Annotated in this window: 48 protein-coding genes and 1 pseudogene (2 of these 49 running past the window's edge); 26 read left to right on the top strand and 23 right to left on the bottom strand. The window is 68.2% G+C overall.

The genetic code is table 11. The features are described from left to right. Together G6N50_RS18130 and G6N50_RS18125 are read left to right on the top strand one after the other, a co-directional pair. Positions 1-97 carry the final stretch of a CoA transferase gene (locus G6N50_RS18130; protein WP_232068777.1) on the top strand. The gene continues 1109 nt to the left of window position 1, outside the view, so 97 of the gene's 1206 nt are visible here — the last part of the coding sequence; its start codon lies off the left edge, out of view; the stop codon is at positions 95-97. Continuing rightward, positions 91-1404 (top strand): amidohydrolase family protein, encoded by a 1314-nt coding sequence (locus tag G6N50_RS18125; RefSeq protein WP_083097694.1) that lies wholly within the window; start codon positions 91-93, stop codon positions 1402-1404. Before G6N50_RS18130 ends, G6N50_RS18125 begins: the two co-directional genes overlap by 7 nt. 6 nt (positions 1405-1410) lie before the next feature. Here G6N50_RS18125 and G6N50_RS18120 read toward each other — a convergent pair whose 3' ends face one another. Beyond that, positions 1411-2310, bottom strand: a complete 900-nt coding sequence (locus G6N50_RS18120; RefSeq protein ID WP_083097696.1) for an alpha/beta hydrolase — start codon at positions 2308-2310, stop codon at positions 1411-1413. A gap of 81 nt (positions 2311-2391) precedes the next feature. Here G6N50_RS18120 and G6N50_RS18115 point away from each other — a divergent pair, with 81 nt between their 5' ends. From G6N50_RS18115 to G6N50_RS18085, 7 genes are all read left to right on the top strand, one after another. After that, positions 2392-3219, top strand: a complete 828-nt coding sequence (locus G6N50_RS18115; RefSeq protein WP_179970028.1) for an alpha/beta fold hydrolase — start codon at positions 2392-2394, stop codon at positions 3217-3219. Between the two features lie 326 nt (positions 3220-3545). Then, entirely contained in the window at positions 3546-4211 is a 666-nt protein-coding gene (locus G6N50_RS18110; RefSeq protein ID WP_083097698.1) for a class I SAM-dependent methyltransferase, read from the top strand. 168 nt (positions 4212-4379) lie between these two features. Continuing rightward, entirely contained in the window at positions 4380-5585 is a 1206-nt protein-coding gene (locus G6N50_RS18105) for an alpha/beta hydrolase (protein ID WP_083097700.1), read from the top strand. 45 nt (positions 5586-5630) lie between these two features. Further along, positions 5631-7040: a WS/DGAT/MGAT family O-acyltransferase gene (locus tag G6N50_RS18100; protein ID WP_083097702.1), complete on the top strand. Its 1410-nt coding sequence runs from the start codon at positions 5631-5633 to the stop codon at positions 7038-7040. 141 nt (positions 7041-7181) lie between these two features. Next, entirely contained in the window at positions 7182-7973 is a 792-nt protein-coding gene (locus tag G6N50_RS18095; RefSeq protein WP_083097704.1) for a crotonase/enoyl-CoA hydratase family protein, read from the top strand. A 337-nt stretch (positions 7974-8310) separates the two neighbouring features. Then, entirely contained in the window at positions 8311-9816 is a 1506-nt protein-coding gene (locus G6N50_RS18090) for a class I adenylate-forming enzyme family protein (protein WP_083097705.1), read from the top strand. After that, complete coding sequence (locus G6N50_RS18085; RefSeq protein WP_083097707.1) at positions 9813-10109, top strand: hypothetical protein; 297 nt, start codon at positions 9813-9815, stop codon at positions 10107-10109. The genes G6N50_RS18090 and G6N50_RS18085 overlap by 4 nt, the downstream gene beginning before the upstream one ends. 5 nt (positions 10110-10114) lie before the next feature. Here G6N50_RS18085 and G6N50_RS18080 read toward each other — a convergent pair whose 3' ends face one another. From G6N50_RS18080 to G6N50_RS18070, 3 genes are all read right to left on the bottom strand, one after another. Continuing rightward, on the bottom strand, positions 10115-10780 hold the full coding sequence (locus G6N50_RS18080; protein ID WP_232068776.1) for a TetR/AcrR family transcriptional regulator: 666 nt from the start codon (positions 10778-10780) through the stop codon (positions 10115-10117). A 451-nt stretch (positions 10781-11231) separates the two neighbouring features. Continuing rightward, positions 11232-12704, bottom strand: a complete 1473-nt coding sequence (locus tag G6N50_RS18075; protein ID WP_083097709.1) for an aldehyde dehydrogenase — start codon at positions 12702-12704, stop codon at positions 11232-11234. A 95-nt stretch (positions 12705-12799) separates the two neighbouring features. After that, positions 12800-13567 carry a class I SAM-dependent methyltransferase gene (locus tag G6N50_RS18070; RefSeq protein ID WP_083097727.1) on the bottom strand — a complete coding sequence of 256 codons (768 nt, stop codon included), beginning with the start codon at positions 13565-13567 and terminating at the stop codon, positions 12800-12802. A gap of 65 nt (positions 13568-13632) precedes the next feature. Between G6N50_RS18070 and G6N50_RS18065 the strand changes: the two genes are divergently transcribed. Next, positions 13633-14796: a glycosyltransferase family 4 protein gene (locus tag G6N50_RS18065; RefSeq protein WP_083097711.1), complete on the top strand. Its 1164-nt coding sequence runs from the start codon at positions 13633-13635 to the stop codon at positions 14794-14796. Here G6N50_RS18065 and G6N50_RS18060 read toward each other — a convergent pair. Together G6N50_RS18060 and G6N50_RS18055 are read right to left on the bottom strand one after the other, a co-directional pair. Continuing rightward, positions 14779-16485, bottom strand: coding sequence for a hypothetical protein (locus G6N50_RS18060; protein ID WP_083097713.1), 1707 nt, complete (start codon positions 16483-16485; stop codon positions 14779-14781). The genes G6N50_RS18065 and G6N50_RS18060 overlap by 18 nt on opposite strands. A 21-nt stretch (positions 16486-16506) precedes the next feature. After that, a complete protein-coding gene (locus G6N50_RS18055) occupies positions 16507-17796 on the bottom strand; it encodes a DUF3068 domain-containing protein (RefSeq protein WP_163650863.1) in 1290 nt (429 codons plus the stop codon). A 180-nt stretch (positions 17797-17976) separates the two neighbouring features. Here G6N50_RS18055 and G6N50_RS18050 point away from each other — a divergent pair, with 180 nt between their 5' ends. Beyond that, a complete protein-coding gene (locus G6N50_RS18050) occupies positions 17977-19149 on the top strand; it encodes an acyltransferase family protein (RefSeq protein ID WP_083096650.1) in 1173 nt (390 codons plus the stop codon). On the opposite strand, the gene G6N50_RS18045 is transcribed toward G6N50_RS18050, so the two are convergent. Genes G6N50_RS18045 through G6N50_RS18035 form a run of 3 tightly spaced genes read right to left on the bottom strand, consistent with a single transcriptional unit; the run spans position 19146 to position 22122 of the window. Continuing rightward, positions 19146-19622, bottom strand: coding sequence for a YbjN domain-containing protein (locus tag G6N50_RS18045; RefSeq protein ID WP_083096652.1), 477 nt, complete (start codon positions 19620-19622; stop codon positions 19146-19148). The genes G6N50_RS18050 and G6N50_RS18045 overlap by 4 nt on opposite strands. A gap of 54 nt (positions 19623-19676) precedes the next feature. Beyond that, entirely contained in the window at positions 19677-21149 is a 1473-nt protein-coding gene (locus tag G6N50_RS18040; RefSeq protein ID WP_083096654.1) for an AMP-binding protein, read from the bottom strand. Next, complete coding sequence (locus tag G6N50_RS18035) at positions 21142-22122, bottom strand: phosphotriesterase family protein (protein ID WP_083096656.1); 981 nt, start codon at positions 22120-22122, stop codon at positions 21142-21144. The genes G6N50_RS18040 and G6N50_RS18035 overlap by 8 nt, the downstream gene beginning before the upstream one ends. 125 nt (positions 22123-22247) lie before the next feature. On the opposite strand from G6N50_RS18035, the gene G6N50_RS18030 reads away from it, so the two are divergent. From G6N50_RS18030 to G6N50_RS18020, 3 genes are all read left to right on the top strand, one after another. Beyond that, on the top strand, positions 22248-23960 hold the full coding sequence (locus tag G6N50_RS18030) for an acyl-CoA dehydrogenase family protein (RefSeq protein ID WP_083096658.1): 1713 nt from the start codon (positions 22248-22250) through the stop codon (positions 23958-23960). Between the two features lie 156 nt (positions 23961-24116). Next, positions 24117-24800, top strand: a complete 684-nt coding sequence (locus G6N50_RS18025) for a TetR/AcrR family transcriptional regulator (protein WP_083096660.1) — start codon at positions 24117-24119, stop codon at positions 24798-24800. Then, complete coding sequence (locus G6N50_RS18020) at positions 24797-25732, top strand: R2-like ligand-binding oxidase (RefSeq protein WP_083096661.1); 936 nt, start codon at positions 24797-24799, stop codon at positions 25730-25732. The genes G6N50_RS18025 and G6N50_RS18020 overlap by 4 nt, the downstream gene beginning before the upstream one ends. A gap of 193 nt (positions 25733-25925) precedes the next feature. On the opposite strand, the gene G6N50_RS18015 is transcribed toward G6N50_RS18020, so the two are convergent. Further along, positions 25926-27344, bottom strand: a complete 1419-nt coding sequence (locus G6N50_RS18015) for an NADP-dependent succinic semialdehyde dehydrogenase (RefSeq protein ID WP_083096662.1) — start codon at positions 27342-27344, stop codon at positions 25926-25928. A gap of 90 nt (positions 27345-27434) precedes the next feature. Between G6N50_RS18015 and G6N50_RS18010 the strand changes: the two genes are divergently transcribed. From G6N50_RS18010 to G6N50_RS17995, 4 genes and pseudogenes are all read left to right on the top strand, one after another. Further along, complete coding sequence (locus G6N50_RS18010) at positions 27435-29081, top strand: acetolactate synthase large subunit (RefSeq protein WP_083096663.1); 1647 nt, start codon at positions 27435-27437, stop codon at positions 29079-29081. Between the two features lie 104 nt (positions 29082-29185). Beyond that, a pseudogene (locus G6N50_RS18005) lies at positions 29186-30536 on the top strand (HNH endonuclease signature motif containing protein). Positions 30537-30563: 27 nt separating this feature from the next. Beyond that, positions 30564-31475, top strand: a complete 912-nt coding sequence (locus G6N50_RS18000; protein ID WP_083096664.1) for a LysR family transcriptional regulator — start codon at positions 30564-30566, stop codon at positions 31473-31475. Between the two features lie 112 nt (positions 31476-31587). Next, complete coding sequence (locus G6N50_RS17995; protein ID WP_083096665.1) at positions 31588-32742, top strand: NAD-dependent formate dehydrogenase; 1155 nt, start codon at positions 31588-31590, stop codon at positions 32740-32742. Here G6N50_RS17995 and G6N50_RS17990 read toward each other — a convergent pair. The 4 genes from G6N50_RS17990 to G6N50_RS17975 form a co-directional block, all read right to left on the bottom strand. Continuing rightward, positions 32730-34208 (bottom strand): lipase maturation factor family protein, encoded by a 1479-nt coding sequence (locus G6N50_RS17990; RefSeq protein WP_083096666.1) that lies wholly within the window; start codon positions 34206-34208, stop codon positions 32730-32732. The two genes, G6N50_RS17995 and G6N50_RS17990, sit on opposite strands and share 13 nt — an antisense overlap. A gap of 87 nt (positions 34209-34295) precedes the next feature. Continuing rightward, complete coding sequence (locus G6N50_RS17985) at positions 34296-38471, bottom strand: alpha-(1->3)-arabinofuranosyltransferase (RefSeq protein WP_163650862.1); 4176 nt, start codon at positions 38469-38471, stop codon at positions 34296-34298. Between the two features lie 175 nt (positions 38472-38646). Beyond that, complete coding sequence (locus tag G6N50_RS17980; RefSeq protein WP_003874046.1) at positions 38647-38820, bottom strand: DUF2613 domain-containing protein; 174 nt, start codon at positions 38818-38820, stop codon at positions 38647-38649. Between the two features lie 89 nt (positions 38821-38909). Next, positions 38910-39113, bottom strand: a complete 204-nt coding sequence (locus G6N50_RS17975) for a DUF2613 domain-containing protein (protein WP_083096670.1) — start codon at positions 39111-39113, stop codon at positions 38910-38912. Between the two features lie 111 nt (positions 39114-39224). On the opposite strand from G6N50_RS17975, the gene G6N50_RS17970 reads away from it, so the two are divergent. The 3 genes from G6N50_RS17970 (at position 39225) to G6N50_RS17960 (ending at position 42371) form a co-directional block, all read left to right on the top strand. Continuing rightward, positions 39225-40379, top strand: coding sequence for a glycoside hydrolase family 3 N-terminal domain-containing protein (locus G6N50_RS17970; RefSeq protein ID WP_083096672.1), 1155 nt, complete (start codon positions 39225-39227; stop codon positions 40377-40379). 61 nt (positions 40380-40440) lie between these two features. After that, complete coding sequence (locus tag G6N50_RS17965) at positions 40441-41091, top strand: TetR/AcrR family transcriptional regulator (protein ID WP_083096674.1); 651 nt, start codon at positions 40441-40443, stop codon at positions 41089-41091. 26 nt (positions 41092-41117) lie between these two features. Next, positions 41118-42371, top strand: a complete 1254-nt coding sequence (locus tag G6N50_RS17960; protein ID WP_083096676.1) for a chloride channel protein — start codon at positions 41118-41120, stop codon at positions 42369-42371. A 184-nt stretch (positions 42372-42555) separates the two neighbouring features. Here the strand turns inward: G6N50_RS17960 and G6N50_RS17955 are convergent, their stop codons facing one another. Beyond that, a complete protein-coding gene (locus tag G6N50_RS17955; RefSeq protein WP_083096678.1) occupies positions 42556-43398 on the bottom strand; it encodes a MaoC/PaaZ C-terminal domain-containing protein in 843 nt (280 codons plus the stop codon). A 25-nt stretch (positions 43399-43423) separates the two neighbouring features. Further along, positions 43424-44788 (bottom strand): 3-oxoacyl-ACP reductase, encoded by a 1365-nt coding sequence (locus tag G6N50_RS17950; protein WP_083096680.1) that lies wholly within the window; start codon positions 44786-44788, stop codon positions 43424-43426. Between the two features lie 152 nt (positions 44789-44940). Here G6N50_RS17950 and G6N50_RS17945 point away from each other — a divergent pair, with 152 nt between their 5' ends. Further along, on the top strand, positions 44941-46275 hold the full coding sequence (locus G6N50_RS17945) for an acetyl-CoA C-acetyltransferase (RefSeq protein WP_083096681.1): 1335 nt from the start codon (positions 44941-44943) through the stop codon (positions 46273-46275). A 329-nt stretch (positions 46276-46604) separates the two neighbouring features. On the opposite strand, the gene G6N50_RS17940 is transcribed toward G6N50_RS17945, so the two are convergent. Beyond that, on the bottom strand, positions 46605-48440 hold the full coding sequence (locus tag G6N50_RS17940; protein ID WP_067835187.1) for an acyl-CoA dehydrogenase: 1836 nt from the start codon (positions 48438-48440) through the stop codon (positions 46605-46607). A 200-nt stretch (positions 48441-48640) separates the two neighbouring features. Here G6N50_RS17940 and G6N50_RS17935 point away from each other — a divergent pair, with 200 nt between their 5' ends. Then, complete coding sequence (locus tag G6N50_RS17935) at positions 48641-49684, top strand: isopenicillin N synthase family dioxygenase (RefSeq protein ID WP_232068774.1); 1044 nt, start codon at positions 48641-48643, stop codon at positions 49682-49684. An 83-nt stretch (positions 49685-49767) separates the two neighbouring features. Next, positions 49768-50256, top strand: coding sequence for a flavin reductase family protein (locus G6N50_RS17930; RefSeq protein WP_067839341.1), 489 nt, complete (start codon positions 49768-49770; stop codon positions 50254-50256). 24 nt (positions 50257-50280) lie between these two features. Here G6N50_RS17930 and G6N50_RS28860 read toward each other — a convergent pair whose 3' ends face one another. From G6N50_RS28860 to G6N50_RS17910, 5 genes are all read right to left on the bottom strand, one after another. Continuing rightward, on the bottom strand, positions 50281-50442 hold the full coding sequence (locus G6N50_RS28860) for a hypothetical protein (RefSeq protein ID WP_165606986.1): 162 nt from the start codon (positions 50440-50442) through the stop codon (positions 50281-50283). 129 nt (positions 50443-50571) lie between these two features. Further along, positions 50572-51318, bottom strand: coding sequence for a succinate dehydrogenase/fumarate reductase iron-sulfur subunit (locus tag G6N50_RS17925; RefSeq protein ID WP_083096682.1), 747 nt, complete (start codon positions 51316-51318; stop codon positions 50572-50574). After that, on the bottom strand, positions 51315-53231 hold the full coding sequence (locus G6N50_RS17920; RefSeq protein WP_083096683.1) for a fumarate reductase/succinate dehydrogenase flavoprotein subunit: 1917 nt from the start codon (positions 53229-53231) through the stop codon (positions 51315-51317). Before G6N50_RS17920 ends, G6N50_RS17925 begins: the two co-directional genes overlap by 4 nt. A gap of 44 nt (positions 53232-53275) precedes the next feature. After that, complete coding sequence (locus G6N50_RS17915) at positions 53276-54106, bottom strand: hypothetical protein (RefSeq protein WP_083096684.1); 831 nt, start codon at positions 54104-54106, stop codon at positions 53276-53278. An 80-nt stretch (positions 54107-54186) separates the two neighbouring features. After that, complete coding sequence (locus tag G6N50_RS17910; protein WP_083096685.1) at positions 54187-54492, bottom strand: hypothetical protein; 306 nt, start codon at positions 54490-54492, stop codon at positions 54187-54189. Between the two features lie 106 nt (positions 54493-54598). Here G6N50_RS17910 and G6N50_RS17905 point away from each other — a divergent pair, with 106 nt between their 5' ends. Then, positions 54599-55360: an isocitrate lyase/PEP mutase family protein gene (locus G6N50_RS17905; RefSeq protein ID WP_083096686.1), complete on the top strand. Its 762-nt coding sequence runs from the start codon at positions 54599-54601 to the stop codon at positions 55358-55360. Between the two features lie 69 nt (positions 55361-55429). Here the strand turns inward: G6N50_RS17905 and G6N50_RS17900 are convergent, their stop codons facing one another. Further along, positions 55430-55879 (bottom strand): Hsp20/alpha crystallin family protein, encoded by a 450-nt coding sequence (locus G6N50_RS17900; protein WP_083096688.1) that lies wholly within the window; start codon positions 55877-55879, stop codon positions 55430-55432. 227 nt (positions 55880-56106) lie between these two features. Here G6N50_RS17900 and nirB point away from each other — a divergent pair, with 227 nt between their 5' ends. Next, positions 56107-57671, top strand: the 5' portion of a protein-coding gene (gene nirB / locus G6N50_RS17895) for a nitrite reductase large subunit NirB (protein ID WP_083096689.1). 1018 nt of this gene lie beyond the right edge of the window; the window shows 1565 of its 2583 coding nt (coding positions 1-1565); the start codon lies at positions 56107-56109; its stop codon lies off the right edge, out of view.

The following is a 57671-nucleotide window of genomic DNA, read 5'->3' as shown; positions in this document are numbered from 1 at the left end:
GTCGGCCCCGCCGGCGTCGCGCCGCGCGTCCGGGCTGGGCGCCGATAACGAGAAGGTGCGCCACCTGGTCAGCCAAAGACGTTGCCTATCATGTTGATTCAGCGGGCTAACCTGCTGGACGGGACCACGACAGACATCCGGGTGGGTGCGCTGATCGAGGACATGGCACCGCCGGGTGAGAGTCTGGTGGCGCGGGCGGGGGAGGGCGTGCTGTACGCGGGCGGCGGCGCCGTCCTGCCCGGGCTGCACGACCACCATGTGCACCTGCGCTCGGCGGCCTCGGCGCTGGATTCGTTCTTCGTCGGGCCGCCCGGGGTCAGCACGGCGGCGCAGCTCACCCAATTGCTGGCGAACGCCACACCCGGGCCCGACGGCTGGATTCGCGCTGTGGGCTACCATGATTCGGTTGCCGGAGAACTGGACCGGGGCGCCCTGGACGCCATCGTTCCGCACGTTCCGGTGCGCATCCAGCACCGCAGCGGGGCGCTGTGGATCCTCAATTCCGAAGCGCTGGGGCGGGTCGGCCTGGCCGAACATCCTGACGGCCGGCTGCGCAGCGCCGACCGCGGCTGGTCGCTGGCGCTGCAACGACGCGAAACCGATCTGGCCGAACTGAGCCGCCGGATCACCGCGACCGGCGTCACCGGCGTCACCGACGCCAGCCCCGATCTCGATGCCGACGACATGGCGTCGCTGACGGCGGCGCACCAATGTGGCGAGTTCCGGCCGCGGCTGAGTTTCCTGTCGCCGGGCAAGAAGATCCTGCACGATGATCGCCTGGACCTCGATGCCCTAACGGAATGGATTGCCTGCCAACACGATAGCGGCCAGCCGGTGGCCGTGCACTGCGTGACCGCGGCCCAGCTGGTGGTGACCATCGCGGCCCTGCGTGCGGCCGGCAGCCATCCGCGAGACCGCATCGAACACGCCGCCGTGGTGCCCGACGACAACCTCGCCGACCTCGCCGAGCTCGGGGTCACGGTGGTGACGCAGCCCAACTTCGTCGCCGAGCGCGGCGATCAGTACCTCACCGACGTCCCCGCCGCCGAGCACGATCAGCTGTGGCGCGTCGCGTCCCTGCGCAACGCGACGGTGCCGGTCGCGCTGTCCACCGACATGCCCTTCGGCCACGGCGACCCCTGGACGGCGATGCGCGCCGCGGTGCACCGCAGCACACTTCAGGGCACCGTGCTGGGAAGGCGTGAATGTGTCTCGGCGCGAGAGGCTTTGACGATGTTTCTGGGCCGGGCGGATCAGCCGGGACGGCCGCGCACCGTGGCGATCGGGCAGCCGGGGGACCTGTGCGTGCTCAACGAGCCGCCCGCTGTGGCACTGGCCGCCCTCGACGCCGGGCTGGTGGCGGCCACCGTCATCTGCGGCGAGTTGGTGTACTTCGCGATGTGAGCCGCGTCAGGCGGTGGGGGCCAGCGCGGCGCGCAGACTGTTGCACTGGCTGTCGAAAAACCGCTGGGACACTTGGGCTTTCGGCAAGACCAGGTCGAAGCCGTGGAACGCGCCCGGAATGGTTTCGACCTGGCACGGCACCCCCGCGGCCTGCAGGCGTTCGGCGTAGGCCAGGTCTTCGTCGTGGAACAGGTCATGCGTGCCCACCCCGATCCAGGCCGGTGGCAATCCGCTGAGGTCGTCGCGGCGCCCGGGGACGGCGACGCCGGGATCGGCGTTGCCCAGATATGCCGCCCAGCCGAACCTGTTGCTGCGGTTGTCCCACAGCCGGTATTTCGCACTGGGCGCGGTGGCAGAGCTGCGGTCGTCGAGCATGGGGTAGGTCAGCAGCTGGAATGCCGGGCTCACCTCGGCGCGGTCGCGGGCCAGCAGGGCCAGGGCCGCCGCCAGGCCGCCGCCGGCACTGGCGCCGCCGATGGCGATGCGGTAGCGGTCCACCGCCGGCAACCCGGCCAGCCACGTGAGTGCCGCATAGCAGTCTTCCAGCGGTGTGGGATACGGATGTTCGGGCGCTAGGCGGTAATCCACCGATGCGACGGTGATGCCCAGCCGCCTGCTGAACCCGCTGCACAGCTGGTCGTCCTGCTGGGCGGTGCCGATCACGTACCCGCCGCCGTGGATCCACAGCAGCGCCGGCGTCGCCCCGGTGACCCCGGCCGGGCGGAACAGCCGAACACCCGCCCCCGAAGCGAGCGTGATCGCCTCGACGCCGGCGACAGGCTTGCCGAGCCGCCCCCGCCACGCGAGCCCGTTCCGCACGAACGGCAGGGTGCGGGGGCCGACGAGCCGTCGTGGGGCGAAGCGGGCAAATCGCTGCAGGTCAGGATGAACATCGTTGTCCGTCACCGGTCAAGTATCACCGACGCGGAAAATCAAGGACACGGCGATGCGTGATCCGCCGCGCACGCGACGACGTCAGGAGGCAGCGTGACCGCCAACACCCCCCGGCTGGCGACGCGGTTCGTCGATACCGTCCTCGGGACGCTCCGGGTTCAGGTGAGTACGGGGACCGGGCCCGCCATCCTGATATGGCCCAGCCTGTTGATGACGGGCGACCTGTGGTCCGGGCAGGCCGCGCACTTCGGCGACAGCCATCGCCTGGTGCTCATCGATCCGCCCGGCCACGGTGGCAGCGCGCCGCTGCACGCGATGTTCAGTTTCACCGACTGCGCGCGCTGCGTCGTCGACCTGCTGGACGGCCTCGCCATCGACACCGCGCACTTCGTCGGCAATTCGTGGGGAGGGATGATCGGCGGCACCTTCGCCGCCCTCTACCCCGACCGCCTCAACCGCGCGGTGCTGATGAACTGCACGGCATCGAAAGCCGGTGTCGCGCAAAAGGTGCAGTATGCGGTCTTGGTGCGGTTGGCGACCGCGCTGGGCGGAATCCGGCCGCCGCTGACCCACTCGGCCGTCCGCGCCTTTCTGGGCCCGACGACGCTGCGCACCCGCCCGGACGTGGTCGACACCGTGCGGAACAACGTGCAGACGGTCGACACCGATTCGGTCCGCTGGGCGGTGCGCAGCGTGGTCTCCGCGCGGCCGGACCAGCACGCCCTGCTAGGCCGCGTCACGGCCCCGGTTCTGGTGGTCGCCGGCGCGGAAGACGCCACCTTTCCGGTGGCCGAAACCCGCGCCATGGCCGACTCGATTCGCGGGGCGTCCTTCACCGTGCTCGACGGCGTCGCGCACCTCGCGGCGCTGGAGGACCCCGGTCGGGTGAACGCGCTGCTCGACACGTTCCTGTTCGGCTGAATCTCCTACCGGCCAGTCAGGTCTGGAAGCAGCGAAAATCCTTGTCAATGAAGAGAATTCGGGTGTATATCTGGCTCCGTGACCGAGGCGGGGTGCGGATCCGGTCGCCGACGCCCGGTGAACCATGCCGGGCGCTGCACCGTAGCCGCAGGGAAAGGCCTAGGAAGGGAAATGGATTAGCAAACCCACGATCGGGGTATCGGTGCAATGCTGACGCACGTGCTTGCCGTCAGCTTGTTGGGGTCTACCGGCACGTCGCCGCAACGTCCCGCATGGGACCGCGCGTCGTCACGCCGCCCGATCGGCCAGGACGCGAGGGACGTGAAATGCTTGGGCAACTTTACGATCGGGCACTCGGCGGGGAGCGATGTTGGATCCGTCATGACGACGGTGAACTACGGCCGTTGCCGGCGCACCGCTGGCTGGGTGTGCGATGTCCGGGTGATGGATCTGGCCCCACATTCGACGAAGCCGTCGACGAAGTTTTCGACGAAGCCGTCACGCAGATGTGCACCGGGCCGACCATCGAGTTGGGCTGCGGTCCGGGCCGGTTGGTGGCGAGGCTGATTCAGCGGGGCATCCCCGCACTCGGTATCGACCGGTCCGCGACCGCGATCCAGCTGGCGGGTCGCGGTGGTGCACCGGCCCTGCTGGGTGACGTGTTCGAGCCATTGCCGGGCACGGGCCTGTGGCAGACGGTCCTGTTGGTCGACGGCAATGTGGGGCTCGGCGGGGACCCGCGGCGAATCCTCGGGCGCGCCTTCGAGCTACTGGCCCGCGGTGGCCGTTGCGTTGCCGAATTCGAAGCCGAGGCCATCGGCATCTGTTCGCGGTGGGTCCGGCTGGAGTCCGCGGGCGAGGTGGGACCCTGGTTCCGCTGGGCATCCGTCGGGGTGGACAGCGCCGCCGCGCTGGCCGCACAGGTAGGGTTGACGCTGACCGGCGTCCGTCTGGCCGGCGGCCGGGTAATCGCCGACCTGGTCGCGTTGTAAGCGTGTTGTTCACAGCAAAAGTCGCCGACGTCAGCGAACCGCGAGAATCGGTTCAAACAGCGTAAATACCGCACTCAGCGAGCCCGCCGGGCAAAGCGTTTCAGCCACCGCCGCCGGTTCTCCGAAAACGTCAGTTTGTGAAACCTACGGAGGGGTACAGTCCCCTGCATGACGGCGAGTGGACCGGGCATTACCGATTGCGTCAAATGGTTGCTCCGGGCCCGTCCCGGCGACTATGCGCTGGCGCTGAGCGCGGCCGGGGCTTCGCTGCCCGTGGTCGGCAAGCACCTTGAGCCCCTTGGTGGTTTGACCGCCATGGGTGTCTGGGGCGCAAGGAACGCGCCGGAGGCGATCGCCGCGGCGACCAAGGATTGGTTCACACCAGGGATCGGCGACGCCCGGCGCCGCGATCGGGCGAGCACCCAACAGGTCTCCCTCGCCGCGTTGCGCGGAGTCGTGGCGGCCGCGGATCTCGAGATGGAATGGCCGGTCGCCGAGAAGACACCGCCGATCTGGGACGGTCTGCGTCAGCGCCGCTACCTGTATCGCCGCGCCGTCCACTACGGCGACCACCCCGATCAGGTGCTCGACGTCTGGCGGCGCAAAGACCTGCCCGCACAGCCCGCGCCGGTCCTGATCTTCCTGCCGGGCGGCGCCTGGGTGCACGGCAAGTGCATGGGCCAGGGGTCGGCGCTCATGTCGCGGCTCGCCGAGCAGGGATGGGTGTGCCTGGCGGTCAACTATCGCGTCTCGCCGCACCACCGCTGGCCGCGCCACATCATCGACGTCAAAACCGCGATCGCGTGGGCGCGCGCCAACGTCGACAAGTTCGGCGGTGACCGCGATTTCGTTGCGATAGCGGGGTGTTCGGCCGGCGGCCACCTGTGCGCGCTGGCCGGGCTGACGCCCGACGACCCGCAGTTCCGGGCGAAGCTGCCCGAGGGCGCGGACACCTCGGTGGACGCGGTCGTCGGAATCTACGGCCGCTACGACTGGGAGGACCGCTCGACGCCGGAGCGCGAACGGTTCGTCGAATTCCTGGAGCGGGTCGTGGTGAAAAAGTCGATCGCCCGTCGCCCCGAGATTTTCCGCGACGCGTCCCCGATCGCGCGCGTGCACCGCAACGCGCCGCCGTTCCTGGTCATTCACGGCAGCAAGGACACCGTCATCCCGGTCGAGCAAGCGCGCAGCTTCGTGGAGCGGTTGCGGGCGGTGTCGCATTCGATGGTCGGCTATCTGGAATTCCCCGGTGCCGGACACGGGTACGACCTCATCGACGGCGAGCGAGCCGGCGCCGCGGCGCACGTCACTTCGCTGTTCCTTAACCAGATTTACCGAACCAAGACGCGCGTCGGGGCAAAAGAGGTTATCTGAGCCGCCACCGGCTGAGTATGGTCCGTCTATGGGCAAGGGGCAGCGGTGAAAAGGCTTAGCGGGTGGGACTCTGTACTGCTGTACAGCGAAGCGCCGAACGTTCACATGCACACCATCAAGGCCGCGGTCATCGAGCTGGACGCCGACCGCCGGTCGTTCGACGTCGACGCCTTTCGGCAAGTCATTGCCGGGCGGCTGAACAAGCTCGATCCGTTCTGCTACCAGCTCGTCGAGGTGCCGTTCAGTTTCCACCACCCGATGTGGCGGGAGCACTGCGACGTCGACCTGAACTATCACATTCGCCCCTGGCGGCTGGCGCCGCCCGGGGGCCGCCGCGAGCTGGACGAGGCCATCGGGCAAATCGCCAGCACGCCGCTGGATCGCAGCCGTCCGCTGTGGGAGATGTACTTCGTGGAGGGCTTGGCCAACAACCGGATCGCGGTCGTCGGCAAAATTCATCACGCCCTGGCCGACGGTGTCGCGTCGGCGAACCTGATGGCCCGGGGCATGGACCTGCAGCCGGGCCCGGAGGGCGGCCCATACGTCTGTGACCCGGCGCCCACCACCCGGCAGCTGATGACGTCGGCCTTCGCTGACCACATGCGCCATGTCGGGCGGCTGCCGCACACCATCCGCTACACCGCCCAGGGTCTGGGCCGGGTCCGCCGCAGCTCGCGGAAATTCTCCCCGGAACTGACACGGCCCTTCGAGCCGCCGCCGACCTTCATGAACCACAAGATCACCGCGGAGCGTCGGTTCGCCACCGCCACCCTGTCGCTGGCCGACGTCAAGGAGACCGGCAAGCGGCTCGGGGTCACGATCAACGACATGGTGCTGGCGATGGCGACCGGCGCGCTGCGTACCCTGCTGTTGCGGTACGACGGCAAGGCCGAACCGCTGTTGGCGTCGGTGCCGATGAGTTTCGACTTCTCGCCCGAACGGATCTCCGGCAACCGCTTCACCGGCGTGCTGGTGGGTCTGCCGACGGATTCCGACGATCCGCTGGAGCGGGTGCGGTGCAGCCACGAGAACGCCATCGCCGCCAAGGAGAGCAACCAGCTGATGGGGCCGGAGCTGGTCAGCCGGTGGGCGGCCTACATGCCGCCCGCGCCCACCCAGGCCTTCTTCCGCTGGGCGTCCGGCCGCGACGGGCACAACAAGCTCCTCAACCTGAACATCTCCAACGTTCCCGGTCCGCGGGAGCGCGGCCGGGTGGGCGGGGCACTGGTGACCGAGATCTATTCGGTGGGCCCGTTGACCGCCGGCAGCGGCCTCAACATCACCGTGTGGAGTTACGTCGATCAGCTCAACATTTCGGTGCTGTCCGACGGTGCCACGCTCGAGGACCCGCACGAGGTTTCCGACGCCATGGTCGCCGACTTTATCGAAATACGCAGGGCCGCAGGAGTTTCCGAAAAGCTGACGGTCATCGAGGCCGCGATGGCTCCGGCGTGATCGGCCCAGGTTTCTAGTCAATCGGCCCCGGCGGTAAGCCGAATCTCTCCGGGGCGTTAACGCCATTTCCGCCGACGGTTACCATCGGTCCGTCAGGAGCTATCTCAAAGCCACCGATCGTATAAGGAGCTGTGCGGCACCGTGAGCAGTGGAAACCAAGAGGGCGGCACCGAAGAACCCGAAGTTCTGGTCGAACAACGGGATCGAATTCTCATCATCACGATCAACCGGCCGAAGGCCAAGAACGCGGTCAACTCCGCGGTGGCCAATGGCCTGGCCGCCGCCGTGGATCGGCTCGACAACGAGACCGGCCTTTCGGTGGGTATCCTCACCGGGGCGGGTGGCTCGTTCTGCGCGGGGATGGATCTCAAAGCCTTCGCCCGCGGTGAGCTCCCCATCGTCGAGGGCCGCGGCATGGGCTTCACCGAGCGTCCCCCGGTCAAGCCGCTGATCGCGGCGGTCGAGGGCTACGCGCTCGCCGGCGGCACCGAACTGGCGCTGGCCACCGACCTGATCGTGGCCTCGAAGGACTCGGCGTTCGGCATTCCGGAGGTCAAGCGTGGGCTGGTCGCCGGCGGTGGAGGGTTGCTGCGGCTGCCGCAGCGCATCCCGTCCGCGATCGCCATGGAGCTGGCACTGACCGGTGAGAACCTGAGCGCCGAGCGCGCGCATGCGCTGGGCATGGTCAACGTGCTGGCCGAGCCCGGCGGCGCGCTGGACGCCGCGATCGACCTGGCCGAACGGATCGCGGCCAACGGGCCGCTCGCGGTGGCCGCCACCAAGCGGATCATCGTCGAGTCCCGCGGCTGGAGCCCAGAGGACATGTTCGCCGAGCAGAACAAACTGCTGGCCCCGGTGTTCTCCTCCAATGACGCCAAGGAAGGCGCCATCGCCTTCGCGGAGAAGCGCCCACCCAAGTGGACGGGCACCTGATACTCCGCTAGGCGGCTCGATTCTCTTCGGCCGCAAGGTTTTCGGCGTCCGCGCTGTCCTCGGCGGTGACGGGGCGGTCCGGCACGGAGCCTGGTCGGCAGGTTGGGCGTCGGCCGCGCTTGCGCGTTGCTGATCGTCGGCGTCAACCTCACCGTTCCGGGTTTAACCGATCGTCGGCGGCGGATAAACCGCGGATAAACCATTGCGGCGCAACGAACGCCCGCCCAGGCCTGGTCGACGGCGCTGGACCGTGGGATGCCCGGGTAATCTAAACTACAGTCGAGCATGACACTTTTGGCTAGCTTTGTAACGTGCCGCTACCGGAGAAAGTTCAAGCGTGAGTATTTCTTTGCTGCTGGAGATGGCCGCGTCGGGCAACCCCGACCGGACGGCCGTTGTTTCTGAGGGGCCGTCTAGCTCCATGCGGCTGACTGCGCAGCAGCTCAGTGATCTCGCTGACGGCGGCGCGGGCGTCATCGCGGAGTCGGGCGCGCAGCATGTGGCCTACGTCGGGACCGGCGGAGCGCTGCTGCCGGTGCTGATCTTCGCCTCGGCCCGCGCCGGAGTGGCCTTCACCCCGATCAACTACCGGCTGTCCGCCGAGGGCATCCAGGCGCTGATCGAGCGGCTGCCCGAACCCCTGGTGATCGTCGACAGCCGCTATCGGGACGCGGTCGGCGAGTCGTCGAAACGGGTGCTGGGATCCGAAGAGTTCTTGGCGGCCGCCCGCAGCGCTGAGCCCGCTGCCGAGTTCCCCGACCCGGAGTCGGTCGCGATCGTGCTGTTCACCTCGGGCACCACGTCGCAGCCCAAGGCCGTCGAACTCTCGCACAACAACCTGACCAGCTACATCACCGGTTCGGTCGAATTCGACTCGGCCCAGCCCGACGACGCCGCGCTGATCTGCGTGCCGCCGTACCACATCGCCGGGGTGAGCGCCGCGCTGTCGAATCTCTACGCCGGCCGCAAGATGGTCTACCTGCCCAACTTCGATGCCGCGGAATGGGTGCGGCTGGTCAACGCCGAGCGGGTGACCACCGCGACGGTGGTTCCCACCATGCTGGACCGCATCGTCACCGCGCTGGAGGCCGGCGGACACGAGCTTCCGTCGCTGCGCAACCTGGCCTACGGCGGCTCGAAGGTCGGCCTGCCGCTGGTTCGCCGAGCGCTCGAGCTGCTGCCCGGGGTGGGCTTCGTCAACGCCTACGGGCTGACCGAGACGAGCTCGACGATCGCGGTGTTGACCCCCGACGACCACCGCGCCGCGCAGGCGGCGTCGGATGCGGCCGCCGTGAAGCGGTTGGGGTCGGTCGGACGCCCGGTGCCCGGCATCGAGGTGCAGATCCGCGACGAGGCCGGCAACGTGCTGCCGCCGGGTGAAACCGGCGAACTGTTCGTGCGGGGCGAGCAGGTGTCCGGCCGCTACACCGGGATCGGCTCGGTGCTCGACGAGAACGGCTGGTTCCCGACCAAGGACATCGCGATGCTGGACGACGAGGGTTACCTGTTCATCGGCGGACGCAGTGATGACACCATCATCCGCGGCGGCGAGAACATCGCGCCCGCGGAGTTGGAGGAGGTGCTGGTCGAGCACCCCCACGTGCGCGACGTCGCCGTGGTCGGGGTCGAAGACCCGCAGTGGGGCCAGGCGATCGTCGCCGTGGTGGTGCCGCGGCCCGGCGCCGACCCCGACCCCGAGGAATTGCGGGAGTACGTCCGCAAGAGTTTGCGCGGTTCGCGTACCCCCGACCGCGTAGTGTTTCGCGACGAGCTGCCAACCACACCCACGGGCAAGGTGCTTCGGAGGGAAATCATCGAGACGCTAGAAGGATTACGCGCATGATCAAAAACGGAACCCGCCTCGCCAGCCAGGTATGCGACACGCAGGTGATCGTCGTCAGAAGCGCCGACAGCCTCGACGACTTGCGTTGTGGCGGTGCGCCGATGGTGCCGGTCGGGGGCGAACGGTCGGGCGAACTGGACCCGTCTTTCGCCGACGGCACGGTCATGGGCAAGCGCTACGTCGACGAGACCGGTGCCGAGGTGCTGGTGACCAAGCCGGGCTCGGGGAGTCTGAGCATCGGGCAGACCGCCCTCCAGCTCAAAGAGGTCAAGCCGCTACCGGCCAGCGACTGAGCGGGTCAGTTCGAAGCGTCCTGCTTGCCCGGAATCTTGTTCCGGACCACGAACTCCTTTGCCTTGATCAGGAATTCGAGCTGCTCCCCAACCTGGTGTAGCGGGCCCGCGTTGCGGGTCGAGCGGGAGAGCAGGATCGCGCCCTCCAGCGCGGCGATCGACGTCACGGCCAGCGACGCGGCGTCGGCGTCGGCGAAGCCGTCGTTGACGAACGCGCGGGTGAGCGCGGTGCACCAGCGGCCCAGGATGGCGCCGGCTTCGGTGGAAAGATTGGGGCCGTCCTCGTCCGAACAGCCGATCGCCGCCGCCACCACCGGACAGCCGGCGGTGAAGCCGCCCTCGGTGAGCAGCCGCTCCCAGAATTTGACGAACTCCTGCAGCAACACCCGGGCGCCACGGCCGGCGGCGTCGTCGATCATGGCGGTGATGGAGTCACCCGAGTAGCGCAGCGCCTCGGTCAGGATCTGATTGCGCCCGTCGGGAAAGTGGTAGTACACCGAGCCGCGCGGGGCGCCGCTGCGGGCGAGCACCGCGTCGATGGTCACGCCGGCCGCTCCGCGCTCGCGCATCACCTCGGCGGCGCTGGCCAACATTTTGGTCCGGGTGCCGCCGCGTTTCGGGGCTTGCTCCGGCGCGGCCTCTCCGATAGTCGGCGTGGGTGTATCTCCCATGGCCGGGGTCATGCAGCGTGCGAGTGCCGCAACGCCGGCCAGTGCATATGACGTGGGCTGAAGCGGAATGGGCGGCGCCGCAAGTCTGGCATCTCGCGGATGTATTGATAGCCGGCGACGTTCAGTTCGATGATCCACATGATGTTCTCCCGGCCTGTGCGCGGCCCATGATTATGCTATGAAGCATATAAGACGTCCGTAAATTAAGCAATTTCTCAGGTCAAATGTGACGTACGCCGCATAAATTGCGGCAGAGGATGGCGCGACCCGCACTTGCGGTCCCGCAAATGGCCGAAAATTATGCTCTATTGCATAGTCACGAGAACTGGGAGTGGCTGGCCAGCAGCGCTAGCCCCGCGACCGGCTTCGGCGGCCGCGAAACGCCGAACGTGCACTCACGCGAAAATCGGCAGACATCTCACCAGGTGTGCACGTTCGACGCACGCAAGACCTAGCTCTCGACGGTGTAGCCGATCGGCATCAGCACGCTCTTCTGCTGCGTGAAGTGCTCGACACCTTCCGGCCCGTTCTCGCGGCCGATGCCGGAGTTCTTGTAGCCGCCGAACGGGCAGCACGGGTCGAACGCGTACCAGTTGATGGCGTAGGTCCCGGTGCGGATCTGCTCCGAGACCTTGATTCCGCGCGGCACGTCGGTGGTCCACACGCTGCCGGCCAGCCCGTACGCGGAGTCGTTGGCGATCTTGATCGCGTCCTCCTCGGTGTCGTATCCGATGATGCTCAGCACCGGCCCGAAGATCTCCTCCTGGGCGATCGTCATCTTGTTGTCCACGTCGGCGAACACCGTGGGCTGCACGAAGAAGCCCTCGTCGAGGCCTTCGGGGCGACCGCCGCCGCACACCAGCCGCGCGCCCTCCTCGACGCCCTTGGCGATGTAGCCCTCGACCCTGGCGCGCTGCTTCTCCGAGATCAGCGACCCAATCTGGGCGGCCGGGTCGTCCGGCTTCCCGATCGGCAGCATCTGCACGAAATTGCTTACCGCATCGACGATTTCGTCATAGCGCGAGCGAGGCGCCAGGATGCGGGTCTGGGCCACGCACGCCTGCCCGGTGTTCATGATCCCGGAGAACACCAGCATCGGGATCGACGCCGCCAGGTCGACGTCGTCGAGGACGATCGCCGCTGACTTGCCGCCGAGCTCCAGCGTGCATGGCTTGAGCATCTCCGCCGCGCGCTTGCCGATCTCCTTGCCGACGGCCGAGCTGCCGGTGAAGGAGAACACGTCGACGTCCGGGTTCGACGTCAGCGCCTGGCCCGTTTCGATGCCGCCGGGCACCACCGACAGCACGCCCTCGGGCAGGCCGGCCTCGGCGAACACCTCCACGAAAGCGTTTGCGCTCAAGGGGGTTTCGGCAGCCGGCTTGAGCACCACGGTGCAGCCGGCGAGCAACGCCGGGCCCAGCTTGTTGATCGCCAGGAACAGCGGCACGTTCCACGCGACGATCGCGCCGACCACGCCGAGTGGCTCACGATGGACGATGGTCTGGCCGTAGCCGCCGTTGCGGATCTCCCGCCACTTGACCTGGTCGACGGCGGGGCCGGCGAAGAAGTTCATCGCCCCGATGCCGCTCATCCACTGCATCGTCTCGACCGAGGTCGGCGGCTGGCCGGTCTCGAGGCCGAGGACCTTGACGAAGTGGTCCTTGCGCTCCTCCATCAGCTTGAGCACATTGCCGATGATGGCCGCGCGCTCCTTCGGCGGCGTCGACGGCCACGGGCCGTTATCGAACGCGGCGCGGGCGGAGGCGACCGCGGCGTCCACGTCGGCGGCCGCGGCCAGCGGTACCTTGCCGACGTACTCGCCGGTCGCCGGGCAGTGCACCTCGATGACCTCATTCGTCGACGGCTCGGTCCACTTGCCGCCGATGAAAAGCTTGTCGTACTCCGTTGTCTGACTGTCGGCCATCTGCGCCGCTCCTCCTCATTGCTCCGCGCTGCATCGTCGCCGGCGCGCATGGGCGTCACCCTACCCAAGCCGACACAAAACGAGAACACGTTCCACTATTGGGGTTGCAGGACCAGCACCAGATTACTCACCAGGAACTCGCGCAGCAGCGGCGCCGAGGTCAGCCACCATGCCCATCGTGGGTGGTAGCGGGGAAATGCGGCCACCATCGCCCCGGTGTTCTCGGCCCAGCTCAGCCCCTCCGCCGCCGACACCGCGAACAACGACGACCCGTAGTTGTTTTTTGCCGGATGGCCGTGCTTGCGGGCGTAGCGGGCGGCGGCGCGGGCGCCGCCCAGGTAGTGCGTCAGACCCATCTCGTGGCCGCCGAACGGCCCCAGCCAGACGGTGTAGGACAGCACGGCCAGCCCGCCCGGCTTGGTCACCCGCAGCATCTCGGCGCCGAGCCGCCAGGGCCGCGGCACATGCTCGGCGACGTTGGAGGACAGGCAGACGTCGACGGAGTCGTCGGCGAAGGGCAGCGCCATTCCCGAGGCGCGCACGAAGGTCCCCGCGCCCCCGGCGACGGCGGGCCCGGCCGCGTGCATCTCGCCGGGGTCGGGTTCGACCCCGATATAGCGGACCCCGGCGTCGGTGAAGGCCGCCGCGAAGTAGCCGGGCCCGCCGCCGACGTCGAGCAGCGTGCGGCCGGAAAAAGGCACATCGTGGGTGGCCCGCCACAGATCGCTCATCATTGCCGCGGTGTCGGCGGCCAGGGCGCCGTAGAAGCGGGCCGGATCCGGTTGCTCGTAGCGAAACTCGGACAGCAGCCGCACCGACCGGGAAAGCGTCGCGCGGCGGGCGAAGAGGTCGGTGGCGGCCACCGGCCACACCCTACGGATGTGCGGCGCTGCCCGGTGCACATCATCGCCGGTTAGGCTGACGACCAATGTCTTCCTTGCGCTCCGTACTGCTGCTGTGCTGGCGCGATACCGGGCACCCGCAGGGTGGGGGCAGTGAAGCGTATTTGCAGCGCATCGGCGCGCAGCTGGCGGCCTCGGGAATCGCCGTGACGCTGCGCACCGCCCGCTATCCCGGGGCACCGCGCCGCGAGGTCGTCGACGGCGTGCGGATCAACCGTGCCGGGGGCCGCTACTCGGTGTACGTGTGGGCGTTGCTGGCGATGGCGTGGGCCCGGATCGGGATCGGCCCGCTGCGCCATGTCCGGCCCGACGTGGTCGTCGACACCCAGAACGGCCTGCCCTTCCTGGCCCGGCTGGTCTACGGCCGCCGCGTGGTGGTGCTGGTGCACCACTGCCATCGCGAGCAGTGGCCGGTGGCCGGGCCGTTGCTCGGGCGGCTCGGCTGGTTTGTCGAGTCGACGCTGTCGCCGCGGGTCAACCGGCACAACCAGTACGTCACCGTGTCGCTGCCGTCCGCGCGCGACCTGGTGACCCTGGGCGTCGACGGTGCGCAGATTGCGGTGGTGCGCAACGGCCTTGACGAAGCGCCGGCGGAGTCGTTGTCGGGCCCGCGGTCGGCGGCGCCCCGGGTGGTCGTGCTGTCGCGGCTGGTACCGCACAAGCAGATCGAAGACGCCCTGGAAGCGGTCGCGCGGCTGCGGCCGCGGATACCGGGTCTGCACCTGGACATCGTCGGCGACGGCTGGTGGCGCGAGCGCCTCGTCGAACACGTGCAGCGGCTCGGCATCAGTTCGGCGGTGACGTTCCACGGTCACGTCGACGACGTGACCAAACACCGTGTCCTGCAAGCGGCTTGGGTGCACCTGCTGCCCTCGCGCAAGGAGGGCTGGGGCTTGGCCGTGGTCGAGGCGGCCCAGCACAGGGTGCCGACCGTCGGCTACCGATCCTCCGGCGGCCTGTCGGACTCGATCGTCGACGAGGTGACCGGGATCCTGGTGGACGGCTGCGCCGAGCTGGTGGATCGACTCGAAGAGCTGCTCGCCGATCCGGTGCTGCGCGATCAGCTCGGCGCCAAGGCGCACACCCGCAGCGGCGAATTCTCCTGGACGCAAAGCGCGGACGCGATGCGCGGCGTGCTCGAAGCGGTGCGGGCCGGCCGCACGGTCAGCGGCCTAGTCACCGGGGGCTGAGCGGGCGCGGCGCCCCCACGCGCCGATCACCGCGCCGGCGCCGCCGCCGACCAGCATCGCCAGCCACGCCAGATGCGCGATCACCGTCGCCGCCCGGCGCCCGGCGGCCACCCCGGCGGTTTGGCCGCCGATCCGGTAGAGCGCAATCTCGTTGTCCCGATAGACCGGCGCCAGCGCACCCAGGGTGCGGGCTGCCGCCCCCATGTCGCCGGCGCTGTCGGCTTCGACCACCAGCCACGCCACGCCGGCCGCGGCCAGCGCTGCCGGGTGGGGCCCGGACAGGAGCAGCCGCTGCACCGCCCGCCCCTGCGCGCCTTCCCCGGCGATGGTGGTCCCCGAGATCACCAAATCACCGGTGGTCAGCACGTCGGCGCGCACCCAGCGCGGCAGCGGGTCCAGCACCGGTGCGGGGCCGGACCAGGAGAACAGCCGCATGGTGCCGGCCGGCAACACCGCTATCGTTCCCGGCTGGGCGTTGATCGTCGCCGCGACGGCGGTCCAGCCGCGCGGATAGCGCACCGGCGCCACCTTGCCGAACACCCCCCAGGCCAGGTCGGGCAGCGCCAGCAGCAGCACCAGGCAGCAGACCAGCGCCGGTGCGCCGGCCCCGGAAAGCCGCAGCCAGCGGCGCAACGTCACCGTCGCGCCGGCGCCGGCCAGGGCGTAGCCGGGTACCGCTAGCGCAACCCACTTCTGCCCGTCGCGCAGCACCCCGAAGGCCGGCACGGTGTCGACCACCGCGCTCAGCAGCTGCAGGCCCGACCCGGTGGCCAGCGCCGCCGGGATCAGCACGGACACCGCCGCCAGCACCAGCAGCGGCACCGCCGCCGGGCGGCGGATGACGGTCGGCAGGCCCGCCGCCACCACGCCCAGCAGCACCACGGCCGAGACGACCGCGAAAAGGGTGGTGCGCGAATCGGGTACGGCGTCGCCGTTCCAGATGCCGCCGAGGCCGGCCAGGCTGCCCAGGGTGCCCAGCCCGGGCTCGGCGCGGGGCGCGAACGCCTCGACACCCAGCCGGTTGGCCGCCGTGTGGGCGGTCAACGACGACCCCGTCACCGATGCCGTCAGCCACGGCAGCGCCGCCACCAGCGCGGCGCCCAGCGCCGCGCCGGCACACCACCCGCGGGACCGGCCGCCGCCAGGCGCGGCAAAGCAGACCAGCGCCACTGTTGCGGCGAGCAGCAGCCCGGTCGGGGTCAGCCCGGCCAGCGCAACCCAGAAGGCCAGCCCGAAGAACCCGAACCCGGTCGTCCGCAGCGTCAGCATGGCCGTGGCCACCCAGGGCAGGCACCCGTAACCGACCAGCAGGCTCCAATGACCCTGCAGAAGCCGTTCGGCGACATAGGGATTCCAGATCGCCACGGTGGTGGCGACGAACTGGCCGGGCGCGCCGGCGTCCGGCAGGGCGACCGCGACCAGCCGGGCCGCGCCCCAACCCGCCATCCACAGCCCCGCGACGAGCAGCGTTTTGACCACGACGCCGCCGTCGACCACGTGCGAGGCCAGCGCCACCGCAAAGTCTTGGGGGGTGGCGCGCGGGGCCGATGTCAGTCCCAGCGCGGTGTCGGACAGATACGACCGCGGCGTCGACACCGCGTCGCGCAACAGCAGGTATCCGGGTGCCAGCAGCGGCCCGACCACCAGCAGCGCCAAGACCAGTGCGTAACCGGGTCGGGTCCAGCGCACGGTCAACGCGTCCGGGCCGGGCTATTCGCGGTCGTGCGGGCCGGGCGGCTTCGGCTCGGCCGGCCCCGCCTCGGTCGGCTCGTCCGGGTCGGGCGGGCCGGGTGGGTCGGGCGGGCCGGACTCCTGACGCGTCTCGGGTCGCTGGGTGGGCAGCTTCTCGGTCTCGGCCTCGGCGCCGGGCACCGGTTCCTCGAGGCCGCTGCGGCCGAAGAAGTCCTGTTCGCTCCGGTCCAGGCCCGGGTCGGTCAGCGCGCTCTCGCTGCGCAGGCTGAACGACGCGAGCAGCCCGCCGCCGATCAGCGCGATCAGGCCGACCGCGGTGAACGTGATCGGCAGCACCCGCGACCACAGCGCCAGCCGGTCGCGCTCGTCGCGGGCCGCGTTGACCTGGGATTCGACGGTGTCTTCGGTCGAGGTGACCTTGTAGTCGGCCAGCGTGAGCTCCGGCTTGAGCGGGTCACGGGCGAAGTAGTGGTGGGCGTGCTCGGTCTCCTTGACGATGGTGCCCGACACCGGATCCACCCAGAAGGTGCGTTGCGCCGCGTAATAGCGGGTCATGGTGATCTGTTCGTTCGGGTCCCCACCCTGGATGCCCCACATCGACGCCGAGGTGGTCTGCTTGGCGTCCTCGTTGCCGGCCAGCAGCGACGGGTAGGCCACCGGGGCCACCAGCTTGCCGTCGCCGTTGTAGCCGACGTTCTGGGTGAACTTGTAGGTGGTCAGCCCGTTGACGTCTTCCTGGGTGTCGTAGTTGACGTCGAACGCCTTCTGCGCGATCGGATCGAAGTAGGGGTAGGTCTTCTTCTCGGTGTGGAACGGGAACCGGTAGGACAGCCCGTCGTGCCGGAGCGGCATCGCGGTGGGCGGGTTCTCGTCGTTGACGGCGCGCGGCTTCTGCACCGAGCCACCGGTGTGGGTGTCGTCGGAGACGGCCAGCGCGGTCTTGCGGTTGAGCGTGACGGTGTCGACGATCGCCAGCAGCAGCCCGCTGTCCTTCTGCTTGTCGGTGCGCCGCAACGAACTTCCGACCTGCAGCGTGACCACGTCGGCGTTGGCGGGTGACTCGACACTGACCTGCTGCTGGGAGACCAACGGCACGTTCTGGTTGACGACGACGTGGTCGGTCGACAACGACGCAGAGTCCAGTGCCGTCCCGGTGCCGTCACTGATCAGCGTGGCGTCGACGTCCAAGGGGACCTTGGTGATCCTGCTGGTGGTGTACGTCGTCAACAGCAGCGCGGCGATGAGCAGGGCAGCTCCGAGTCCGATGATCCCGCATGCGGCGAACCGCAACATGACTGCTCGGTTCACGTCGCCGTGCCCTCCTCAATTTCTTGCTTCAACCAGCCGCGACCCGACCCGAGCGGGCTGCCCGGGGCAAACTCGTTCGACCCTAACAGCAGAAGGTAAGGCAGCGACTTACGAACCGTCGCTCCTGCGGACGGGTCCTCGGGGTGTACCCACTCGCCGGCAACCCAGCACAGGCAAACTGTGATGGTGAGTGATGACCAGCGGGTGGGCGGCGTGCGCAGCTTCCTGCCGGCCGTGGAGGGCATGCGCGCCTGCGCGGCCATGGGCGTGGTGGTCACGCACGTCGCGTTCCAGACCGGGCACTCCAGCGGCGCCACCGGCAGGCTGTTCGGCCGCTTCGACCTCGCCGTGGCGGTGTTCTTCGCGCTGTCGGGCTTCCTGCTGTGGCGCGGACATGCCGCGGCGGCCAGGGGCCTGGGCCCGCGCCCCCGCACCGGTCACTACCTACGCTCCAGGGTGGTCCGCATCATGCCCGCCTACGTGGTCGCCGTCGTCGTCATCCTGACCCTGCTGCCCGACGCCGACCACGCCAGCCCGACGGTGTGGCTGGCCAACCTGACCCTCACCCAGATCTACGTGCCGCTGACCCTGACCGGCGGGCTGACCCAGATGTGGAGCCTGTCCGTCGAGGTCAGTTTTTATGTGGCGCTGCCGATTCTCGCGCTGCTGGCCCGCCGCCTGCCGGTGCGGGCCCGGGTGCCGGCGATCGCCGCGCTGGGGGCGCTCAGCTGGGCCTGGGGCTGGCTACCCATCCAATCGGGGTCCGGCATCAACCCCCTGAACTGGCCGCCGGCGTTCTTCTCCTGGTTCGCGGCCGGAATGCTGCTGGCCGAGTGGGTGCACAGCGGGATGGGGTGGCCGGTGCACTTGGCGCGCCGGCGCCTGGTGATGGCCGCCATCGCGGTGGTCGCCTACCTGATCGCGGCGTCACCGCTGGCCGGTCCCGAGGGTCTGGTCCCCGGTACCCCGGCCCAGTTCGCGGTCAAGACCGCGATGGGCTCGCTGGTGGCCTTCGCGCTGGTGGCCCCGCTGGTGCTGGATCGGGTGGACACCGGCCATCGCATCTTGGGGACCACCGCGATGGTGACCCTGGGGCGCTGGTCCTACGGGCTGTTCGTGTGGCACCTGGCGGCGCTGGCCATGGTGTTCCCGGTCCTCGGGACGTTCCCGTTCACCGGCCGCATGCCCGCGGTGTTGGTGTTGACGCTGATCTTCGGCTTCGCGATCGCCGCGGTCAGCTACGCGCTGGTGGAGTCGCCGTGCCGAGAAGCGTTGCGCCGCTGGGAGAAACGCGCGAGGCCGGGGGAGACGGCCCAGGCCGTCGACGCCGAGGCGGATGCGATCGCGCCCTAGCCGGTGCGGTCCATCCACTGTTCCAGCGCGTGTGCGGAAGGCAGGCAGATGGCCTGCTCGATCTTGGCGAACAGGTCGCGGCCGTACTCGACGGCCGATTTGATGAGGTTGCCCAGCGCCTCGATGTGGATGCCATCGCTGAGCAGGTATGCGTTCTCACCGACCACGCTGACGTGGGTTGGTCGGGCGGTCTCGCGCACAAATGCCTTAGGCCAGTGAGTTTCGCGATTCCAGTCGTTCACCAACTCCATCAGGCGCGGCCGTTCGGTAGCGGGGTAATAGCCGGCGGGGCTGATGGTGATCTCGAAAACGTCGCGCCGCAACCCGTTGATCCGCATGTTCACGTGCAGCTTGCCGCGCTCGTAACCGGGCAGCATCATGAACTCCTCGCCATCATCGCTGCGGAAGAACCGCGACTGCCGCGATCGCAGGTAACGGTCGATCAGCTCGGTGCACAGCGGTTCGATCTGCATACCCCGATGATGCGGCTGCGGGCTTGGAGGATTCTTGGTCCGAGCGCTCGCGCGTCAGCTCGCCTCCGCGGCAGCCAGGCGCTCCATGATCTGGGCGCGCACCGCCGAGCGGCGGGCCTTGCCGGCGTCGTCGCGCAGCGGGGTGTCGACGAACTCGACGAAGTGCGGCACCTTGTACCCCGCCACGTGGTCGCGCAGAAACGCTTGCACGGCAGCGGAATCCAGCGTCGACCCGTCGGCCGGGTGCACCAGCGCGTAGGGCACCTGGCCGAGATCGTCATGGGCGACGCCGACGACCAGACAGGACAACACGTCCGGGTGCGCCGAGAGCGCGTTCTCGATCTCGGCGGGGTAGACGTTGCGGCCGCCGACGGTGAACATGTCCACCCTGCGGTCCGACAGATACAGGAATCCGTCGGCGTCGAAATAGCCGAGGTCGCCCAGCGAGTCCCAGCCGTCGCGGCTCTTCGCCGTCGCGCCGACGTACCGATACGTCGGCGCGCTGCCCGGCGCGGGCCGCATGTAGATCTCGCCTTCCACGCCGGGTGGACACGGGTTGCCGTCGTCGTCGAGCACCTTCATCTCGCCGGCGACTACCACCCCGACCGAGCCGCGGTGGGTCAGCCACTGGTCGCCGGAGATGAAGGTCAGCGCCTGTAATTCGGTGCCGCCATAGAGTTCCCACACTTTTTCCGGACCCAGCAGTTCGATCCACGCCTGCTTGACGGCGGGCGGGCACGGCGCCGCCAGATGCCAGAAGCGGCGGATCGATGACAGGTCGTAGGCACCCGGATCGGCGTAATAGACCGGCAGCGTCCGCTGCATGATCGTCGGCACCGTCGTCAAGAAGGTGACTTTATGGTCGGTGATCAGCTGGAGGAATTGCTGCGGCTCGAACCGGCTCATCAGCACCAGGTGATGGCGCATCAACAGTGCCATGGTCGCCGCGGTGAAGCCGGTATTGTGCGACAGCGGCACCGGCATCAGCGTGACATCGCCCTCCTGTGCGCCCAAGGGATAGCCGATGGCGGCCGGTATCCGGCTGTCGCCGCCGGATTCGATCAGCTTGGGACGGCCGGTGCTGCCGCCGGACCCCATCGCCTTCCACACCGGCGACACCGCCTCCGGTAGCGCCGCGTCGGACAGCGCCGGGTCGGGAACGAAACACGCTGGTAGACTTGGGAAGTCGGGATGCTCGCGGCCCACCAACAAGGTGGGCGGGCGCAACTCCAGCAGGCCCTGCAACTCGGCCTCCGGCAGCCGCGCCGACAGCGGCTGCGGCACCGCGCCCAGCTTCCAGCACGCCACCGCGGCCTGGATCCATTCGATCGAGTTGGGCAGCACCATGGTCACGTAGTCGCCCACCCCGACACCCCGCTCGGCGTAGGCGCGGGCCAACCGGTTCGTCGAACGGTCGAGCTCGGCGCGGGTGACGGTCACCCCATCACAGGTGACCGCCGGCTCGTCGGGAGCGAGTTCGGCAAGCGCGGAGATCTGGGTGCCGATCGGCGGGATCGGCTCACTCATATGCGCCCTGCCGCTCGAAGATGCGCCGCGGGTTATCCACCAGCATGGTGTGCAGCTGCTCGTCGGTGACGCCGCGTTCCTTCAGGGCGGGGATCACATCGTTGTGGATGTGCAGGTAGTGCCAGTTCGGCGCCATCTGCGGCACCAGCTCTTCGGGGAGCGCGTCGAAGTAGCAGTTGGCGTCGTGGGAGAGCACCATCTTGTCGGCGTGCCCGCGCTCGCACATCTGCGCCACGATTTTGACCCGCTCCTCGAACGGTGAGATCACGTCGAGGCCGAACCTGTCCATCCCGAGATAAGACCCTGGGGCGATGAGCTCTTCGAGATAGCCGATGTCGGTGCTGTCCCCGGAGTGGCCGATGACCACCCGGCTCAGGTCGACGCCTTCCTCTTCGAAGATGCGCTGCTGATCCAGGCCGCGCCGCAGGCCGGCATGGGTGTGCGTGGAGATCGGTACGCCGGTGCGCTTGTGCGCCTGAGCCACGGCGCGCAGTACCCGCTCGACGCCGGGCGTGAGGCCGGGCTCGTCGGTGGCGCACTTGAGGATTCCGGCCTTGATGCCGGTGTCGGCGATGCCTTGCTCGATGTCGCGGACGAACATCTCGGTCATGATCTCGGGACCGCCCAGCATGCCGCCCGGGCCCTCGTAATGGAAACGGAACGGCACGTCGTTGTAGGTGTAAAGGCCGGTCGCCACAACGATATTCAGCTCGGTGGCCGCCGCGACTCGGGCGATGCGCGGGATGTAGCGGCCAAGGCCGATCACGGTGAGGTCGACGATGGTGTCCACGCCGCGCGACTTCAGTTCGTTCAGTCTGTCGATGGCGTCGGCGACGCGACGTTCTTCGTCACCCCACGCTTCGGGGTAGTTCTCCGCGATCTCGGTGGTCATGATGAACACGTGCTCATGCATGAGGGTCACGCCCAGCGCGGCGGTATCGATGGACCCGCGAGCGGTATTGAGTTCTGACACGCCACTGATGCTAGGTCGACCGACACCCGATCAACAGGGCCGTTTTGTTCGGTGTGCCCCGACGGCCGCGCCAATTGCAGTACCGTCACCCTCGTCCTCGTCGAGAACCCGCTGGGAGTCACGTCATGTTGCTCAATCCCAACCACTTGCAGCGCCAGTACCCAGACCGCCGCTCGGGGGAGATCATGGCGGCGACGGTGGACTTCTTCGAGTCCCGGGGCAAGGCCCGGTTGAAGTCCGACGACCACGAACGGGTGTGGTACTCGGACTTTTTGGAGCACATCGGCCGGGAGCGCATCTTCGCCTCACTGCTGACGCCGTCCGAGTACGGCGCCGACGACTGCCGCTGGGACACCTATCGGATCAGTGAGTTCGCCGAGATCGTCGGCTTCTACGGGCTGAACTACTGGTATCCCTTCCAGGTCACCGCGCTGGGCCTGGGTCCGATCTGGATGAGCGCCAACTCCGACGCCAAGCGCAAGGCCGCCGCGTTGCTCGAGGCCGGCGAGGTGTTCGCCTTCGGCCTGTCGGAGCAGACGCACGGCGCGGACGTCTACCAGACCGACATGAACCTGACGGCGTCGCCTAACGGGGGCTGGACCGCGAGCGGGCAGAAGTACTACATCGGCAACGCCAACGTGGCGCGGATGGTCTCGACCTTCGGCAAGTTCGAAGGCACCGACGAGTACGTGTTCTTCGCCGCCGACTCGCAGCATGACCGCTACGACCTGATCAAGAACGTGGTGAATTCGCAGAATTACGTGGCCAACTACGCGCTGCGCGACTACCCGGTCACCGAGGCCGACATCCTGCACCGCGGTCCCGACGCCTTCCACGCCGCGCTCAACACCGTCAACGTCTGCAAGTACAACCTCGGCTGGGGTGCGGTCGGCATGTGTACCCACGCCATGTACGAGGCTGTCACCCACGCGTCCAACCGCATCCTGTATGGCACCGTCGTCACCGATTTCTCCCACGTGCGGCGGCTGCTCACCGACGCCTACACGCGGCTGGTCGCGATGCGGCTGGTCGCCACCCGGGCCAGCGACTACATGCGCAGCGCGTCGGTGCAGGACCGCCGCTACCTGTTGTACAGCCCGCTCACCAAGGCCAAGATCACCAGCGAGGGCGAACGCGTCATCACCGCGCTGTGGGACGTCATCGCCGCCAAAGGCGTGGAGAAGGACACCATCTTCGAGGCGATGACCCGTGAGATCGGCCTGCTGCCAAGGCTGGAGGGCACCGTCCACATCAACATCGGGCTGCTCGCCAAGTTCATGCCCAACTTCCTGTTCGCCCCCAACGCCGCGCTGCCGTCGATCGGCCGGCGCGACGACGCGGCCGACGACACGTTCCTGTTCGCGCAGGGACCGACCGGCGGCCTGGGCAAGGTGCGCTTCCACGACTGGCGCGCGTCGTTCGACCGCTTCGGGCAGTTGCCCAACGTCGCGCTGCTGCGCTCGCAAATCGACGTGCTGGCCGAGATGCTGGCCAGCGCCACCCCGGATGCCGCGCAGCAGAAGGACATCGACTTCGCCTTCGCCGTCGGCCAGCTGTTCGCCACCGTGCCCTACGCCCAACTCATCCTGGAGGAGGCCGGGCTATCGGGCTCCGAAAAGGGTTGCGACGAGACCTTGATCGACGAGATCTTCGCGGTGCTGGTCCGCGACTTCAACGCCTACGCCGTGGAACTCAGCGACAAGCCCGCGACAACGGACGAGCAGGCCCGCTTCGCGCTGCGGATGATTCGCCGCCCCGCCCACGATCCCGCGCGCTACGACCAGATTTGGAAGGATCACATCCAGCCAATCAACGGTGCGTACCGGATGCGTCCGTAGATCTCTCGCCGCCGCCCGAGCGTCACGCCGGCGTGACGTTCGCATTCCGCCGTCACGCCGGCGTGACGCTGGGCGTGCCCACGTGGTTATCCGACCCCTTGACTGTGAGGTTCCTCACAGTAAAATGACCAGTGGTCATTCACCAAAGGAGGGGCATTGCCAACGGTCACCTGGGCGCGGGTCGATCCCGCTCGTCGCGCCGCGATCATCGAAGCCGCCGAGTCGGAGTTCGGCGCCCACGGGTTCTCCCGGGGCAGCCTCAACGTCATCGCGCGCCGCGCCGGGGTCGCCAAGGGCAGCCTGTTCCAATACTTCGCCGACAAGCGTGACCTGTATGCGTTCATCGCCGACATCGGCAGCCAGCGGGTGCGAGCCTACATGGAGGACCGCATCCGCGAACTCGACTCGAGCCGACCCTTTTTCGAGTTTCTCACCGACTGGCTCGACGCATGGGTGGCTTACTTCGCGGACCATCCGCACGAGCGCGCGCTGCACGCCGCGGCGACCCTGGAGGTCGACACCGAAGCCCGCGTGAGCGTGCAGAACGTCATCCACCGCCACTACCTGGAAGTGATGCGCCCGCTCGTCCGCGACGCGCAGAACCGCGGCGACCTGCGTGCGGATTCCGATACCGACGCGCTGCTGTCGTTGCTGCTGTTGATCTTTCCGCACCTGGCGCTGGCGCCCTACATGCGCGGCCTGGACCCGGTCCTGGGGCTCGACGAGCCCTCGCCGGAGCAGCCGGCGCTGGCCGTGCGCAGGCTCGTCGCCGTGCTGGCGGCCGCGTTCTCCGCGTCGTCCGTCGGCTCAGCCCCGAAACAATCTGAGGAGGTCACATGAATCGAACCCGAATTGCCTCGATGGCCGAGGGCGGTCTGAACTGGGACAGTTTGCCGCTCAAGCTGTTTGCGGGCGGCAACACGAAATTCTGGAATCCGGCCGACATCGACTTCTCCCGCGATCGCGAGGACTGGGAACGCCTGACCGACGACGAGCGCAGCTACGCGACTCGGTTGTGCGCCGAGTTCATCGCCGGCGAGGAGTCGGTGACCCAGGACATCCAGCCGTTCATGGCCGCGATGCGGGCCGAGGGCCGGCTCGGCGACGAGATGTATCTGACGCAGTTCGCCTTCGAGGAGGCCAAGCACGTCCAGGTGTTCCGCATGTGGCTCGACGCCGTCGGTATCACCGAGGACCTGCACAACTTCCTCGACGACGTCCCGACTTACCGCACGATCTTCTACGAGGAGCTGCCGGACTGCCTGCACGCGCTGACGGTCGATCCGTCTCCGGCCGCCCAGGTGCGGGCGTCGGTGACCTACAACCACATGGTCGAAGGCATGCTGGCGCTTACCGGTTACTTCGGCTGGCACAAGATCTGCGTGGAACGCGGCATCCTGCCCGGCATGCAGGAGTTGGTGCGACGCATCGGCGACGACGAGCGACGGCACATGGCGTGGGGCACCTTCACCTGCCGGCGCCACGTGGCCGCCGACGACGCCAACTGGGGCGTCTTCGAGACGCGGATGAACGAGCTGATGCCGCTTGGCCTGCGTCTCATCGAAGAGGGCTTCGCCCTCTACGATCCAATGCCCTTCGGCCTGTCGGTGGACGAGTTCATGCAGTACGCCTCTGATAAGGGGATGCGCCGATTCGGCACCATCTCCAGCGCGCGCGGGCGCCCCGTCGGCGAGATCGACCTCGACTACGCGCCGCTGCAACTTGAGGACACCTTCGCCGAGGAGGACGAGCGGGCCCTGGCGGGGGTCTGATGGTGGCGGCGCGCTTCGCCCGGCTGGACCTGGTGGCGGCGACCCGCTGCGCCCGGCCGCGCCGCGCTCGCGACCGCCGCCCGGCCTAGCGGACGCACGCCGAGTGTGGGCCCTATAGACGGGCATTGCCTACATTTCGTGCGTAGGCCCCACGCTCGGCGGCCCGGCCCGGCCCGGCTAGCGGGCCGGGCGGTCACTCGATCTTGTTGTCGCCGGCCGCGGAGCCGCTCTCGGATTCCCCGACCCACACGGTCTTGGCGTTGACGAACGCCCGGATGCCCAGGCCCGCCAGTTCGCGGCCGTACCCCGACCGCTTGACGCCGCCGAACCCCAGCTCGGGATAGGACACCGTCATCCCGTTGATGAAGACCTGGCCGGCCTCGATGTCGTCGATGAAGCGCTGCTGCTCGGCCTCGTCGTTGGTCCAGGCGTTGGACCCCAATCCGAAGGTGGTGGCGTTGGCGATGTCGATGGCTTCGTCGATGTCCGCCGCTCGGTACATGGATGCGACCGGGCCGAACACCTCCTCGGTGTACAGGGCCATGTCCTTGGTGATGTCGGTGACCACCGTCGGCGGGTAGTACCACCCCGGCCGGTCGATGGGCTTGCCACCGAGGCGGATCGTGGCGCCCGCCGCGGCGGCGTCGTCGACCTGCTTGGCGATCTCGTCGCGGCCCGACTCGGTGGCCAGCGGACCCACGTCGGTGTCCGGGTCGGTCGGGTCGCCAATGGTCAGCGCCTCCATCCGCTCGGTGAACTTATCGACGAACGCGTCATAGACATCGGTGTGAACGATGAATCGCTTTGCGGCGATACAGGACTGGCCGTTGTTCTGCACCCGGGCGGTGACCGCGGTCTTGGCGGCCTCGTCCAGGTCCGCCGAGGGCATGACGATGAACGGGTCGCTGCCCCCGAGCTCGAGCACCGTCGGCTTGATCTCGTCACCGGCGATGGCCGCCACAGATTGGCCGGCCGGTTCGCTGCCGGTCAGGGTGGCCGCCGCGACCCGGGGATCGCGCAGGATTCGCTCGACCGCGCTGGAGGAGACGAGCAGGGTTTGGAAGCAGCCCGCGGGGAAGCCGCCGCGGGCGATGACGTCGGCCAGATACAGCGCGCTCTGCGGGACGTTCGACGCGTGCTTGAGGATCCCGACGTTGCCCGCCATCAGCGCGGGCGCGGCGAAACGAACGGCCTGCCAGAGCGGGAAGTTCCACGGCATTACGGCCAGCACCACGCCGAGCGGCTGGTAGCGAGTGTAGGCCTGCTTCGCGCCGACCGCCTTGGCGTCGGCCGGCTCGTCGGCCAGCAGCTGCTCGGCGTTTTCGGCGTAGTAGCGAAAACCCTTGGCGCACTTGATCGCTTCCGCTTTGGCCGATTTCAGGGTTTTGCCCATCTCCAGGGTCATCATGGCGGCGACCTCGTCGGCCTCCGCCTCAAGGAGGTCGGCGGTGGCGTTTGCCCACTGGGCGCGCTGGGCAAACGTGGTGTTGTGGCGGTAGTCGAGGAAGCGTTCGTAGGCGCGGGCAATCGCGGCATCGACTTCTTGATCGGTGGCCGGGGTGAAGGTCTTCACTGTCTCGCCGGTAGCCGGGTTGATGGTGGCGATGGGCACGTCGGCGCTCCTTCGTCGGGTTCGTATTGCTTGGTGGCGGAAAGTCCAACACCTAGCCTGCCACTATCGTTCCCCTAAGGGAGGTGTCGGATGAGCAAAGCCGCTGAGCTGATCGTCAAGTGCCTGGAAAACGAGGGTGTTTCCGTCGTGTTCGGGGTGCCCGGCGAGGAGAACATCCGGTTCGTGCAGGCGCTGGCTTCCTCGACCATCCGCTACGTGCTCACCCGGCACGAGCAGGCCGCCTCGTTCATGGCCGAGATGTATGGCAGGGTCACCGGGCGGGCGGCGGTAGTGTCGGCCACGTTGGGGCCCGGCGCGATCAACATGCAACTCGGTGTGGCCGACGCCACTACCAACAGCACCCCACTGGTCGCCATCTCCGCCCAGGTGGGTCACGACCGGGAGTTCAAGGAGTCGCACCAGTACGTCGACCTGGTGTCGATGTTCGCCCCCATCACGCGGTGGTCCGCCGGCATCCCGACCCCGCGCGCCATCCCCGAGATGGTCCGCAAGGCGTTCAAAGTCGCCGAGTCCGAACGTCCGGCCGCGGTGTACCTGGCCGTGCCCGAGCACATCGACGCCGATGACTCCGACTACGACCTGGGACCGTTGCCCCGCAACGTCGTCCGCGCCGACGCTCCGGCACCCCGCCAGGTGGCACGCGCCGTCGACGTCCTGCGCGAGGCGAAGCGCCCGGTGTTGCTGGCCGGGCACGGCGCCGCGCGCGCCGACGCCACCAAGGCCCTGGTGCGCTTCTCCGAGGAATTCGGTATCCAGGTGGCCAACACCTTCCACGGCAAGGGGGTGATGCCCGACGACCACCCCAACAGCATCGGCACGCTCGGCTTCATGCGGCACGACTACGTCAACTTCGGGTTCGACAACGCCGACGCCGTCATCACCGTCGGTTATGAGTTGCAGGAGTTCGACCCGGTCCGGATCAACCCGCAGGCCGACAAGAAGATCATCCACATTCACCGATTCCCGGCCGAGGTCGACGCGCACTACTCGGTCGACGTGGGGATCATCGGTGACATCAGCGATTCGCTGAACGCCCTGACCGACGCGCTGTCCGGTCACAGCTTCGACCATGCCGACGAGGTGCCCGGCTCGGGTCTGCTGACCGAGGAATTCGAACGGGGTCAACAGGATTCGCGCTATCCGCTGGCGCCGGCCCGGGTGGTCGCCGACACCCGGGCGGCGCTGGGGCGCAGCGACATCGTCCTGGTCGATACCGGCGCCACCAAGATGTGGATGGCCCGGCTCTACCCGACCTACGAGCGGAACACCTGCCTGATCTCAAACGGCTTATCCACCATGAGTTTTGCCCTCCCGGGCGCACTGGGTGTCAAGCTGGCGCAGCCGGAGACCAAGGTGCTCGCCGTCGTCGGCGACGGCGCGTTCCTGATGAACTCGCAAGAAATCGAGACCGCCGTGCGGGAGCGGATCCCGCTGGTGGTGCTGATCTGGGAGGACGGCGGTTACGGCCTCATCGAGTGGAAGATGGACCTCGAACTCGGCGCGCACTACTACGTGAAGTTCAACAACCCGGACGTGGTGACCTACGCGGAAAGCTTCGGCGCCAAGGGATACCGGATCAACAGCGCCGAGGAGCTGCTGCCGACGCTGCGGACCGCGCTGGCCGACGACGGTGTCTCGCTGATCAGTTGCCCGGTCGATTACTCCGAGAATCTGCGGTTGACCGACCGCCTCGGCGAGCTGGACGAAACCCTGTAACTCTCGCCGGTTGCACCCTTCTTGCCCCAAAGCAATTGCGCGAGTGTGAATCTGTGGCGACTCGGACGCCCGCTTTTGTCGGTGGATGCGGCTAGTTTGGCGGTGTGAGTCCAAGTAGTCCCCAGGATGTCGACGCGGTGTTCGACGCGCTCGATACCGACTTGGACCGTGCCTGCGCCTTGACGTTTGATGCGTTGAACACGCAGCAGCGGCTGGCACTGCTGGATCGTTGCGAGAAGCTGCGCCGGCGCATACCCGCCGTCGAGCATCCGCTGATCAACGCGGTCGCCCGCGAAGCCACACCGGCCGAACTCGGTGGCACTCTGCCGCACGCGATCGCCGAATCGACGTTGATCAGCCGCGCCGCGGCGTCCCGGCGCATCAAAGAGGCCGCCGACCTCGGGGAGCGCGTCGGTCTGACCGGCGAACCCGTGGCACCGATGCTGGCGGCCACGGCGGCCGCCCAGCGCGACGGGACGCTAGGGACGGGGCAGGTCGCTGTGATCCGCAAGTTTCACCACCAGCTGCCGGGCTGGGTCGACGGCACAACGCGGGCGCGGGCCGAGGCCGAGTTGGTGGCGAAGGGCCGAGAGTTTCGCCCCGAGCAGCTCGCCTCGCTGGCCGCCACCTTGGCCGATTGCCTCAACCCCGACGGCACCTACCGCGACGAGGACCGCGCCCGCCGTCGCGGCCTCACGCTAGGCAACCAGCAGGCCGACGGCATATCCGAGCTGCGCGGCCTGCTCACTCCCGAGGCCCGTGCCACCCTGGAAGCTGTGCTGGCCAAACTGGCCGCCCCGGGTATGTGCAACCCGCTCGACGAGACACCGTGCGTCGGCGGCGCACCCACCCAGGAAGCCATCGAACGCGATCCGCGCTCGGCGAGCCAACGCAACCATGACGGGCTGCTGGCCGCGCTGCGCGGCGTGCTGGCCTCGGGAGAGTTGGCTCAGCACAACGGGTTACCGGCCTCCATCATCGTCACCACGACGCTGCAGGAGTTGGAGGCCGCAGCCGGCCGGGGGCTGACCGGTGGCGGCACCATCCTGCCGATGAGCGACGTGATCCGTCTGGCCCGGCACGCGCACCACTATTTGGCCATTTTCGACAAGGGCAAAGCGCTGGCCCTGTATCACGCCAAGCGCCTCGCCTCACCCGGACAGCGAATCGTCCTGTACGCCAAGGATCGTGGCTGCTCCTCGCCCGGGTGCACCGTGCCCGGCTACTACTGCGAAGTCCACCACGTAACCGAGTACAGCAAACGCCACCGACGTTGACCAACTCACCTTCGCGTGCGGGCCGCATCACCGCCTGCTGCAACCCGGCGGCTGGTCTACCCGCAAAAACAACGCGGGCGACACCGAATGGATCCCGCCGCCCCGGCTCGATCGCGGCCGGCCCCGCACCAACACCTTCCACCACCCCGAGCGACTTCTCCGCCGCCAGGACGAATAGCGGGCGCCGACATGATCGAATGGGCGCATGCTGTTCCGTCAGCTGGAGTACTTCGTCGCGCTCGCGCAAGAACGCCACTTCGCGCGCGCGGCGGCCGCCTGCTACGTGTCACAGCCCGCGCTCTCGGAAGCCATCCGCAAGCTCGAGTCCGAACTCAACGTCCCGCTGGTGCGGCGCGGGCAGAAGTTCGAGGGCCTCACCCCGGAGGGCGAGCGGCTGGTGCCGTGGGCGCGGCGCATCCTCGCCGACCGCGAGGCCCTGACACAGGAAGTCACCGCGCTGCGGGCCGGCCTGACCGGCGAACTGCGTCTCGGCGTGGTCCCGGCCGCCTCGACCACCGTTGCGCTGCTTACGGATCCATTCTGCGCGGCGCACCCCTCGGTGCGGGTTCAGCTCGAGGTGAACCTGCGCTCGGCCGGGATCGTCGAACGGGTCCGCAATTTCGAATTGGACGCGGGCATCCTCTATCCGGACCAACAGGACACCGCCGACCTACTGGTCACGCCGCTGTATCACGAGCAGCCGGTGCTTATCGCCGGCGCCGAGCTGCTTGGTGGCGAATCGCAAACCATGGCGTGGTCGGACGCCGTGCAGCTGCCGCTGTGTCTGCTGACGCACGGCATGCGTGGTCGCCGGCTCATCGACGACGCGTTGGCCACCCACGATCTGCGGGTGACCCCGCAGCTCGAAACCGACTCCGTGGCCGCGCTGTTCGCGCACGTGCGCACCGGCCGGTGGGCGAGCATCGTGCCGCAGCCATGGATCCACACCCTGGGCGTGCCCGCCGGGGTCAGCGTGCTGCGGCTGCGGCGCCCGTCGGTCACCGCGTTGATAGCACTGGTGACCAACCGGGCGGAGCCGGGCTCGTTGTTGGCCCGCGCGTTGCGACGGACCGCACGCGAGGCCCGTATCGGTGCGACGCTCAGCGAGCCGTCTTAGACCCGCGCCTCGGGTGATCGGCGTTGCCTATCGGCCGGTCGGAATCGCGTCTTGGACACCACGGTGGGCGTCCTCCGAGACTGGGCTTGATTGCCGATTGAAGGAGAGTTCGATGGCCAAGTGTGTGATGGTGCTCTATCCCGACCCCGTCGAGGGGTACCCCCCGCGTTACGCGCGTGACAGCATCCCGACCATCCCCGGTTACCCCGACGGCAGCGCCGTGCCGACCCCGTCGGCGATCGACTTCACCCCCGGTGAGCTCCTCGGCTGTGTGTCGGGTGCCCTGGGGCTGCGCAAGTTCTTCGAAGACGCCGGGCACGAATTGGTGGTGACGTCGGACAAGGACGGCCCCGACTCGCAATTCGAACGGGAGCTGGCCGATGCGGAAATCGTCATCTCGCAACCGTTTTGGCCGGCCTACCTGAGCAGGGAACGCATCGCCAGGGCGCCCAAACTCAAGCTGGCGTTAACCGCCGGCATCGGCTCGGACCACGTCGATCTGGCCGCGGCCAAGGAGCGTGGGATCACCGTCGCCGAGGTGACCTACAGCAACAGCATCAGCGTCGCCGAGCACACGGTGATGCAAATCCTCGCGCTGGTCCGCAATTTCGTGCCGTCGCACCGGTGGGCAGCCGAAGGCGGATGGAACATCGCCGATTGCGTCGACCGCGCGTACGACCTGGAGGGGATGGACGTCGGCTTGATCGCGGCCGGCCGGATCGGGCGTGCGGTATTGCGCCGGCTGGCGCCCTTCGACGTCAACCTGCACTACACCGACACCCGCCGGTTGGCGCCGGAGGTGGAGCGACAACTCAACGTGACCTTCCACCCCACGGTCGAGTCGCTGGTGCGGGCCGTCGACGTGGTGTCCATCCACTCACCGCTCTACGACGACACCCGCAGGATGTTCGACGAGAAACTGATCTCGACGATGCGGCGGGGCTCGTACATCGTCAACACCGCACGTGCCGAGGAGACCGTCCCGGAAGCGATCGCCGACGCCCTGAAGTCCGGCCAGCTGGCGGGCTACGCCGGAGACGTGTGGTACCCGCAGCCGCCGCCGCCCGACCATCAGTGGCGGACCATGCCGAATAACGCCATGACACCCCATGTTTCGGGCACCACGTTGTCGGCCCAGGCGCGCTACGCCGCCGGCACCCGGGAGATTCTGGAAAGCTGGTTCGCCGGCAAGCCCATTCGTCCGGAGTACCTGATCGTCGAAGGCGGAAAGCTCGCGGGCACCGGAGCGCTGTCCTACCAGAAGTAGCCCGCCGAGCGACCCTCAACGGCGCTGGTCGCCGTCGACAAGGTCATCGGCGGCACGTAGCCGCCGATCAGGGCGCGATGCCACCACGCGCGGTCGCGCCGCAGCTCGGTCGGTGTGGTGAAACGGTATTGGTAGAGCTGGGCCCGCACAAACCGGGGCGGCGAATCCGGAAACGGGTTGTGGCGCAACAACCGCAGGGCGGGCCGATCGTTTTCCAGCAACCGCTGCAGGAACGGTCTCAGCCACGGCTGCGCATAGCCCGGCGAGATGGCGGCGAACCACATCAGCCAGTCCAGCCGCAGGTGATAGGGCGCCCACTGTCGGGGCAGCCGGCGCAGCGCCCCCGGCTTGCCCTTGAATTCGTATTCCTTCCAGACAGTTTGGCCCGTGATGACCGCCTCGTCGGTCCCTTCGATCACCACCTCCCGGCGGATCCTTCCGATGCTGCCGAAGGCGCCATAGGTGTTCACCAGATGAAATGAGTTGAACGACATGTTCATCCGTTGACGCGACGACAGCATGTTCACCATCGGCCAGTAACTCATGAACAGCACCGCGGCCGTGACCGCGACCACCAGGGCGACGAACCACAGCGGAGTGGCCGCCAGCGCCGGGTGCGCCGGGACAAGGCTCCTGGGCAGCAGCACCGCGATCGATGCGTCGTCGATGGCGCTGAACGCCAACAGGATCGTCACCCAATTCAGCCAGGCGAAGTTGCCCGAAGCGACCAGCCACAACTGGGTGATGACGATGATCGCGGCGGCCACGCTGGACACCGGCTGCGGCGCGAACAAGCCGAACGGCACGATCAGCTGCGCGAAGTGGTTGCCCGCCACCTCGATCCGATGCAGGGGTTTGGGCAGATGGTGGAAGAACCAGCTCAACGGACCCGGCATCGGTTGTGTCTCATGGTGGTAGTACAAACACGTCAGGTCGCGCCAGCACGGGTCGCCGCGCATCTTGATCAGTCCCGCACCGAACTCGACGCGGAACAACAGCAGCCGGACCATCCACAGTGTGAGCACCGGCGGTGCGACGCCGTGGTTGCCCAAAAAGATCATCAGGAACCCGGTCTCGAGTAGCAGCGATTCCCAGCCGAACGAGTACCAGGTCTGCCCGACGTTGACGATCGACAGGTAGAGCACCCACAAAACCAGCCACATCGACATCGCGGCCCACAGCGGCACCGCGTCGGCGGCACCGGCGACGATTGCCGCCGACAGCGCCGCGCCGAACCAGGAGACGGCCGAAAACAGCCGATCGGAATAACGCAGGTGGAACAGGCTCGGGGTGCGCCAAAAGGATTGCCGCGCCAAGAACCGCGGAACGGGCAGCATGCCGCGCTCGCCGATGAGCGCGCGGAACTGGACAGCGGCCGCGACGAATCCCAGCAGGTAGATCGCCGCGGCGCCGCGCTCGAGCACCAATCTGCCCACCCAATATTGGGGTGCGGAAAACCAGTCCATGGCGCGAACTCCTCGGTCGGTGACGGCTACGCCAACCCGCATATCCAGTCAATCAGCCGGTAAACGGGTAGCCAATAGCCCGGCCGACTATTCGTCGCGTGGATCGCGCGCCCGATTGGGGATCGTGACCACCGAAGCGGCGAGCACCGCAAGCGAAATCAACGCCAGCAGTTGGACACTCGCGGAATGGCCGGCATAACCGTCGGCCGACCGCCATGGTTGGCGCGACAGTGCCGCCCCGGCCAGAATCAGCCCGCCGGCACAGCCGACGACGCTGAGGCATTTCCAGCGCGCCCGGCCCAGCGCGTACCGCAGGCCCAGGGCGCCCCCCATCGCCACGACACCGGCCACGCCGGCGATCACCGCCGCGGCGACCAGCGCCGGGACGGCAGCCCATGCCCCGGGTCGCCATGGCCGCGCGGGCGCGGATTCGTCGTCCCTTCGTCGGCTGCGCCAGAGCGCCAGCAGCGCCAGCAACGGCAGCAGGGCCAGCCCCACCGCCAGACCCACCCGGTAGAGCGAGTTCGGGACAAACGTCAGCGTGATGGTGCCGGGGTCGCCCGCTGGCACCACCCAGCCCTGCTGCCACCCGTTGACCGCGATCGGAGTCAAGCGGGTCCCGGTGCCGGTGCGCGCCACCCATCCCGGGTTGATGCTTTCCGGGACCACCAGTACCCGGGAGGTGGCCGAAGCGGGAGCCTGCACTTCGCGGCGATCCGGGCCCCACGCCCGCCATGACGAAACACGCACGGGCCGAGCAACTTCGGTGTCGGCCCGGGCGGACAACTCGGCCCCGTCCACGACGAACTGCGCGCCCGGGCTGATCAACAGCTCCTGCTGGCCCGCGGGCAGCGCGATTGGGTCGCGTTCGCAGGGCACCGCCGCGACGGGCGCGTCATCCAGGATTGTCCCCACCGTGGTGTGGATCGCGGTGTGCACGAACCGTCCCGCGACCGCGATGACGGGCCCACGGTCGCACCCAACGGTGATCTCCCGGCTGCGGTTGCGGCCGGCGTCGGCGGGCGCGATAGGGCTCCCGTCGGCGCCCAGCGCCGCGACCTCGGCCAGCCCGGGCGGTTTGAGCTGATCGAAACCCAGCGCGTTGCGGTCGATCACGTCTTCCCAATTGAGCAGGCTGATGGTCACGGTGTCGGTCACCCGGGGTTTGAGCGGCACCATCTGCGCCCCGTCGGGCTTCACCGCGGCGGCCTGGGGGCCGTCGCCGAGGTTGACGGCCACCATCGTCGGGTGCACGGGCAACGCCGAGCGGCTGGGAACCAGCCGCACCCCGGTGACCTCGGTGGGCCGGGGCAACCTGAGCGTCAGGGTCGGCGGGGTCTTGTGCTGCACCACCCGCTGCGGCGCCGTCCACGCGGTGCCCGGGTCGCCGTCGGTGGCCGCGTAGGCCGAGCCGAGCACATCCACCGTGTCCGAATCACCTTGAGCGACAGTGGTATTCGGTTCAGTGATCAGGTCGGCCAGTTTGGGTCCCTGCCGCGGCCGCACCCACACCGTCGGGGTCACCGACATTGGTGCCGGCACGGTCAGGGTCCGGCTGAAATTGACCGGTTCCTCCGGGGCCAGGGACATCGACGGCGCGCAGCGCACACCCTCGGGCGCGTGGGCACAGCCCGGTCTGCCCAGCAGTTCGGATCCCAGGTCCCATCCCGTGATCGGCGTGCCCGGTGCCGGCCCGGGCACCCGCACGGTGTGCCGCAGGTCGACCTGGTGGGCGAACCCGGACGCGTCGTACTGGGTGACCGTCAGGTCGGTGATGCCGAACTGCACCCCGGCCGATCCGTCGTCGGTGCCAGCGGCGGTGATCCGGACCCAGGGAGTTTCGCCGTAGGGGAGTGCCGCGGCAAGCGGCTTGCCCGACTCGTCGAAGCGCAAAGTGGTGCTGCCGGTGGCGGTTTCGATCAGGATGCGGCGCACCTGGGCGCCGACGGCGGTGGCGCTGGGCGTCAATGTGATGGCCGCATTGGTCACCGGGTGGTCGAAATCGATCTGCATCCATTGACCGACGGCGGCCTGCAGCGAGTTGGACACCCAGGCGGTCGCCGAATCCCCGTCGATGGCGGCGGCCGGCGAAGTCGCCGGTGCCACGTCGGGCATCGCGGTGGAATCCGACGACGAACTTGACACCGTGATCCGGCCGGCGGCCCAGGCCCCCGTCACCGGATCGGCCCCGGGGACGGGGTAGTCGGGCACCCGGTTGTAGGTGTGCCGCGCGTCGCCGGGGGCCCGGATCGCTGACGAATGTTCGTCTACCCGACCGTAATCCGTCTCGCGGGCCACCGGGGTGTCGGTGATGGTCACCCCGGTTGTCGTTGGCAGTCCGGCACCCCGCGCGTCCGCGGTCAACAGCGCCGGGCCCAGCGGCGGACGGCCCAGCAGCCGCCGCCGCTCGTCAAGGCGCAGCAGCGCCTCGGGCCCGCCGTCGACCCGGGACATCAAGTCGGTGTCGACGAAATACGGTGTGCCGGGGTCGCTGTCGGCTCCGACGGAAAAGATCTCGACCGCCGGGTAGCGCGGCCGCAGTCCGCTGTCCGCGACGAAACCGGCCAGAGTGCCCGGCCCCACCGGGGCGCCGAACTGCGCGACCTTGTGCAGTCCGGGTGACCCGTCGATGGCGCGGTGCACCAGGATGGGCCGCGCCGAGCGCGACGTGTCGGGGTCCAGGTCGTTGCGGACCACCACATACGAAATGCCTTGGCGGGCAAGAGTATCGGCAAGCCCCGCCGAGGGGCGGCCAGCCGCGAACAAACGCTGCACCGAATCGAGCGCCCGGATTGTCTGCGGCGGGGTCAGCGGGATGGAATCACGCACTCCCCACGGGCTACTGCCGAGGACCTGCAGTGGCTCGTCATGGCTGGTGCCCCAGACCTGGGTGGCGAACGGCGCCCCCGGGACGACGAGCACCCGCCCGGGCGCCGGCGTCCCGGTGTTGTGCTCGGTGAGCCAGTCCGCGGTCTCGTGCCAGTACTGCGGGATCGCGGTGAACGTTCCCGGCGGGGCCAGCCGACCGGTCCACGCCAGCGACGTGCTGACCATCAGCGCGATGAGGACCACAACCGCGGTCGCGACCCGTTTGTCGCGCTCGGGGTGCGCGAAGGCGCGCAGCCACACCGGCATCGGCGCGCTGCCCGGCAGCGGTATCCGGCCGAGCAGCTGCGCGAGTCCCAGCACCACCGGGATCCTGATCACCGACCCCAGCTTGTGCACGTTGCGCAACGGAGCGCCGCCGGCGTCGAGGAAGGCCTGCACCGCGTGCGCCACCGGCGAGCCCAGCCCGCCGCTGTATCCGGCGGCCATCAGCACCGCCCCGGCCAACAGCATCGTGACCAGTCGCCCACGCGCCGGCATGGCCGGGCTGGCCAGCCCCGCCAGCCCGGCCGCCGCGACCAGGCAGGTGCCCAGCACGGCCGCCGATCCGGTCACCAGCGGTGCGCCCGCGGTGGCGGTCGGCGCCACGTACGGGGTCCAGCTGTCGGTGCCGCGCAACATCTCGACCAGGGACGACCATTGCGTCGTCACGCCGGAAGATTCGATGAAGTCCAGGAACGGAGGACTGATGGCGCGCAGCATCACCAGCGCCACCACCCACCACAGCGTCGCCAGCACCAGGGCCAGCAGGCACCACCCGGTGTAGCGCCACCACAACCGGTTTGGCCGGTGGCACGCCCACCAGATCACCGCGGGCAGGCAGCCGGCCAGGGTGGCGATGGCGTTGACCGCACCCATCAGCGCGACGGCCAGCCCCGCCCGCCCGGCCAGCGCCCGCACCGACCGGTCGCCGCTGGCCCGCAGGGCCAGGATCGTGGGCAGCAACACCCACGGCGCCAACATCATCGGCAGGGTTTCCGACGAGATCGAGCCGAGGGTGGTCAGCACCCGCGGCGACAGCGCGAACGCGGTCGCGGCGATCACCCGCGACGCCGGGCTGCCGATCCGCAGCGCCTCGGCGACCCGCAGCAGCCCCCAGAACCCGACGATGAGCAGCAGCGCCCACCACAGCCGCTGGGTGATCCAGCCGGGCACTCCCAGCGCGTGGCCGATCAGGAAGAAGGTGCCGTGCGGAAACAGGTACCCGTAGGCCTGGTTCTGCGCCTGCCCGAACGGCAGCTCGCTGTTCCACAGATTGGTCGCCCGGGCCAGAAAGCGCAGCGGGTTCGCGGTGAGGTCGAGCTTGGTGTCAGGCGAGATCTGCCCGGGGGATTGGGCGAACGTCAGCGCCAGCGCGATCGCACCGACCAACCACAACCACCGGCGCGAAACGGGTGCGACCGGCGAACTCGAGACCGGCGCGCCGGTGCCCGTGCTCGCCGCTGAATCCGATGGCGGCGACGCGCTGCGCCCGGCTTCGTCCTGTAATGGCGACCCGCTGCCTCCGGCTACGTCGCGCTTGCGATCGCCACGGCCGCGTTTGCGATCGCCGCTAGCTACGGTTGCCGTACTCGACCCGGTTGAGCACTGACGACTGCGGATCGCCCCCGGGAAGTGGCGGCTTCGTGTCTTGCTGGACCATCAAGGTGACCCCGAAGATCGCCGCCGCGCCGAGCAACAGGCCAACCACAACGCTGGCTGCGGCGGGCGCAACGATCCGGTTCATCGACGGCTCCTGAATTTTCGGGGTTTTGGTCGTTGAGGTTCAACCTGACGCCAACCTAGCAGAAGAGCGCCGGCCGACCGGGTCGCCGGTCACCAGTGGAGACAGTGCCCGTGCCAGCAGCGGTCGCCGTATTCCACCTGATAGGGCCCGGCCGGAAGCGCAGGGCGCTGCAGGCTCGGCACCGGCACCAGGCTATGGTCCGCCACGGCGAGCGTGATCCCGACGGTCGCCGCGACCCCGACGGACAAGCCCACCGCGATGCTGACCGCGGCCGCCAAGGTGAAACCGGTCATCGCTGGCTCCTCCCTGCCAGTCAGTTGGGCACGCAGCCCCCCTGATCAGCAACGTACCGTTGATGCCCCCTGGAGCCGGGCGCGAAACGCCCGCCGTGAAAGCATGGCCCGATGGCATTTTCGCGCACCTTCGCCGTGCTCGCAGCCGCGGCGGTGCTGGTGGCCGGTTGCGGCCACCACGCCGCGCCTCCGGCCCGTTCGTCGACGTCGAGCAAGCCGGTGGCCGCTCCGCCGGCGCCGCCGGTGTGCGCCGACCCGACGGCGGTTCCGGCCACGATGGGAATCCGGGACAAGCTCGCCCAACTGTTGATGGTCGGTGTCAAGAACGCCGACGACGCCCGGGCGGTCGTCAACGGCTACCACGTCGGCGGCATCTTCATCGGCAGCTGGACGGACCTGTCGATCTTCAACGGCCCGCTGGCCGACATCTCCGCCAAGGCGGGACCGCTGCCGCTGGCCGTCAGCGTCGACGAAGAGGGCGGGCGGGTCTCGCGGTTGAAGTCGCTGATCGGGACCTCGCCGTCGCCTCGCGAGCTGGCGCAGACACAAACGGTTCAGCAGGTCCATGACCTGGCCGCCGACCGCGGCAGGAAGATGCACGACCTGGGCATCACCGTCGACTTTGCGCCCGTCGTCGACGTCAGCGACGAGCCCGACGACGCCGTGATCGGCAACCGTTCGTTCAGCGCCGATCCGGCCAAGGTCACCGACTACGCCGGTGCCTATGCGCAGGGCCTGCGGGAGGCGGGGCTGATGCCGGTGCTCAAACACTTCCCCGGCCACGGGCACGGCTCCGGCGACTCGCACACCGGGGGCGTCGTCACACCGCCGCTGGATGCCCTGCAGAACAACGATCTGGTGCCGTACCGGACCCTGGTGGCCGTGCCGCCTGTCGGGGTCATGGTGGGCCACCTGCAGGTTCCCGGTCTCACCGGCGACGCCCCGGCCAGCCTGAGTCCCGATGCGGTGCAGCTGCTGCGCAACGGGGTCGGCTATAAGGGCCCGCCATTCACCGGCCCGGTGTTCAGTGACGACCTGTCCAGCATGGCCGCCATCTCCGACCGGTACGGGGTAGCGGAGGCCGTGCTGCGCAGCCTGCGGGCCGGCGTTGACGTGGCGCTGTGGGTCACCACCGACGAGGTGCCGGCGGTCCTCGACCGATTGCAACAGGCGGTGGCGTCCGGCGACCTGCCGGCCAAGCAGGTCGACGAGTCGCTGGTGCGGGTCGCGACGATGAAGGGCCGCAGCCCGACCTGCGGGCACTAGCGGTGATCGCGGGCCACATTGCTTACTCTTGAGTCAGATCGACGGGCTGGAGAGGCAAGCGATGGCGGGTGGTACCAAGCGGTTACCGCGTGCCGTCCGCGAACAGCAGATGCTCGACGCCGCCGTGCAGATGTTCTCGGTCAACGGCTATCACGAGACCTCGATGGACGCCATCGCCGCCGAGGCGCAGATCTCCAAGCCGATGCTGTACCTGTACTACGGCTCCAAGGAAGACCTGTTCGGCGCCTGCCTGAACCGGGAGATGAGCCGATTCATCGACGTGGTGCGCGCCGACATCGATTTCGAGCAGAGCCCGAACGACATGCTGCGCAACACCATCGCGTCGTTCATGCGCTACATCGACGCCAACCGGGCGTCCTGGATCGTGATGTACACCCAGGCGACCAGCTCGCAGGCGTTCGCCCACATGGTCCGTGAGGGGCGCGAGCAGATCATCGACCTGGTGGCCGGCCTGATGCGGGCGGGCAGCCGCAACCCGCGCTCCGAGCGCGAGCACGAGATGATGGCCGTGGCCCTGGTGGGCGCGGGCGAGGCTGTCGCCAATCGGCTCAGCACCGGCGACGTCGACGTCGACGAGGCGGCCCAGCTGATGATCGACCTGTTCTGGTACGGCCTCAAGGGCTCACCGGCGGAACGGGAAGCGGCGGCGGCCCAGCCCGAGGCGGCCGGCTCGGACGCCGTCGGCGACTAGCCCCTAGATTCGTTCAGGTGGCCCGAATGAGCGCGCCCGGCTCGGACCGCGGCAGCCTCGACTTCTTTTGTGCGGTGATCATCGTCGGGTTGCTCGCCGGAGTCGCCGGATTGGCGACAATGTACGTGCTGCGCGTCGTCCAGCACGCCACGTACAACTACAGTTTCGGCGCGTTGCTGACCGGGGTGGCCGCCAGCAGCCCGATCCGGCGCGTCGTGAGCCCGATGATCGGCGCCGCTGTGGCGGGCCTGGGGTGGTGGCTGCTGCGGCGCCGGGCCGAGGTGCCCCCGCTGGCGCAGACCATCGCCCGCCACGAACCCGTGCCGTGGCTTTCCTGGAGCATCGACGCCATGCTGCAGGTGCTGCTCGTCGGAGCGGGGGCCTCCCTCGGGCGAGAAGGCGCCCCGCGTCAATTCGCCGCAGCGCTAGGCGATTTGGGAACCGGATGGCTCAAGCGGCTCTCACCGCGCGACCGCGAGGTTCTGCTGGCCTGCGCCGCGGGTGCCGGGCTGGGCGCGGTGTATGCGGTCCCGCTGGCCGGTGCGCTGTTCTCGATCCGGATTTTGCTCAACACCTGGCAGCCGCGGGCGGTGGGTGCGGCGTTTCTTTCCTCCGGTCTGGCGGTCGCCGTCGGATCGGCCATCACCCGCGATCAGCCCAACCTGCAGTGGCCGACCGGGGAATCCACCTATCTGCTGACCGCGCATGGCTTGTTGCTGGCGCCGGTGGCTCTCGCGGTGGGCCTGGCGTTCAACCGGTTGACGACCGCGGCGCGACCGGTCCGCCAGATTCGGACCCCGGTGCTGATCCCCGCGCTCGCGGGGGCGGGATTGGTGATGGGCATTTGTTCGCATTGGTGGCCCGAATTGCCCGGCAACGGCCGCAGCATCCTGACGGTCAGCCTGGCCAGCGACATGACCCTGGCGGCGGCACTCGCGATTCTGGTGCTCAAACCCCTACTGACCGCGTTGTTTTTGCGCGCTGGCGGGGCCGGCGGACTGCTGACGCCCTCGCTGGCCACCGGCGCCGCCGCCGGGGCGGCGGTGGTGTTGATGATCAACTGGGCGACCGGGACGCACCTGCACGTGCCGGCGGTATCGCTGGCGGGGGCCGCAGGAGTGCTCGCGGTGACCCAGGGCTCGCCGATCTGGGCGGCGATCTTCGTCTGGGAACTCGCCCGGCCACCGCTGTGGCTGTTCCTGCTTTTCCTGTTGACCGCGACGGGCGCACATGGTCTGAAAGTCCTTGCCCAGGGCCGCGGTTCGACGCACGCGGGCTAGTGGGTCGCCACCGTCAGCACAGTGGCGATCGCGAGCGCGGCAGAGCCGGGCGAAGCGGGTCGCCACCGTCAGCACTAGAGCGATCGCGAGCGCGGCGGAGCCGGGCGAAGCGGGTCGCCACCGTCAGCACTAGAGCGATCGCGAGCGCGGCGGAGCCGGGCGAAGCGGGTCGCCACCGTCAGCACTAGAGCGGGCGCACCGTGCCGGTCAGGTGCGGGTATCCCTTGGCGATGTTGCGCAGCGAAATGTCCCAGCCGCCATCGTGTTCGTCGATGTAGAGCCCGGTGGTCGCGGGCAGCACCACCGGCTTGCCGAACCGCACCGAATAGCGCACCGCGTCGGGGATTTGCGCCTCGATATTGGCCAATACTGCTGCGGCACTGAACATTCCGTGCGCGATCACGGAAGGGAATCCGAACAGCTTGGCCGCGACCGAGTTGGTGTGGATCGGGTTGTGGTCCCCGCCGACGTCGGCGTAGCGCCGGATCAGCGCCGGGCTGATCCGCAGCACGGTGGACGGCGGTGGCAGCTTGGGCTGCTTCTGCGGTGGCGGCTTGGGCTCGTCGGACAGGCTGGTCCGCTGCTGGTGCAGGAAGGTCGTCACCTGATGCCAGGCGGTGTCGTTGCCGACGTTGACGTCGGTCACCAGATCGACCAGCAGGCCCTTGCGGTGCTCGCGCAGGTTCTCGGCGTGCACGCGCACGCCGACCGTGTCGGTGACCGCGATCGGGCGGTACTGCGTGATGTGGTTTTCGGTGTGTACCGATCCCATTGCGGCGAAAGGGAAGTCGAACCCGGTCACCAGCGACATCAGCGCCGGAAACGTTAGCGCGAACGGATAGGTCAGCGGCACGTGGTTGCCGTAGCGCAGACCGGTGACCCCCGCATACTCGGCCACGTTGGTGCGGTCGATGGGCAGTTCCTCGACGGTCACCGTGCGGGTGGGCAGGTCGCTGCCGCGGGACACTACCGGCAGGGCCCCGGCGGCCGCGCGCAGCATGTTTTTCAGGCCGCTTGGCTGGTTCATGGCGTTCTCCTCGACAGCCTCTTTGCTAGGCGCCCAACATGGCCTGGCCGCAGACGCGAATGACGTTACCCGTCACCGCATTTGACGCCGGGCTGGCGAAGTAGGCGATGGTCTCCGCGACATCGACCGGCTGGCCGCCCTGCAGCAACGAGTTCATCCGACGGCCGACCTCGCGGGTGGCCAGCGGAATGGCGGCCGTCATCTGGGTTTCGATGAACCCCGGTGCGACGGCGTTGATCGTGATGCCCTTGTCGTAGAGCTCCGGGGCCAGCGCCTGGGTAAGGCCGATCATCCCGGCCTTGGTCGTCGCGTAGTTGGTCTGGCCGCGGTTGCCGGCGATGCCGGCCATGGACGACAGGCCGATCACCCGGCCGCCTTCGCCGAGCGTGCCGTTGCCTACCAGCCCTTCGGTAACGCGAAGGGGGGCAAGCAGATTGACGGCCAGGACGGCGTCCCAGCGGGCGTCGTCCATGTTGGCCAACAGCTTGTCGCGGGTGATGCCGGCGTTGTTGACCAGGACGTCGGCGCGCCCGCCGTGGTGCTCGCGCAGGTGTTCGGTGACCTTGTCGACGGCGTCGGGGGCGGTGACGTCGAGCCACAGCGGGGTGCCGCCGACCCGGCTGGCCGTCTCGGCCAGCGCCTCGGCGGCCGATTCGACGTCGATCGCGACCACGCGTGCGCCGTCGCGGGCGAACACGTCGGCGATCGTCGCACCGATTCCCCGGGCCGCGCCGGTCACGATGGCGACCTTGCCGTCCAGCGGGCGGTCCCAGTCGGCCGGGGGCGTGGAGTCCGCCTCCCCAACGTAGAAGACCTGGCCGTCGACGTAGGCGGACTTGGCCGACAGAATGAACCGCATCGTCGATTCCAGGCCCGTCGCAGCGGGTTTGGCGTCCGGCGACAGGTACACCAGCGCCACCGTGGTGCCGTTGCGCAGCTCCTTGCCCAGCGAACGGGTGAAGCCCTCCAGCGCGCGCTGTGCGATCCGCTCGTGCGGGCTGGCGGCCGCGTCGGGCGTGGTGCCGACCACCGCCACCCGCGCGCAATGGCCCAGATTGCGCAGCAGCGGGGTGAAGAACTCGTACAACCCCTTGAGTCCCTCCGGTGTGTTGATGCCGGTGGCATCGAACACCAGGCCGCCGAACTTGTCGGCCCACCGACCGCCCAGGTTGTTGCCCACCAGGTCGTAGTCGGCGTCCAGTGCCGCGCGCAGCGGTTCGACGACCCTGCCCTCCCCGCCGATCAGCAGGGCCCCGGCCAGTGGCGGTTCACCGGCCCGGTAGCGGCGCAGCGTCTCGGGTTGGGGAACGCCGAGCTGCTTGGCGAGAAACGATCCAGGACCGGAATTGACGATCTGAGAGAACAGATCGGACGAAGCCTTGGGAGCCACCGGAGCTACCTTCCATGTTCTTACGAAGTCGGGGGATGCCTACAGCACAACCGTATCGAGGACGAACTTACTGCAGAGTAAGAACAGTGGGTAGTATGGCCCCAGACGGGCGGTTCCCAAACCGATAGACCGCACAAGCACGGAGATGAATAGTGGCCCCTGCAAGTTCCGAGGCAAGCAAGCAGCGCAGTTCCGAGCGGCGACGGGTGGCCGTCCTGGGCGGCAACCGCATCCCGTTCGCTCGGTCGGACGGTGCCTACGCGGAGGCGTCCAACCAGGACATGTTCACCGCCGCACTGGGTGGGCTGGTGGATCGCTTCGGGCTGGTGGGCGAACGGCTGGGCGTCGTGGTCGGCGGCGCCGTGCTCAAGCACAGCCGGGACTTCAACCTGACACGCGAGTGTGTGCTGGGCTCGCAGCTGTCGTCGTACACCCCCGCGTTCGATCTACAGCAGGCCTGCGGGACCGGGCTGCAGGCGGCCGTCGCCGCCGCCGAGGGCATCGCGGCGGGCCGCTACGAGGTGGCCGCCGCCGGCGGCGTGGACACCACCTCCGACGCCCCCATTGGTCTGGGCGACAACCTGCGCCGCACGCTGCTCAAGCTGCGCCGGGCCAAGTCGAACGTGCAGCGGCTGAAGCTGGTGGGTACGCTGCCCGCCACCCTGGGCGTCGAGATCCCGGTCAACAGCGAACCCCGCACCGGGCTGTCAATGGGGGAGCACCAGGCGCTCACCGCCAAGAAGATGGGGATCGCCCGCGTCGCCCAGGACGAGCTGGCCGCCGCCAGCCACCGCAACATGGCTGCTGCCTACGATCGCGGCTTCTTCGACGATCTGGTCACCCCGTTTCTGGGGCTGTATCGCGACGACAACCTGCGCGCAGACTCGTCGGCGGAGAAGCTGGCCAAGCTGCGTCCGGTGTTCGGCGTGAAGGCCGGCGACGCGACGATGACGGCCGGCAACTCGACCCCGCTGACCGACGGCGCATCGGTGGCGCTGCTGGCCACCGACGAGTGGGCGGCCGCGCACTCGTTGACCCCGCTGGCCTACTTCGTGGATTCGGAGACCGCGGCGGTCGACTACGTCAACGGACGCGACGGCCTGCTCATGGCGCCCACCTACGCGGTGCCGCGGCTGCTGGCCCGCAACGGCCTGAGCCTGCAGGACTTCGACTTCTACGAGATCCACGAGGCGTTCGCGTCGGTGGTGCTGTGCCACCTGCAGGCGTGGGAGTCCGAGGAGTACTGCAAGGAGCGGCTGGGCCTGGACGCCGCGCTGGGCTCGATCGATCGGTCCAAGCTCAACGTCAACGGATCCTCGCTGGCCGCCGGCCACCCGTTCGCGGCCACCGGGGGGCGGATCCTGGCCCAGGCGGCCAAGCAGCTCGCCCAGCGCAAGGCCGAGCAGAAGGGCGGCGGCACCGTGCGCGCCCTGGTCTCGATCTGCGCGGCCGGCGGCCAGGGCGTCGCCGCGATCCTGGAGGCCTGACGCCTCCTCGGCGCGAAGCCCGGCAGGCTCGACGCTCGATGAGTTGAGTCACATCCGGTTAGCCAAATCGGGGTGCGGGTATTCGTCTCACCGGATGACCCCGTGTTGTGGTCTGACCCCCCGACCCCGACGGCAATACGGGGCATCCCCCGAATGCGACCGCCCGTCCGTTCCGCGGACTGGCGTACGAAAAGGGCCGCCGCTGGAGTGAGGGGATCCAGCGGCGGCCTTTTTTGCTCTCCAGCCGGCCTATCGCTCGTACTGACCTAACGCACAAATCCCCCGCTTCGCGCGCGAAGCGGGGGATTTGTCATGCCGTTCCAGCTGGCCTAGAAGGCGGCCTCGTCGAGCTCCATGATGTCGTTGTCCAGCGTCTCGATCACCTCGCGGGTGCTGGCCAACAGCGGCAGGAAGTTCTTCGCGAAGAACGACGCCACCGCGACCTTGCCCTCGTAGAAGGACCGCTCCTCGCCGCTGGCGCCGGCGTCCAGCGCCGCCACGGCCACCGCCGCCTGACGCTGCAACAACCAGCCGATGACAAGGTCACCGACGCTCATCAGGAAGCGCACCGAACCCAGGCCCACCTTGTACAGGCTGGTCACGTCCTCCTGCGCCGCCATCAGGTAGCCGGTCAGGGTGGCCGCCATCGCCTGGACGTCGGTCAGGGCCTTGGCCAGCAGCTCCCGCTCGGTCTTCAGGCGGCCGTTGCCGGACTCGCTGTCGACGAACTTCTGGATCTGCTCGGACACGTGAGCCAGCGCCACGCCCTTGTCGCGGACGATCTTGCGGAAGAAGAAGTCCTGCGCCTGGATGGCGGTGGTGCCCTCGTAGAGCGAGTCGATCTTGGCGTCGCGGATGTACTGCTCGATCGGGTAGTCCTGCAGGAAGCCGGACCCACCGAAGGTCTGCAGGCTCTCGGTGAGCTTGGCGTACGCCTGCTCCGAGCCCACACCCTTGACCACCGGCAGCATCAGGTCGTTGACCTTGACCGCCAGGTCGGCGTCCACACCGTGCAGCGCCTCGGCGACCGCCGAGTCCTGATAGGTCGACGTGAATAGGTACAGCGCGCGCAGACCCTCGGCGTAGGCCTTCTGGGTCATCAGCGAGCGGCGCACGTCCGGGTGGTGCGTGATGGTCACCCGCGGTGCGGTCTTGTCGGTCATCTGGGTCATGTCGGCGCCCTGGACGCGAGACTTCGCGTACTCAAGCGCGTTCAGGTAACCCGTCGACAGGGTCGCGATGGCCTTGGTACCGACCATCATGCGGGCCTGCTCGATGACCTCGAACATCTGCGCGATGCCGTTGTGCACCTCGCCGACCAGCCAGCCCTTGGCGGGAACGTCGTGCTGGCCGAAGCTCAGCTCACACGTCGCCGACACCTTCAGGCCCATCTTGTGCTCGACGTTGGTGACGAAGACGCCGTTGCGCTCGCCCAGCTCACCGGTCTCGAAGTCGAACAGGAACTTGGGCACGAAGAACAGCGACAGGCCCTTGGTGCCCGGTCCGGCACCCTCGGGGCGCGCCAGCACCAGGTGGAAGATGTTCTCGAACAGATCGCCGGAGTCGGCGGAGGTGATGAACCGCTTCACACCGTCGATGTGCCAGGAACCGTCCTCCTGCTGGACGGCCTTGGTCCGCCCGGCGCCCACGTCGGAGCCGGCGTCCGGCTCGGTGAGCACCATGGTCGAACCCCAACCGCGCTCAGCGGCCAGCACGGCCCACTTCTTCTGCTCCTCGGTGCCGAGGTGGTACAGGATGTTGGCGAAGCCCGCGCCACCGGCGTACATCCACACGGCCGGGTTGGCACCCAGGATGTGCTCGTGCAGCGCCCACAGCAGCGACTTCGGCATCGCGACACCGCCGAGGGCGTCGTCGATGCCGACCTTGTCCCACCCGGCCTCGATGACGGCGTGGACTGACTTCTTGAAAGATTCGGGCAGCGTCACCGAGTGCGTCTTCGGGTCGAAGACCGGTGGGTTGCGGTCGCCCTCGACAAACGAGTCCGCGATCGGGCCTTCGGCCAGGCGGCTGATCTCGTTCAACATTTCGCGGGCGGTGTCGGCGTCCAGATCGCTGTAATCGCCTTGGCCCATTGCCTTGTCAACGCCCAGAACCTCGAACAGGTTGAACACCTGGTCGCGGACGTTGCTCTTGTAGTGGCTCACTACGGTCCTCCTCGTTGAGAATGCCACTTGTGGTTGGGTACTAGGTCTAAGTTACCCACCAGTAACACCGCTAAAATATCGCTCGCGTCAGTGGTATGCAAGGGAATGTGAGCTAGATTCCATTGCCTAATTAACCAACCGGTTGGGAAGCTGCAGGTCGTGCTGTTGAAACTCGATTTACCTGCGGCGATGACGCGCCTATGACCGATGTGTGGGGCGTCACTGCGCTGCCCTTCGAGATGCCGGTAGTGGACCTGCGGGCCGATCCGGGCCGCCTGCGCAAGGCGCTGCGCGCGGCCGGTCACGAGGTCGGCTTCTTCTATCTGACGGGCCACGGCGTACCGCCGGACTTGGTGACGCGGGTGCTGGACGCGGCGCGCCGGCTCTTCGATCTGCCGCAATCGGGCAAGGACGCCGTCGCGATGGTGCGCAGCCCCCATTTCCGCGGCTACACCCGGCTCGGTGGCGAGTTGACCCGCGGCGAGGTGGATTGGCGCGAGCAGATCGACATCGGGCCGGAACGCCCGCCGATCGGGGGGCTGGACAAGTCCGACTATCGCTGGCTGCAGGGTCCCAATCAATGGCCGGCCGCGCTGCCGGACCTGCCCGGGATCCTCGAGGAGTGGGACGCCGCGCTGTCCGTGGTGGCCCGCACCCTGCTGCGGCATTGGGCGGCCGCGCTGGGCAGTCCGCCCGACGTGTTCGACGCCGCGTTCGCCGAAGCGCCGGCCACGTTGATCAAAATCATCCGGTACCCGGGCCGCGCGGCCGGCACGCAGGGCGTGGGCGCGCACCGCGACTCCGGGGTGCTGACGGTGTTGCTGGCCGAGCCGGGCAGCGCGGGTCTGCAGGTGCGCCCCGCCGGAGACGTCCAGTCCGACGACGGCTGGATCGACGTTCCGCCGCGCGAGGGGGCGTTCATCGTCAACATCGGTGAACTGCTGGAGGTCGCGACGCGCGGGTACCTGCGGGCCACCGAACACCGGGTCAACCTGCAGGGGGTGGCGGGCGGCCGCATCTCGGTGCCTTATTTCTTCAACCCGCGCCTCGATGCGCAGATACCGGTGCTGTCGCTGCCCGACGCACTCGCGGTGCGGGCCGACAAACACTGGACGCCGTCGCACGATCGCGCCGACCCCATGTTTTCGGTCTACGGGCGCAATGCCTGGAAGAGCAGACTGCGGGCCCACCCGGATGTGGCCGCGGCGCACGGATATTCGGCAGGACGCTTAGAAAGCGGGTAAGGGTGGCCGCGCCCGGACGGCGCGCGGCGGGTAGGGTCGTTTCCGATAAATCCCGTCTCCGGCTCTAGGGGCGAATAAGTCCGGTGAACTCGAACAACAAGCTGACAGCGTCGTCACTTCGTGAGGCCTTCGGGCATTTCCCGTCCGGCGTGGTGGCCATCGCCGCCGAGGTGAACGGAACCCGCGAAGGCCTGGCGGCCAGTACCTTTGTCCCCGTCTCGCTGGACCCGCCGTTGGTATCGTTCTGCGTGCAGAACACCTCGACGACGTGGCCCAAGCTCAAGGACCGGCCGATGCTGGGCATCAGCGTGCTCGGCGAGGAGCACGACGAGGCCGCGCGCACGCTGGCCGCCAAGACCGGTGACCGGTTCGCGGGATTGGAGACCGTCTCCCGGTCCACCGGTGCGGTGTTCATCAAGGGCACCGGCCTCTGGCTGGAAAGCGCGATCGAGCAGCTCATTCCGGCCGGCGACCACACCATCGTGGTGTTGCGGGTCAGCGAGGTGACGGTGGACGCCGAGGTGGCGCCCATCGTGTTCCATCGCAGCGTCTTCCGCCGTCTCGGCGCGTGATCGCCGCGCCCGGCCGTTGACCGGCTAGGGGCGGTGGCTCAGCTCTTCCCGAAAGCCCTGGATGCGGCTTTCGAGTTCGGCGGCGTCGCTGTGCCGGCCTTCCTTGTTCGCCAGCTGGGCACGGACCGACAACTGCCGAATCGCGGTGCGAATGTTGTTGATGCTGGCGGTTTCTCGGGGTTCCATGAACTGCCTTTCCGGTCGTTGGTACACGGCCGCGCGGGGCGGCCCGACAGGATGCAGTGTGGTTACCCGGGTGCCGCGACGGCCTAACGTGCGACGACGGGATCGGCCCGGATTACAGCCCCGTGGGGCTCAGCGACGGAACAGCTTGTTGCCGAGCCACACCACCGGGTCGTACTTGCGGTCGGCGACCCGCTCTTTCATCGGGATCAGCGCGTTGTCGGTGATCTTGATGTTTTCCGGGCAGACCTCGGTGCAGCACTTGGTGATGTTGCAGTAACCCAGGCCGTGCTCGTCCTGAGCGTCGTTGCGCCGGTCGCGGGTGTCCAGCGGGTGCATTTCCAGCTCGGCGATCCGCATCAGAAAGCGGGGACCGGCGAACGCCTTCTTGTTCTCCTCGTGGTCCCGGACCACGTGGCACACGTTCTGGCACAGGAAGCACTCGATGCACTTGCGGAACTCCTGGGAGCGCTGCACGTCCTCTTGCGCCATCCGGTACTCACCGGGCTGCAGGTCCTTGGGCGGCGCGAAAGACGGTATTTCGCGGGCCTTTTCGTAGTTGAACGAGACGTCGGTGACCAGGTCGCGGATCACCGGGAACGTCCGCAGCGGCGTGACGGTGACGACGTCGTCCTCGGCGAACGTGGACATCCGGGTCATGCAGAGCAGCCGCGGCTTGCCGTTGATCTCCGCCGAGCAGGAGCCACACTTGCCCGCCTTGCAGTTCCACCGGACCGCCAGGTCGGGCGTCTGGGTCTGCTGCAGGCGATGGATGATGTCGAGGACGACCTCGCCCTCGTTCACCTCGACCGTGAAGTCCTGCAGATCACCGTTGGCGTCGTCGCCGCGCCACACCCGCATCGTCGCGTTGTAGGTCATTTGCCACTCCGTCCTGGGTGCCCGGCGAGTTCTTCGTCGGTGTAGTACTTCTCCAGCTCACCGATTTCAAACAGTTCCAGCAGATCGGGCCTCATCGGCGTCTGATCCTTCTTCGTGATGGTGATGTCGGGGATCACCTCGTCGCCGCCGCCCGCCTCGCAGACCAGCAACACCTTGCGCCACGATGAGTCCATCGCCGGGTGGTCGTCGCGGGTGTGCCCGCCGCGGCTCTCGGTGCGCTGCAGCGCGGCCTTGGCGACGCACTCGCTGACCAGCAGCATGTTGCGCAGGTCGATGGCCAGGTTCCAGCCCGGGTTGTACCTGCGCTGCCCCTCCACGTGGAGATTCTTGAACCGCTCGCGCAGCTTGTCGAGCCGCGCCAGGGCCTCGGAGACTTCGTCGGCGTTGCGGATGATGCCGACCAGGTCGTTCATCGACTGCTGCAGTTCCAGCTGCAGCGTGTACGGGTTCTCCGGTGCGCCGCTGGCCGGTGCCTCGAAGGGGGACAGCGCCCGCTTCGCCGCGGCGTCGATGGCGCCGTCGCCGACCGTCGGGCGGCTGCTCAGGGCCCGCACGTAGTCGGCCGCGCCCAGCCCGGCCCGCCGGCCGAACACCAGCAGGTCCGACAGCGAGTTGCCGCCCAGCCGGTTCGAGCCGTGCATACCGCCGGAGCATTCGCCGGCGGCGAAGAGCCCGGGGACCGTGGCCGCGCCGGTGTCGGCGTCCACCTCGACGCCGCCCATCACGTAGTGGCAGGTCGGGCCGACTTCCATCGGCTCCTTGGTGATATCGACCCCGGCCAGTTCCTTGAACTGGTGGTACATCGACGGCAGGCGGCGGTTGATCTCCGCCGGCGTCAGCCGCGACGCGATGTCCAGGAAGACGCCGCCGTGTGGGCTGCCGCGGCCGGCCTTGACCTCCGAGTTGATCGCGCGCGCGACCTCGTCGCGCGGCAGCAGGTCCGGAGTGCGGCGGGCCGAGTCGTTGTCCTTGAGCCACTGGTCAGCTTCTTGTTCGGACTCGGCGTACTGGCCCTTGAACACCGACGGGATGTAGTCGAACATGAACCGCTTGTTGTCGGAGTTCTTCAGCACCCCGCCGTCACCGCGGACACCCTCGGTGACCAAAATCCCCTTCACACTCGGCGGCCACACCATGCCCGTCGGGTGGAACTGGACGAACTCCATGTTGATCAGCGACGCACCCGCCCGCAGGGCCAGGGCGTGGCCGTCGCCGGTGTACTCCCAGGAGTTCGAGGTGACCTTGAACGACTTGCCGATCCCGCCGGTGGCCAGCACCACCGCGGGCGCCTCGAACAGGATGAAGTTCCCGCTTTCGCGGATGTAGCCGAACGCCCCGGCGATCGCGTCGCCGTCCTTGATCAGCTCGGTGATCGTGGTCTCGGCGAACACCCTGATCCGGGCTTCGTAGTCGCCGAGCTCGGCGTAATCCTCCTGCTGCAGCGAGACGATCTTCTGCTGCATGGTGCGGATCAGCTCCAGGCCGGTGCGGTCACCGACGTGGGCCAGCCGCGGGTAGGTGTGCCCGCCGAAGTTGCGCTGGCTGATCTTGCCGTCCTTGAGGCGATCGAACAGCGCGCCGTAGGTTTCCAGCTCCCAGACGCGGTCCGGGGCCTCCTTGGCGTGCAGTTCGGCCATGCGCCAGTTGTTGAGGAATTTCCCACCGCGCATCGTGTCGCCGAAGTGGGTCTTCCAGTTGTCCTTTGGGTTGGTGTTGCCCATGGACGCCGCGCAGCCACCCTCGGCCATTACCGTGTGGGCCTTGCCGAACAGGGACTTACACACCACCGCGACCCGCAGACCCCGTTCGCGCGCTTCGATAACCGCACGCAGTCCGGCGCCGCCGGCACCGATCACGACCACGTCGTACGTGTGCCGCTCGATTTCAACCATGAAACCCTCGCTAGCTAAATTCTGATTTATTTCGAGATGGCTTGTCAGCCAACAAATCTCAGGTCAGGGATGGTGCCGCTGGCCACCAGTGCGACGTAGAAGTCAGTGAGCATCAGGGTGCCCAGGGTGATCCACGCGTACATCTTGTGCCGGGTGTTGATATTGCTGACCTGGGTCCAGATCCAGTACCGCACAGGGTGTTTGGAGAAGTGTTTGAGCCGCCCGCCGGTCACGTGCCGGCAGGAGTGGCAGGACAGCGTGTAGATCCACAGCATGATGACGTTGCCGAGCAGGATCAGATTGCCCAGGCCGAAGCCGAATCCACCGGGCCCGCTGTCGGAGTGGAACGCGACGATGGCGTCGTAGGTGTTGATCACCGAGATGATCCCGGCGATGTAGAAGAAGTAGCGGTGCGTGTTCTGGATGATCAGCGGGAATTTGGTCTCGCCGGTGTAGTGGACGCGGGGCTCGGCCACCGCGCAGGCGCTGGGCGACTGCCACACCGTGCGGTAATAGGCGCCGCGGTAGTAGTAGCAGGTCAGCCGGAACAGCAGCAGGAACGGCAGCGTCAGCGCCGCGTACGGCAGCCACCACACGTCCGGCAGGACCTGCGGCCAGAATTCGCTGGCCTCTTTCACGCAGCCGGTGCTGACGCACGGCGAATAGAACGGCGTCAAGTAATGGTATTGGGGAACGAAGTAGTTGTTCTGCAGGAACGCCCGCGCCGTCGCATAAATAATGAATGCGGCGAATCCGAGATCGATCCGCAGCGGCGACATCCACCACCGGTCGGTGCGTAAGGTGCGTTGCTGGATTCGGGCGCGCGTGGGTGAAAAGACACCGGACGCAGGACGGTTCGCCGTAGGTGCGCTCATTTAGTGTGTTCCTCTTCGAACGGGCTGTAGCTCGAAGGGTACACAGACAGAAGCCCCCCTTTTCTGGGGGCCTGGGTTGTTCAGGACCTGCTGTGACCGCCGACACCCTCGTCGTCGACATCGCGCCAGAATTCGCTGTCGTACTGGGTGTCGGGAATGACGATCTTCTCGGCGGACTGCTGCACGGTGGCACCCGCCAGGTCCAATTCGGATGCGTCGGTGTCGAGCAAGTCGACGTCGGACATGATGCGGTCGGCGTCCATGACGATGCGCCGCATGGCCGGGCTGTCACCGTATCGGGCCCGCAGCGAGCTCACGCACCGCCGCAGGCCGCCGATGAGGTCGTGCAGTTCGGCGAATTCGGTCGTGCCAGTGGTGCTCGTCAACGGATCTCCTCGGCAGTGTTTCGGATCACAGTACGCCCCCGATACTATCCACGGCACACGCCAGACGTCAGGCCGTTGAGCCCGGATGCCGAGGGAGCAAACATTTATGACGGCACGCACCACCCCGGCCGAGCGCGCCACGGCGCTGCTGGAACTGCACCGGCCGGGCAACCCGGTCGTCCTGCCGACCGTGTGGGATGCGTGGTCGGCGCGGCTGGCCACCGGCGCCGGGTTCGTCGCCCTCACCGTGGGCAGTCACCCGATGGCGGATTCGATCGGCAAACCCGACAACGAGGGCATGTCGTTCGACGATGTCCTCACCCGGGTCGCACAGATCACCGCCGCGGTCGACGTGCCGGTGTCGGTGGACATCGAGTCCGGCTACGGACAGCCGGCGGGTCGGCTGATCGAGGGCCTGCTGAGCGTTGGGGCCGTCGGGCTCAACATCGAGGACACCGTGCACTCGGAGGGCAAGCGGTTGCGATCCGCCGACGAGCATGCGGAGTTGGTCGGGGCGCTGCGGTCGGCCGCCGACGCGGCCGGGGTGCACGTGGTCATCAACGCCCGGACCGATCTGTTCCTGCGCCAGGATGGCGAGGCGTCCGATCGCGTCGAGCGCGCGGTGGCACGACTGAATCAGGCGGCCGCCGCCGGCGCCGACGTGCTGTATCCGGTGGGCCGCCACGACCCCGACACCTTGCGGCGCCTGACCGCCGAGTTAGCGCTGCCCGTCAACGCGATCGCGCTGCCCGATCAGGACGACCCGTCGTCCTTCGGCCCGCTGGGCGTGGCGCGCATCAGCTTCGGGCCGTTCCTGCAGGCCGCGCTGGCGGCCCGGGCCAAGGAGCTGCTGGTCCGCTGGGGCTGACGCGCTGAATCCGGCGAAGCCGTTGCGGCTCCGCCGGATTCGGCTACTTATCTCCGAACTGGCCGGAGACTATTTGGTGATCTCGATGCGCTGTGCCTGGTTTCCGGCGTAGGCACCGGTGACCCGGACGGTCAGCACGCCGGCGTCGTAGGTCGCCGTGATGGCGTCGCCGGTGACGTGGGCGGGCAGCTGGAACGACCGGCGGAACGATCCGTATTTGATCTCCCGCAGTGTGCGGCCGGCACCTTCCCCTTCGTCTTGCGCGCGCGTGTCGCGGTGCTCGCCGTGGATGACCAAACGCCCGCGGTCGACCTCCACGTTGACGTCCTGGTCGACGTCAACACCGGGCAGCTCGACCCGTACGATCGCGTCGTCGCCGTCCTTCACGATCTCGGCGGCGGGCTTGAAACCGCTGGTCGCCGGGGTGTTCCAGTCCGCCGCGGCAGCGGGTCCGAAAAAGTCGCGCAACCACCGGTCGGTGTCCCAGGCCGGCCGCGACCACAATGCGAGGTTACTCATGGCGCTTGCCTTCTAATTCCTTGAGCTTCAATGTGAGATTCCTGTGACCGGTGCCTCCTCGACCGGCTACTAGGTCAAACATGAGCCGACCCCGCTTAAGTTCCACCTCGCCGTTCGCCGGCAGCGAACGCTCAATCACAGGCCTTCCTGTGAGTTGTGAGATCCTCGTCATAGGACCGTCACATTGCGCGAAAAGAACGTAATTTCCGGCCGTTACTCTCAAAGCCATGTCTGCAGACGGGATTTCGCGCGCCAGTTGTGCGCCTCGTCACATCATCGTAGTCGGACATGGCATGGTGGGGCACCGGTTCGTGGAGGCGCTCCGCGCCCGCGACACCGAGGGATCGTGGCGCATCACGGTTTTCGCCGAGGAGACCGACGCGGCCTATGACCGCGTGGGGCTGACCTCCTACACCGAGAGCTGGGATCGCAAGCTTCTGGCATTGCCCGGCAACGATTACGAGGGTGACGAACTGGTCCGGCTGGTGCTCAACCAGCGCGTTACCGAAATAGACCGCGCCGCAAAGACGGTGGTCACCGCCGACGGTCAACGGCACGGCTACGACGCGCTGGTCCTGGCGACCGGGTCGTATGCCTTCGTGCCGCCGGTGCCGGGCCACGAACTGCCCGCGTGTCACGTGTACCGCACCCTGGACGACCTGGACGCGATCCGCGCCGACGCGCAGCGCACCGTCGAAACCTCGCGTGCCACCGCGGGAGTCGTCATCGGCGGCGGACTGCTCGGGCTGGAAGCCGCTAATGCGTTGCGCCAGTTCGGGTTGCAGACCCACGTCATCGAGATGATGCCGCGGCTGATGGCCCAGCAGATCGACGAGGCCGGCGGTGCGCTGCTGGCCAGGATGATCGGCGAGCTCGGCATCTCGGTGCACGTGGGGACGGGCACCGAATCGATCGAGGCGATTGACCACTCGGACGGCTCCACCTCGGTGCGGGTAAGTCTGACCGATGGCCAGGTCATCGACGCCGGTCTAGTGATCTTCGCGGCCGGCATCCGGCCGCGCGACGAGCTGGCGACCGCGGCCGGGCTGGACCGCGCCGAGCGCGGCGGGGTGCTCACCGACGTGGCTTGCCAGACAAGCGATCCCGACATTTACGCGATCGGTGAGGTCGCCGCGATCGGCGGCCGGTGCTACGGCCTGGTCGGCCCGGGTTACACCTCGGCCGAGGTGGTGGCCGACCGGCTGCTGGAGGGCGTCGCCGAATTCGGCGAGGCCGACCTGTCCACGAAGCTCAAACTGCTGGGCGTCGACGTGGCCAGCTTCGGCGACGCGATGGGGCTGACCGAGAATTGCCTCGAGGTCGCCATCAACGATGCGGTCAACCGGACCTACGCCAAGCTGGTGCTCTCCGACGACGCCAAGACGCTGCTCGGCGGCGTGCTGGTCGGCGATGCGTCGTCCTACGGGGTGCTGCGGCCCATGGTCGGCAGCGAGCTGCCCGGTGACCCGCTCGCCCTGATCGCGCCGGCCCAATCCGGCGGTGGTACGGCCTTGGGTGTTGGGGCGCTGCCGGATTCGGCGCAGATCTGCTCGTGCAACAACGTCACCAAGGGCGACCTGAAATGCGCGATCGCCGACGGCTGCGCGGACGTCCCGGCGCTCAAGTCGTGCACCTCGGCCGGCACCTCGTGTGGGTCCTGCGTGCCGTTGCTCAAGCAGTTGCTGGAAGCCGAGGGTGTGGAGCAGTCCAAGGCGCTGTGCGAGCACTTCAGCCAGTCGCGGGCGGAGCTGTTCGAGATCATCTCGGCCACCGAGATCCGGACCTTCTCGGG

It is taken from the genome of Mycobacterium mantenii (assembly GCF_010731775.1).
Lineage (GTDB): Bacteria > Actinomycetota > Actinomycetes > Mycobacteriales > Mycobacteriaceae > Mycobacterium > Mycobacterium mantenii.
Note: the sequence above shows the minus strand (reverse complement) of the source record. Positions and strands in the feature narration are given on the sequence as shown.

Excerpts from the sequence above, each read along its gene's own strand:
- G6N50_RS28860 (WP_165606986.1), bottom strand. The coding sequence starts at position 50,442 with ATGGAACCCCGAGAAACCGCCAGCATCAACAACATTCGCACCGCGATT.
- G6N50_RS18110 (WP_083097698.1), top strand. The coding sequence starts at position 3,546 with ATGCTTGGGCAACTTTACGATCGGGCACTCGGCGGGGAGCGATGTTGG.
- G6N50_RS18085 (WP_083097707.1), top strand. The coding sequence starts at position 9,813 with ATGATCAAAAACGGAACCCGCCTCGCCAGCCAGGTATGCGACACGCAG.
- G6N50_RS17960 (WP_083096676.1), top strand. The coding sequence starts at position 41,118 with ATGAGCGCGCCCGGCTCGGACCGCGGCAGCCTCGACTTCTTTTGTGCG.
- G6N50_RS17955 (WP_083096678.1), bottom strand. The coding sequence starts at position 43,398 with ATGAACCAGCCAAGCGGCCTGAAAAACATGCTGCGCGCGGCCGCCGGG.
- G6N50_RS17995 (WP_083096665.1), top strand. The coding sequence starts at position 31,588 with ATGGCCAAGTGTGTGATGGTGCTCTATCCCGACCCCGTCGAGGGGTAC.
- G6N50_RS17970 (WP_083096672.1), top strand. The coding sequence starts at position 39,225 with ATGGCATTTTCGCGCACCTTCGCCGTGCTCGCAGCCGCGGCGGTGCTG.
- G6N50_RS17900 (WP_083096688.1), bottom strand. The coding sequence starts at position 55,879 with ATGAGTAACCTCGCATTGTGGTCGCGGCCGGCCTGGGACACCGACCGG.
- G6N50_RS17915 (WP_083096684.1), bottom strand. The coding sequence starts at position 54,106 with ATGAGCGCACCTACGGCGAACCGTCCTGCGTCCGGTGTCTTTTCACCC.
- G6N50_RS18105 (WP_083097700.1), top strand. The coding sequence starts at position 4,380 with ATGACGGCGAGTGGACCGGGCATTACCGATTGCGTCAAATGGTTGCTC.
- G6N50_RS17965 (WP_083096674.1), top strand. The coding sequence starts at position 40,441 with ATGGCGGGTGGTACCAAGCGGTTACCGCGTGCCGTCCGCGAACAGCAG.
- G6N50_RS17980 (WP_003874046.1), bottom strand. The coding sequence starts at position 38,820 with ATGAACCGGATCGTTGCGCCCGCCGCAGCCAGCGTTGTGGTTGGCCTG.
- G6N50_RS18020 (WP_083096661.1), top strand. The coding sequence starts at position 24,797 with ATGAATCGAACCCGAATTGCCTCGATGGCCGAGGGCGGTCTGAACTGG.
- G6N50_RS17975 (WP_083096670.1), bottom strand. The coding sequence starts at position 39,113 with ATGACCGGTTTCACCTTGGCGGCCGCGGTCAGCATCGCGGTGGGCTTG.
- G6N50_RS18075 (WP_083097709.1), bottom strand. The coding sequence starts at position 12,704 with ATGGCCGACAGTCAGACAACGGAGTACGACAAGCTTTTCATCGGCGGC.
- G6N50_RS18030 (WP_083096658.1), top strand. The coding sequence starts at position 22,248 with ATGTTGCTCAATCCCAACCACTTGCAGCGCCAGTACCCAGACCGCCGC.
- G6N50_RS18045 (WP_083096652.1), bottom strand. The coding sequence starts at position 19,622 with ATGCAGATCGAACCGCTGTGCACCGAGCTGATCGACCGTTACCTGCGA.
- G6N50_RS18000 (WP_083096664.1), top strand. The coding sequence starts at position 30,564 with ATGCTGTTCCGTCAGCTGGAGTACTTCGTCGCGCTCGCGCAAGAACGC.
- G6N50_RS17925 (WP_083096682.1), bottom strand. The coding sequence starts at position 51,318 with ATGACCTACAACGCGACGATGCGGGTGTGGCGCGGCGACGACGCCAAC.
- G6N50_RS17905 (WP_083096686.1), top strand. The coding sequence starts at position 54,599 with ATGACGGCACGCACCACCCCGGCCGAGCGCGCCACGGCGCTGCTGGAA.
- G6N50_RS18125 (WP_083097694.1), top strand. The coding sequence starts at position 91 with ATGTTGATTCAGCGGGCTAACCTGCTGGACGGGACCACGACAGACATC.
- G6N50_RS17920 (WP_083096683.1), bottom strand. The coding sequence starts at position 53,231 with ATGGTTGAAATCGAGCGGCACACGTACGACGTGGTCGTGATCGGTGCC.
- G6N50_RS18065 (WP_083097711.1), top strand. The coding sequence starts at position 13,633 with ATGTCTTCCTTGCGCTCCGTACTGCTGCTGTGCTGGCGCGATACCGGG.
- G6N50_RS18010 (WP_083096663.1), top strand. The coding sequence starts at position 27,435 with ATGAGCAAAGCCGCTGAGCTGATCGTCAAGTGCCTGGAAAACGAGGGT.
- G6N50_RS18080 (WP_232068776.1), bottom strand. The coding sequence starts at position 10,780 with ATGGGAGATACACCCACGCCGACTATCGGAGAGGCCGCGCCGGAGCAA.
- G6N50_RS17990 (WP_083096666.1), bottom strand. The coding sequence starts at position 34,208 with ATGGACTGGTTTTCCGCACCCCAATATTGGGTGGGCAGATTGGTGCTC.
- G6N50_RS17935 (WP_232068774.1), top strand. The coding sequence starts at position 48,641 with ATGACCGATGTGTGGGGCGTCACTGCGCTGCCCTTCGAGATGCCGGTA.
- G6N50_RS18040 (WP_083096654.1), bottom strand. The coding sequence starts at position 21,149 with ATGAGTGAGCCGATCCCGCCGATCGGCACCCAGATCTCCGCGCTTGCC.